53 protein-coding genes and 1 other RNA gene (2 of these 54 running past the window's edge) are annotated in these 56,594 nt (G+C 60.5%); 16 read left to right on the forward strand and 38 right to left on the reverse strand.

Annotated elements, in window-relative coordinates; all coding sequences use genetic code 11:
- Both FHT84_RS05645 and FHT84_RS05650 read right to left on the reverse strand, forming a co-directional pair.
- Positions 1 to 107, reverse strand: partial view of an efflux RND transporter permease subunit gene (locus FHT84_RS05645; protein WP_113249355.1) — the 5' end (the start) only. Its footprint begins 3,049 nt before the window's first position; the window shows 107 of its 3,156 coding nt (coding positions 1-107); the start codon lies at positions 105 to 107; its stop codon lies off the left edge, out of view.
- A complete protein-coding gene (locus FHT84_RS05650) occupies positions 104 to 1,270 on the reverse strand; it encodes an efflux RND transporter periplasmic adaptor subunit (RefSeq protein ID WP_113249356.1) in 1,167 nt (388 codons plus the stop codon). The genes FHT84_RS05645 and FHT84_RS05650 overlap by 4 nt, the downstream gene beginning before the upstream one ends.
- Positions 1,271 to 1,632: 362 nt before the next feature.
- Here FHT84_RS05650 and FHT84_RS05655 point away from each other — a divergent pair, with 362 nt between their 5' ends.
- Both FHT84_RS05655 and FHT84_RS05660 read left to right on the forward strand, forming a co-directional pair.
- The gene (locus tag FHT84_RS05655) at positions 1,633 to 4,098 is read left to right on the forward strand and encodes a UvrD-helicase domain-containing protein (protein ID WP_183761345.1); all 2,466 of its coding nucleotides are present in this window, start codon (positions 1,633 to 1,635) and stop codon (positions 4,096 to 4,098) included.
- 370 nt (positions 4,099 to 4,468) lie between these two features.
- Entirely contained in the window at positions 4,469 to 4,753 is a 285-nt protein-coding gene (locus tag FHT84_RS05660; RefSeq protein ID WP_113249358.1) for a GIY-YIG nuclease family protein, read from the forward strand.
- 162 nt (positions 4,754 to 4,915) lie between these two features.
- Here FHT84_RS05660 and FHT84_RS05665 read toward each other — a convergent pair whose 3' ends face one another.
- Positions 4,916 to 5,266: an Atu4866 domain-containing protein gene (locus FHT84_RS05665; RefSeq protein ID WP_183761344.1), complete on the reverse strand. Its 351-nt coding sequence runs from the start codon at positions 5,264 to 5,266 to the stop codon at positions 4,916 to 4,918.
- Between the two features lie 9 nt (positions 5,267 to 5,275).
- On the reverse strand, positions 5,276 to 6,001 hold the full coding sequence (locus tag FHT84_RS05670; protein ID WP_183761343.1) for an SDR family oxidoreductase: 726 nt from the start codon (positions 5,999 to 6,001) through the stop codon (positions 5,276 to 5,278).
- Positions 6,002 to 6,106: 105 nt separating this feature from the next.
- Here FHT84_RS05670 and FHT84_RS05675 point away from each other — a divergent pair, with 105 nt between their 5' ends.
- The gene (locus FHT84_RS05675) at positions 6,107 to 7,036 is read left to right on the forward strand and encodes a LysR substrate-binding domain-containing protein (protein ID WP_183761342.1); all 930 of its coding nucleotides are present in this window, start codon (positions 6,107 to 6,109) and stop codon (positions 7,034 to 7,036) included.
- Positions 7,037 to 7,066: 30 nt separating this feature from the next.
- Here FHT84_RS05675 and FHT84_RS05680 read toward each other — a convergent pair whose 3' ends face one another.
- The gene (locus FHT84_RS05680; protein WP_183761339.1) at positions 7,067 to 7,804 is read right to left on the reverse strand and encodes an SDR family oxidoreductase; all 738 of its coding nucleotides are present in this window, start codon (positions 7,802 to 7,804) and stop codon (positions 7,067 to 7,069) included.
- A gap of 172 nt (positions 7,805 to 7,976) precedes the next feature.
- Between FHT84_RS05680 and FHT84_RS05685 the strand changes: the two genes are divergently transcribed.
- The 4 genes from FHT84_RS05685 (at position 7,977) to FHT84_RS05700 (ending at position 12,044) form a co-directional block, all read left to right on the forward strand.
- Positions 7,977 to 8,588 carry a TetR/AcrR family transcriptional regulator gene (locus tag FHT84_RS05685; RefSeq protein WP_183761336.1) on the forward strand — a complete coding sequence of 204 codons (612 nt, stop codon included), beginning with the start codon at positions 7,977 to 7,979 and terminating at the stop codon, positions 8,586 to 8,588.
- Positions 8,589 to 8,858: 270 nt separating this feature from the next.
- Positions 8,859 to 10,142, forward strand: coding sequence for a sugar MFS transporter (locus tag FHT84_RS05690; protein ID WP_183761333.1), 1,284 nt, complete (start codon positions 8,859 to 8,861; stop codon positions 10,140 to 10,142).
- A 111-nt stretch (positions 10,143 to 10,253) separates the two neighbouring features.
- Positions 10,254 to 10,877: a bifunctional nicotinamidase/pyrazinamidase gene (gene pncA / locus FHT84_RS05695; RefSeq protein ID WP_183761330.1), complete on the forward strand. Its 624-nt coding sequence runs from the start codon at positions 10,254 to 10,256 to the stop codon at positions 10,875 to 10,877.
- A gap of 81 nt (positions 10,878 to 10,958) precedes the next feature.
- Positions 10,959 to 12,044: a glycosyltransferase family 1 protein gene (locus FHT84_RS05700; RefSeq protein ID WP_112343873.1), complete on the forward strand. Its 1,086-nt coding sequence runs from the start codon at positions 10,959 to 10,961 to the stop codon at positions 12,042 to 12,044.
- A 6-nt stretch (positions 12,045 to 12,050) separates the two neighbouring features.
- Here FHT84_RS05700 and FHT84_RS05705 read toward each other — a convergent pair whose 3' ends face one another.
- Both FHT84_RS05705 and gcvA read right to left on the reverse strand, forming a co-directional pair.
- Positions 12,051 to 13,436: a hypothetical protein gene (locus tag FHT84_RS05705; RefSeq protein WP_245430427.1), complete on the reverse strand. Its 1,386-nt coding sequence runs from the start codon at positions 13,434 to 13,436 to the stop codon at positions 12,051 to 12,053.
- A 169-nt stretch (positions 13,437 to 13,605) separates the two neighbouring features.
- A complete protein-coding gene (gene gcvA / locus FHT84_RS05710) occupies positions 13,606 to 14,496 on the reverse strand; it encodes a transcriptional regulator GcvA (RefSeq protein WP_112343872.1) in 891 nt (296 codons plus the stop codon).
- Positions 14,497 to 14,620: 124 nt separating this feature from the next.
- Here gcvA and FHT84_RS05715 point away from each other — a divergent pair, with 124 nt between their 5' ends.
- From FHT84_RS05715 to panB, 3 genes are all read left to right on the forward strand, one after another.
- Positions 14,621 to 15,325, forward strand: a complete 705-nt coding sequence (locus FHT84_RS05715; protein ID WP_112343871.1) for an SDR family oxidoreductase — start codon at positions 14,621 to 14,623, stop codon at positions 15,323 to 15,325.
- A 217-nt stretch (positions 15,326 to 15,542) separates the two neighbouring features.
- A complete protein-coding gene (gene panC, locus FHT84_RS05720) occupies positions 15,543 to 16,418 on the forward strand; it encodes a pantoate--beta-alanine ligase (protein ID WP_112343870.1) in 876 nt (291 codons plus the stop codon).
- 1 nt (position 16,419) lies between these two features.
- Positions 16,420 to 17,241, forward strand: coding sequence for a 3-methyl-2-oxobutanoate hydroxymethyltransferase (panB, locus tag FHT84_RS05725; RefSeq protein ID WP_112343869.1), 822 nt, complete (start codon positions 16,420 to 16,422; stop codon positions 17,239 to 17,241).
- Between the two features lie 6 nt (positions 17,242 to 17,247).
- Here panB and FHT84_RS05730 read toward each other — a convergent pair whose 3' ends face one another.
- Positions 17,248 to 17,499: a DUF2164 domain-containing protein gene (locus FHT84_RS05730; RefSeq protein ID WP_112344054.1), complete on the reverse strand. Its 252-nt coding sequence runs from the start codon at positions 17,497 to 17,499 to the stop codon at positions 17,248 to 17,250.
- Between the two features lie 231 nt (positions 17,500 to 17,730).
- Between FHT84_RS05730 and FHT84_RS05735 the strand changes: the two genes are divergently transcribed.
- Both FHT84_RS05735 and FHT84_RS05740 read left to right on the forward strand, forming a co-directional pair.
- Positions 17,731 to 18,453 (forward strand): AzlC family ABC transporter permease, encoded by a 723-nt coding sequence (locus FHT84_RS05735; RefSeq protein ID WP_113249367.1) that lies wholly within the window; start codon positions 17,731 to 17,733, stop codon positions 18,451 to 18,453.
- A gap of 2 nt (positions 18,454 to 18,455) precedes the next feature.
- Positions 18,456 to 18,767: an AzlD family protein gene (locus tag FHT84_RS05740; protein WP_112343867.1), complete on the forward strand. Its 312-nt coding sequence runs from the start codon at positions 18,456 to 18,458 to the stop codon at positions 18,765 to 18,767.
- Between the two features lie 45 nt (positions 18,768 to 18,812).
- Here FHT84_RS05740 and FHT84_RS05745 read toward each other — a convergent pair whose 3' ends face one another.
- On the reverse strand, positions 18,813 to 20,648 hold the full coding sequence (locus FHT84_RS05745) for an aminopeptidase P family protein (protein WP_112343866.1): 1,836 nt from the start codon (positions 20,646 to 20,648) through the stop codon (positions 18,813 to 18,815).
- Between the two features lie 344 nt (positions 20,649 to 20,992).
- Between FHT84_RS05745 and FHT84_RS05750 the strand changes: the two genes are divergently transcribed.
- Entirely contained in the window at positions 20,993 to 21,133 is a 141-nt protein-coding gene (locus FHT84_RS05750; RefSeq protein ID WP_169644998.1) for a hypothetical protein, read from the forward strand.
- 203 nt (positions 21,134 to 21,336) lie between these two features.
- Here FHT84_RS05750 and FHT84_RS05755 read toward each other — a convergent pair whose 3' ends face one another.
- The 4 genes from FHT84_RS05755 to FHT84_RS05770 all read right to left on the reverse strand — a co-directional run bounded on the left by FHT84_RS05755 (position 21,337) and on the right by FHT84_RS05770 (position 24,459).
- On the reverse strand, positions 21,337 to 22,215 hold the full coding sequence (locus FHT84_RS05755; protein ID WP_112342788.1) for a 50S ribosomal protein L11 methyltransferase: 879 nt from the start codon (positions 22,213 to 22,215) through the stop codon (positions 21,337 to 21,339).
- A 19-nt stretch (positions 22,216 to 22,234) separates the two neighbouring features.
- Complete coding sequence (locus FHT84_RS05760; protein WP_112342787.1) at positions 22,235 to 23,383, reverse strand: NAD(P)/FAD-dependent oxidoreductase; 1,149 nt, start codon at positions 23,381 to 23,383, stop codon at positions 22,235 to 22,237.
- Positions 23,384 to 23,390: 7 nt separating this feature from the next.
- Positions 23,391 to 23,993 (reverse strand): SCO family protein, encoded by a 603-nt coding sequence (locus FHT84_RS05765; RefSeq protein WP_112342786.1) that lies wholly within the window; start codon positions 23,991 to 23,993, stop codon positions 23,391 to 23,393.
- Between the two features lie 211 nt (positions 23,994 to 24,204).
- Positions 24,205 to 24,459, reverse strand: a complete 255-nt coding sequence (locus FHT84_RS05770; RefSeq protein ID WP_146758981.1) for a hypothetical protein — start codon at positions 24,457 to 24,459, stop codon at positions 24,205 to 24,207.
- Between FHT84_RS05770 and FHT84_RS05775 the strand changes: the two genes are divergently transcribed.
- Positions 24,439 to 24,903 carry a chemotaxis protein CheW gene (locus FHT84_RS05775; RefSeq protein ID WP_112342785.1) on the forward strand — a complete coding sequence of 155 codons (465 nt, stop codon included), beginning with the start codon at positions 24,439 to 24,441 and terminating at the stop codon, positions 24,901 to 24,903. The two genes, FHT84_RS05770 and FHT84_RS05775, sit on opposite strands and share 21 nt — an antisense overlap.
- Positions 24,904 to 25,207: 304 nt before the next feature.
- Here the strand turns inward: FHT84_RS05775 and FHT84_RS05780 are convergent, their stop codons facing one another.
- From FHT84_RS05780 to FHT84_RS05790, 3 genes are all read right to left on the reverse strand, one after another.
- Positions 25,208 to 25,702 (reverse strand): CreA family protein, encoded by a 495-nt coding sequence (locus tag FHT84_RS05780; RefSeq protein ID WP_112342784.1) that lies wholly within the window; start codon positions 25,700 to 25,702, stop codon positions 25,208 to 25,210.
- 160 nt (positions 25,703 to 25,862) lie between these two features.
- Positions 25,863 to 26,306: an SRPBCC family protein gene (locus FHT84_RS05785; RefSeq protein WP_113249372.1), complete on the reverse strand. Its 444-nt coding sequence runs from the start codon at positions 26,304 to 26,306 to the stop codon at positions 25,863 to 25,865.
- Between the two features lie 36 nt (positions 26,307 to 26,342).
- Positions 26,343 to 26,666 carry a metalloregulator ArsR/SmtB family transcription factor gene (locus FHT84_RS05790; protein WP_113249373.1) on the reverse strand — a complete coding sequence of 108 codons (324 nt, stop codon included), beginning with the start codon at positions 26,664 to 26,666 and terminating at the stop codon, positions 26,343 to 26,345.
- A gap of 306 nt (positions 26,667 to 26,972) precedes the next feature.
- Here FHT84_RS05790 and FHT84_RS05795 point away from each other — a divergent pair, with 306 nt between their 5' ends.
- Positions 26,973 to 27,509: a GNAT family N-acetyltransferase gene (locus FHT84_RS05795; RefSeq protein ID WP_113249374.1), complete on the forward strand. Its 537-nt coding sequence runs from the start codon at positions 26,973 to 26,975 to the stop codon at positions 27,507 to 27,509.
- A 55-nt stretch (positions 27,510 to 27,564) separates the two neighbouring features.
- Here FHT84_RS05795 and ligA read toward each other — a convergent pair whose 3' ends face one another.
- The 9 genes from ligA to aqpZ form a co-directional block, all read right to left on the reverse strand.
- On the reverse strand, positions 27,565 to 29,718 hold the full coding sequence (ligA, locus tag FHT84_RS05800) for an NAD-dependent DNA ligase LigA (protein WP_113249375.1): 2,154 nt from the start codon (positions 29,716 to 29,718) through the stop codon (positions 27,565 to 27,567).
- 240 nt (positions 29,719 to 29,958) lie between these two features.
- Positions 29,959 to 31,632: a DNA repair protein RecN gene (gene recN / locus FHT84_RS05805; protein ID WP_113249376.1), complete on the reverse strand. Its 1,674-nt coding sequence runs from the start codon at positions 31,630 to 31,632 to the stop codon at positions 29,959 to 29,961.
- A gap of 12 nt (positions 31,633 to 31,644) precedes the next feature.
- Positions 31,645 to 32,514: an outer membrane protein assembly factor BamD gene (locus FHT84_RS05810; protein ID WP_181592369.1), complete on the reverse strand. Its 870-nt coding sequence runs from the start codon at positions 32,512 to 32,514 to the stop codon at positions 31,645 to 31,647.
- A gap of 286 nt (positions 32,515 to 32,800) precedes the next feature.
- Positions 32,801 to 33,757 (reverse strand): UDP-3-O-acyl-N-acetylglucosamine deacetylase, encoded by a 957-nt coding sequence (lpxC, locus tag FHT84_RS05815; protein WP_113249377.1) that lies wholly within the window; start codon positions 33,755 to 33,757, stop codon positions 32,801 to 32,803.
- 329 nt (positions 33,758 to 34,086) lie between these two features.
- Positions 34,087 to 35,826, reverse strand: coding sequence for a cell division protein FtsZ (gene ftsZ, locus FHT84_RS05820; protein WP_113249378.1), 1,740 nt, complete (start codon positions 35,824 to 35,826; stop codon positions 34,087 to 34,089).
- A gap of 101 nt (positions 35,827 to 35,927) precedes the next feature.
- A complete protein-coding gene (ftsA, locus tag FHT84_RS05825; protein ID WP_112342775.1) occupies positions 35,928 to 37,259 on the reverse strand; it encodes a cell division protein FtsA in 1,332 nt (443 codons plus the stop codon).
- Positions 37,256 to 38,164: a cell division protein FtsQ/DivIB gene (locus FHT84_RS05830; protein WP_183761327.1), complete on the reverse strand. Its 909-nt coding sequence runs from the start codon at positions 38,162 to 38,164 to the stop codon at positions 37,256 to 37,258. Before FHT84_RS05830 ends, ftsA begins: the two co-directional genes overlap by 4 nt.
- 11 nt (positions 38,165 to 38,175) lie before the next feature.
- On the reverse strand, positions 38,176 to 39,102 hold the full coding sequence (locus FHT84_RS05835) for a D-alanine--D-alanine ligase (RefSeq protein WP_113249380.1): 927 nt from the start codon (positions 39,100 to 39,102) through the stop codon (positions 38,176 to 38,178).
- A gap of 301 nt (positions 39,103 to 39,403) precedes the next feature.
- A complete protein-coding gene (gene aqpZ, locus FHT84_RS05840) occupies positions 39,404 to 40,090 on the reverse strand; it encodes an aquaporin Z (protein WP_113249438.1) in 687 nt (228 codons plus the stop codon).
- A gap of 258 nt (positions 40,091 to 40,348) precedes the next feature.
- Between aqpZ and FHT84_RS05845 the strand changes: the two genes are divergently transcribed.
- Positions 40,349 to 41,680, forward strand: coding sequence for an MFS transporter (locus FHT84_RS05845; protein ID WP_113249381.1), 1,332 nt, complete (start codon positions 40,349 to 40,351; stop codon positions 41,678 to 41,680).
- Between the two features lie 94 nt (positions 41,681 to 41,774).
- Here the strand turns inward: FHT84_RS05845 and murB are convergent, their stop codons facing one another.
- The 13 genes from murB to rnpB form a co-directional block, all read right to left on the reverse strand.
- Positions 41,775 to 42,749 (reverse strand): UDP-N-acetylmuramate dehydrogenase, encoded by a 975-nt coding sequence (gene murB, locus FHT84_RS05850; protein WP_112342546.1) that lies wholly within the window; start codon positions 42,747 to 42,749, stop codon positions 41,775 to 41,777.
- A complete protein-coding gene (gene murC, locus FHT84_RS05855; RefSeq protein ID WP_112342547.1) occupies positions 42,746 to 44,161 on the reverse strand; it encodes a UDP-N-acetylmuramate--L-alanine ligase in 1,416 nt (471 codons plus the stop codon). The genes murB and murC overlap by 4 nt, the downstream gene beginning before the upstream one ends.
- Positions 44,158 to 45,279, reverse strand: a complete 1,122-nt coding sequence (gene murG, locus FHT84_RS05860) for an undecaprenyldiphospho-muramoylpentapeptide beta-N-acetylglucosaminyltransferase (protein ID WP_112342548.1) — start codon at positions 45,277 to 45,279, stop codon at positions 44,158 to 44,160. The genes murC and murG overlap by 4 nt, the downstream gene beginning before the upstream one ends.
- A gap of 181 nt (positions 45,280 to 45,460) precedes the next feature.
- Positions 45,461 to 46,615, reverse strand: a complete 1,155-nt coding sequence (ftsW, locus tag FHT84_RS05865; protein WP_112342549.1) for a putative lipid II flippase FtsW — start codon at positions 46,613 to 46,615, stop codon at positions 45,461 to 45,463.
- 1 nt (position 46,616) lies between these two features.
- On the reverse strand, positions 46,617 to 48,029 hold the full coding sequence (gene murD, locus FHT84_RS05870; RefSeq protein WP_183761324.1) for a UDP-N-acetylmuramoyl-L-alanine--D-glutamate ligase: 1,413 nt from the start codon (positions 48,027 to 48,029) through the stop codon (positions 46,617 to 46,619).
- A 7-nt stretch (positions 48,030 to 48,036) separates the two neighbouring features.
- Entirely contained in the window at positions 48,037 to 49,158 is a 1,122-nt protein-coding gene (gene mraY, locus FHT84_RS05875) for a phospho-N-acetylmuramoyl-pentapeptide-transferase (RefSeq protein ID WP_112342551.1), read from the reverse strand.
- Between the two features lie 11 nt (positions 49,159 to 49,169).
- A complete protein-coding gene (locus FHT84_RS05880; RefSeq protein WP_112342552.1) occupies positions 49,170 to 50,630 on the reverse strand; it encodes a UDP-N-acetylmuramoylalanyl-D-glutamyl-2,6-diaminopimelate--D-alanyl-D-alanine ligase in 1,461 nt (486 codons plus the stop codon).
- A complete protein-coding gene (locus FHT84_RS05885) occupies positions 50,627 to 52,090 on the reverse strand; it encodes a UDP-N-acetylmuramoyl-L-alanyl-D-glutamate--2,6-diaminopimelate ligase (RefSeq protein WP_113249383.1) in 1,464 nt (487 codons plus the stop codon). The genes FHT84_RS05880 and FHT84_RS05885 overlap by 4 nt, the downstream gene beginning before the upstream one ends.
- Before the next feature lie 66 nt (positions 52,091 to 52,156).
- Positions 52,157 to 53,908: a penicillin-binding protein 2 gene (locus FHT84_RS05890; RefSeq protein WP_113249384.1), complete on the reverse strand. Its 1,752-nt coding sequence runs from the start codon at positions 53,906 to 53,908 to the stop codon at positions 52,157 to 52,159.
- Positions 53,908 to 54,423 carry a hypothetical protein gene (locus tag FHT84_RS05895; RefSeq protein ID WP_113249385.1) on the reverse strand — a complete coding sequence of 172 codons (516 nt, stop codon included), beginning with the start codon at positions 54,421 to 54,423 and terminating at the stop codon, positions 53,908 to 53,910. Before FHT84_RS05895 ends, FHT84_RS05890 begins: the two co-directional genes overlap by 1 nt.
- A gap of 1 nt (position 54,424) precedes the next feature.
- Positions 54,425 to 55,450 (reverse strand): 16S rRNA (cytosine(1402)-N(4))-methyltransferase RsmH, encoded by a 1,026-nt coding sequence (gene rsmH, locus FHT84_RS05900; protein ID WP_113249386.1) that lies wholly within the window; start codon positions 55,448 to 55,450, stop codon positions 54,425 to 54,427.
- Between the two features lie 14 nt (positions 55,451 to 55,464).
- Positions 55,465 to 55,905: a division/cell wall cluster transcriptional repressor MraZ gene (mraZ, locus tag FHT84_RS05905; protein ID WP_112342557.1), complete on the reverse strand. Its 441-nt coding sequence runs from the start codon at positions 55,903 to 55,905 to the stop codon at positions 55,465 to 55,467.
- A 431-nt stretch (positions 55,906 to 56,336) separates the two neighbouring features.
- Positions 56,337 to 56,594, reverse strand: an RNA gene (gene rnpB / locus FHT84_RS05910) — RNase P RNA component class A; it runs 141 nt beyond the window's last position.

Raw genomic sequence — 56,594 nt, forward strand, 5'->3', positions numbered from 1 at the left:
GTATTGAAGACCAGGGCCAGGATCGGCCGGCGCACGAAAAGTGCCGTGAAGGATTGCCTGGTCGCTGCCGAGCTGGCATCCGTCGCGTCATCACCATGAGATGTCATTGGGTGATGACCTCCCTGGCCTCGGCGACATCACGGGCAAAGCGGACTTCGCCACCTTCGGTCATACGCTGCAATCCTTCGATGACGATGAGATCGCCATTGCGGAGATCGCCGCGGACCAGTACCGCATCCGGATTGCGCTGCACGATGCTGACGCGCACCTTCGAGGACTTGCCGTCGACAACGCGCCAGACATGAGCACCGGCGCCATCCCATTGCACGGCGAGCGGATCGACGGAAGGATAGGTCTCGCCGGCAAAGCGCATGCCGACATTGAAGGACATGCCGGCCCGCAATTCGTCGGAGGCATTGTCGATGCGGGCGCGCACGCGCAGCGTCCGGCTGGCGCCATCGACGCGATTGTCGACCGCCTCGACGGCGCCAGAGAATATACGCCCCGGCAGCGCGACCGAGGTCGCTTCCACCGGCTGATCGACCTTGACAGTGTTGGCGAAGCGCTCTGGCACCCAGTAATCCACCAGGATTTCCGAGCGATCGTCCAGCATCACGATATTGGTGGTCGTGGTTACGTTGTCGCCGACCACAACGGGCACGATGCCGACGATCCCGTCGATCGGCGCGACGATATCGCGGCGCTTCAGCGCCAGCTCCGCCGATTGCAGCGCCAGCTTCGCCCCCTGCTCTGCGATCTCGGCATCGAAAACATCGATGCGCGACACGCTGGATTTGATGTTGCGATAGAGCTGGGATTTCTCCGCTGCGCTCTTCAGCGCTACCTCCGCCTGGCCGCGGGCAATGATCTGCTCGTCGTCGTCGAGACGAGCCAGTACCTGGCCTTGGCTGACCCTGTCGCCGGACTTGATGAGGATTTCCCGGATCGTGCCCGTCGCCTGCGGCATGACGACGACCGAGCGAATGGCGTCACCGGTGCCGATCGCGCTCAGGCGATCGTTGACGACGCCGTTGACGACGGCTTTCGTCACGACAAGCGGCACATTCCGGGCGCGCCGAGCGCCGGCTTCGACCGCATTGCCGCTCTTCTCCGCCTTGGCATCGTCATCATGTGTGATTGCTGCGACGATCGTCTGGGGAACACCGGCCTTCCGCAAGATGCCGGCTGCGCCGGGCGCAAGGGCCACGACAGCGGCAATGCCTGCCACCAGCAAGAGAAAAGACAAGGAAAGCTGCTTCCAGGCGGTCATGCACGTCTCCGGCTCGTTATGTCAGAGGCGATGAAATCGCGTCGTTGGTTTGCACAGGCCCCCCACACACCCAGCGCACTTATTGAGGCCTCATTCGGTCCGGGCGGCTCTATAATGCAAGATTGTGCCCGATTTGCTGCAATATCGTGTTTTTGGGCATAAGCAGCAAGCTTCGACGCATATTATGACAAAGTTGTAATCTTGACCGTGACAACGAGACGTTTCACTGGCATTCGCACATCTCTGTTTGGGCGCGGAACGTGCCGCGTTATCAACGTCTTTATGCCGCGAATGTGCACTTTTTGTTCTAGTTTCGGCCCGTTTCTTTTGCCTTTCGGGGTAGAATCATTACATTGGGCCGCATGACCATTGGACATGACGATATCCCCTTCTTTGACGAGGAGCCGGAGCACATCGCGCCGCGCCGTTCGGCGCCGGCTGCCGGCAGCACCAGCGGCGGCATCGCTGCCCGCGCCATGGCGGCACGCGACAGCGGCCGCCGGCCGGATTATCTCGCCGGCCTCAATCCGGAACAGACGGAAGCAGTCGAAACGCTTGACGGCCCCGTTCTGGTGCTTGCGGGCGCCGGCACTGGCAAGACGCGCGTGCTCACAACCCGCATCGCTCATATCCTCTCTACCAACCGCGCCTTCCCCAGCCAGATTCTCGCCGTCACCTTCACCAACAAGGCGGCCCGCGAGATGAAGGAGCGTATCGCACTGCTCGTCGGCGGCGCCGTCGAAGGCATGCCCTGGCTCGGCACCTTCCACTCGATCGGCGTCAAGCTGTTGCGCCGTCATGCCGAGCTGGTCGGCCTCACCTCCAGCTTCACCATTCTCGATACCGACGATGTCGTCCGCCTGATCAAGCAGCTGATCCAGGCGGAAGGGCTCGACGACAAGCGCTGGCCGGCCAAGCAGTTCGCCGGCATGATCGACACTTGGAAGAACAAGGGCCTCAGCCCCGCCGATATTCCGGAAGGCGATGCCCGGGCCTTCGCCAACGGCAAGGGCCGCGAACTCTATGCCGCCTACCAGAACCGCCTGAAGACACTGAACGCCTGTGACTTCGGCGATCTTTTGCTCCATCCGATCAATATGTTCCGGCAGAATCCTGATATCCTCAAGGACTATCACCAGCGCTTCCGCTACATCCTGGTCGACGAGTATCAGGATACCAACACGGCGCAGTATATGTGGCTTCGCCTGCTGGCGCAGAGGCAGAAGGGCGAGCCGCAGAATGTCTGCTGCGTCGGCGACGACGATCAGTCGATCTATGGCTGGCGCGGCGCCGAAGTGGACAATATCCTGCGCTTCGAGAAGGATTTTCCAGGCGCCAAGGTCATCAAGCTCGAGCGCAACTACCGCTCCACCGAGCATATTCTCGGTGCCGCCGCGCATCTGATCGCCCATAACGAAGGCCGGCTCGGCAAGACGCTGTTCACCGACCGCTCCGACCCCGACGACATCAAGGTGCAGGTGCATGCCTCCTGGGATTCCGAGGAGGAAGCACGCGCGATCGGCGAAGAGATCGAGCAGCTGCAGCGCAACAAGCACAATCTGAACGACATGGCGATCCTCGTGCGTGCCTCGTTCCAGATGCGCGAGTTCGAAGACCGTTTCGTCACCCTCGGCCTGAACTACCGCGTCGTCGGTGGTCCTCGTTTCTATGAGCGCCTCGAAATCCGCGATGCCATGGCCTATTTCCGTCTCGTCTGCCAGCCGGCCGACGATCTCGCCTTCGAGCGCATCATCAATACGCCGAAGCGCGGCCTCGGCGACACCACCGTTCGAGCGCTGCATGATTACGCCCGTGCGCGCGATATCCCGATGTTAGCGGCAGCGGCCGATATCATCGAGACGGATGAGATGAAGCCGAAGACGCGCAAGGCGCTGTTCGATGTCGTGCAATCCTTCCGCCGCTGGCAGGGCCTGCTCGAAAACACCCCGCATACCGAGCTTGCCGAGCAGATCCTCGAAGAGTCCGGCTATACGGACATGTGGAAGAACGACAAATCGGCCGAAGCGCCTGGACGCCTGGAAAACCTGAAAGAGCTCATCCGCTCGATGGATAGTTTCGAATCCATGCGCGGCTTCCTCGAACACGTCGCCCTCGTCATGGATGCTGAGCAGAACGAAAATCTCGACGCCGTCTCCATCATGACGCTGCACTCGGCCAAGGGTCTGGAATTCGACACGGTGTTCCTGCCCGGCTGGGAGGAAGGCCTGTTCCCGCATCAGCGCTCGCTTGATGAAAGCGGCCGCGCCGGTCTGGAGGAAGAGCGCCGCCTCGCCTATGTCGGCATCACCCGCGCCAAGCGCCGTTGCCACATCTGGTTCGTCTCCAACCGCCGCATCCACGGCCTGTGGCAATCCACAATCCCCTCCCGCTTTCTCGACGAACTGCCGGAAACGCATGTCCAGGTCGCCGAAGTCGAGCAATCCTATGGCGGGTATGGCCGCGGCGGTTACGGCCAATCACGCTTCGACAAGGCCGATCCCTTCGCCAACACCTATTCCACGCCTGGATGGAAGCGTGCGCAGGCCAACCGCAACGATGCGACCCGCGACAACTGGGGCAGCCGCTCCGGCCACGCCGTCGAACGCATCGGCTACGGCGAAAGCGGCCCGAAAGTGCGCACCATCGACGGCGAGCTGGTGGCTAAATCCACCTCCACCGAACCCTCCAAATTCTCAATCGGCGACCGCGTCTTCCACATCAAGTTCGGCAACGGCAATGTCTCGGAGATCGAGGGCAACAAGCTGACCATCGAATTCGACCGCGCCGGGCAGAAAAGGGTGCTTGATGGGTTTGTGGAGCGGGTTTGAGGGCACAAGGCCGGCTGTCTGATTTGGAGCGGCGGGTGCCCATCAGTGCAACCGCAAAGATGAAGGAGCTGATTGTGTGGCCTCCGTCCTCCCCCGCGCTCCGTCATCCTCGGGCTTGACCCGAGGATCCATGCACAAGGGTTTCAATCAAATGCGTTATGCCCTGTTTGGAACCGTCAATGCAGGGCGGACGGTCGTAGAGGCTGTCATCATTGTCATAGGCTTGTGTCTGGATCCTCGGGTCAAGCCCGAGGATGACGGAGCGTGGGGTATGATAGGGTGGCAAACGCAAGCGCTATTCTTTGCGAAGCAGCTCACCTCCCGCCAATAGTCTCTTGACGCTCATCATCTCCACCAGCATCATACACGCATGGGTGGATATACCTACATCATCACTAACCACAAGCGAGGTACGCTCTATATCGGCGTCACCGCCGATATAGAGCGCCGCATCTACGAACATCGCGAAGGCCTGACGCCTGGCTTTGCTTGGAAATACGGGTGCACGCGGTTGGTCTGGTATGAGGACCACGCCGACATCGTTTCAGCCATACAACGGGAAAAGTCCCTGAAACGCTGGTATCGGCAATGGAAGATCGAGCTGATCGAAAAGACAAATCCGGATTGGCGGGACTTATACTACGAGCTCTGGTAAAGCCTCACGCTCCCCCGGTCGCCTGCGCATCCCGGTCCTTTAGCCATAGCCCATAAATCCATCGCGGAAAAAGGATTGGCATTCGACTGGGACCGGCACGCCGTAAGAGGAAAGCCATCGCAAGACACAGATGGTCTGGCGATGGTGCCATTCGATATCGCGCTACTTCTGACGATAAAGGATTATACCGCCGTGATGAAGCACGTCGTCGATGAAATCTCCATCGGCGGTAAAGCCGGTATCGTCCCAGTAATCGATGTGATTGCCGCGAACCTCATAGCGCCCCTGATAGGCGCTCTCGCGCCGGCCGCGCGCTTCGTCATAGCGGCCGTTCGGCAGTAGATTGTGGCGCACATAACCATCGGCGGTAACCCACATGCCGACATAGGGATGACTTTGCTGGATGGTCGCGGATGCGTTGGATTTGTTGTTCATGGTAGCGTAGACCTTTGATGTAACGATAAATATGGCGCCGGCGGCAAGAGCCAGGGCGAAACTTCGGACCAAAGCCATCTCCACCGCCTACGTGTTGGCCGTCGGGCGCACGACGATCTCGTTGACGTCGACATCCTCGGGCTGTTCGATGGCAAAACGCACGGCGCGGGCAATGGCATCGGGTTTGAGAGCGATGGCGCGATAAGTCTTCATCGCTTCCGCCGCGATTGGATCGGTGATCGTATCGGCAAGCTCGCTTTCGACGACGCCGGGATGGATGCAGGTGACGCGCAGCACCTTGTGCTCCTGCCGTAGCCCGTCCGAGATCGCCCGCACCGCATATTTCGTGGCGCAATAAACCGCCGCGGTCGGGGAGACCGCAAGCGCTCCGATCGACGCGATATTGATGATCTGGCCGGAATTGCATGCTATCATCTCAGGTAAAACCGCAGCGATGCCGTACAGCACGCCCCTGATGTTGACATCGATCATCCTGTCCCATTCTTCCACCTTCAGCGATGCCATGAGGGAGAGCGGCATCACGCCGGCATTGTTGACGATGACATCGACGCGTCCCCATTTCTGTCGAGCGGCGCTGACGAAAGCCTCGAAGCTTCCGCGATTCGTCACATCGAGGGAATGGGCAAGCACGGTGCCGCCCGCCGCATGCAACTCGGCGGCCAGCGCTTCCAGACGTTCCACGCGCCTCGCACCCAGCACCACTTTCGCGCCAGCGGCGGCAAGTTCGCGGGCAATGCCCTCCCCGATTCCGCTCGAAGCGCCCGTGATCAGAATGACCTTATCCATCGGCATGACCTCATCCTTTCTCCGTGCATGTCATGAGGCCTTGACTGTAAGGATCGTTATTGTTTCGATAAGCCGTCATCTCCTTGCCAAATTGGAAAGAAAAAATAACCAATGGAGCCGGATCTGAATGCGCTCGCCGTCTTCGCGCTCGTTGCGGAAGAACGGAGCTTTCGGGCGACAGCGACACGGCTCGGCGTGACCCGCTCCGCCGTCAGCCAGACGATTCGCCGCCTTGAGGAAAATCTCGGCATCGCGCTCGTGCTGCGCACGACACGCAGCGTCAGCCTCACGGAAGCCGGCGAGCGGCTCTATGAGAGGGTCGCTCCCGCCGTGGCGGAGATGCGCGCGGCGCTGGAGAAGACCGAGGCGCTGACAGAGCTTCCGCGCGGCCGCCTGCGGCTTGCGGTCTCCTCGATCGCCGAGCGCTTTCTGGCCGGGCCGCTCCTTGCCGGTTTCGTGCGTCAATATCCCGAGGTGGAGCTGGATATCACCGTCACGGACGAGGAATTCGACATCGTCGCGGAAGGCTACGACGCAGGCGTGCGGCTCGGAGAAGTCATCGCGCAGGATATGATCGCCGTGCCGGTCGCGGGCGCCGAGCGACAACTGGCTGTCTGCGCCCCATCCTATCGCGAGCGTTCCGGCGTGCCGTCACACCCGGCAGACCTTGCCGGGCATGCCTGCATCGGCTGGCGTCCTTCTCCGAAATCGGCGCCCTATCGCTGGGAGTTCGCCGAAGCGGGCAAGGAATTCAGCGTCGCGGTGCCGTCGACGATCACCACCAATGACATGGGCCTGATGATCAAGCTTGCCGTCGCCGGCGCCGGCATCTCCTTCGGGATGGAGGAAAGCTTCCGCCCCTTCATCGGTCGCGGCGAACTGCTGCCGATTCTGGAGGATTACTGCCCCTATTTCGCGGGCTTCTATCTCTATTATCCGAGCCGGCGAAACACCGCTCCGAAGCTTCGCGCACTGATCGAGCATGTCAGGCGCTTTCCCGCCGGCGATGAAGCGCGCGAAAGCGGCAAACGAATGGGCTAAGCTCATTTGCCACCTCGAGTGATGACCGATTCAATTGCGCCCGCCATTCGCGCGGATGATCTGGCCGTTGATCCAACCGCTTTGAACGCTGGCAAGAAACGACACGATCTGGGCGATCTCCTCCGGCAGGCCGAGACGGCCGAGCGGGATGTCGTTGATCAGCCGCTGGATCAGCGCCTCCGACCGTCCCCTGAACAACAACTCCGTGGCGATCGGCCCAGGCGCGACCGCATTGACCGTTACGCCGCGCGTGCCGAGTTCCTTGGCGAGCGTATGCGTCATGGCTTCCACACCTGCCTTCGTCGCTGCATAGACGCCGTTGCCTGGGGAGTAATGGCCGATGATGCTCGTTGACAGGTTGATGATGCGGCCACCATCCCGCACCCGGCTTGCCCCCTCGCGCATTCCGTTGAACGTGCCTGTGAGGTTGATGGCAATCTGCTGCTGAAAATCCTCATCGCTCACTTCAGACAGGGGCGAGAATTTGCTGATCCCGGCATTGTTGACGAGCACGTCGACCTTGCCGAACTCGGCTTCGGCACGATCGAACAATGCCGTAACAGCCGAAGCATCGGCCACATCCGCACGGACCGCAATCGCACGGCCGCCCGCCGCTTCTATACGGGCGACGATATCCCCAGCCTCACGGGAACTCGATGCATAGTTAACGACGGTCTGGAAACCATCGGCGGCAAGCTGCCTCGCAATGGCGGCGCCGATGCCCTTCGATGCTCCGGTCACGATTGCGGTTTTGATTTCGCTGGACATGCATTTGTCTCCATTTCTCTCTCCGGCCCGAACGGCAAGCGTCACGCAGGCACGCGCTTGCGAACACGCCGAGGGAATTCGATCCTCGGATGTCGCGGAAACGCTTGTTTCGCTGGGCCTTGATCAGTAATATGAGCGATAATTCACTTTTTACTACTCGCATTCCACGGACATGTCCGAGAGCCCTCTGAAAAGCCGCCCCGCGCCCAGAAAAGCGCCGAAACAAGCCCGTTCGCTCGCGACCGTCGAGGCGATCGTCGAGGCTGCGGCTCGCATTTTGGAAGAGCGCGGCCATGAAGCCTTCTCCACCAATGCCGTGGCGGAAAGGGCCGGTGTCAGCGTCGGTTCGCTCTATCAGTATTTTCCGCGCAAGGACGCGCTGATCGGAGCGCTGATCCTCAGGGAAACGCGCCGCCTCGTCGAGGAGGCGGAAAGCGCAGCAGGCAAGCCCACCGGCAGGGAGGCTTTGTCAGCACTCATCCTCCCGTGTGTCGAGCAGCAACTTCGCCGGCCAGCCCTCGCCCGCCTGCTCGACTTCGAAGAAGCACGCCTGCCGTTGGATACCACCACCGAAAGGGTGAAGATGCGTTTCTTCGAACTCACGCGCGCAGCGTTGCTGCGGCCGGACCTGCCGATGCAGGCTGACATCGATATCGCAAGCCGGGATGTGGTGGCGATCATCAAGGGAATGGTCGACGCCGCCGGAGAACATGGCGACGAAGACAAAAGCCAATTGACTCGCCGTGCACTGCGTGCCGTCCTCGGCTATCTGAACGGTGGCTGACCCGCCCGGGCGGATAGGCACCTAGGAAAACCTGATTGCTTTCCTCAACGTCTTCGCGATTGCAGCAAACCGCATTGCTGCATTGCAGAATCCGCATTCCTAGCAAGCTACCAATAATGATCCAATCGATTATATCGATTGAAGCGGCTTCGGGATTCCGCGCTTCTTGCGGGCATCTCGGCAAGCCGCTGCCAGTCCTTCCGGCCCGTTCGGGCTTTTCGCCCGGGTCGAATCTCAAAGCCTGGCAACAACAAGAACCGAGGATAAAAAGTGGCTGGCTCAGCAACAAGCTCTGCGCCCACCAGCGCCCGTGCATCCGCACGCCAAGGCCAGGGCAATTACCAATTCGCGCTTATCGCACTCACCTCACTCTTTTTCATGTGGGGTTTCATCACTTGCTTGAACGATATTCTGGTCCCGCACCTGAAAAGCGTCTTTCAGCTCAATTACACCCAAGCGATGCTCATCCAGCTTTGCTTTTTCGGCGCATATTCCATCATATCGCTGCCGGCCGGCACGCTCGTAAAGCGCATCACCTACAAATGGGGCATCGTCGTCGGCCTCGCGATCGCAGCCGTCGGCTGTGCCCTGTTCATTCCGGCCGCCACTTACCGCGTCTACGCCCTGTTCCTGGGCGCGCTCTTCGTGCTCGCCACCGGCATCACGATCCTGCAGGTTGCCGCCAACCCCTATGTCACCGTGTTGGGACCTCCGGATACGGCTGCAAGCCGCCTGAACCTGACGCAGGCCTTCAACTCCCTTGGCACGACGATTGCCCCCTATTTCGGCGCGATGTTGATCCTGTCTGCCGCGACTGTTGCAGCCACCAACGCTACGCCGGAACAGCTCGACGCCATGCGGCTTGCCGAAGCCGGCGCGGTCAAATTCCCCTACCTGCTTCTTGCCGCAGCCTTCCTGGTGCTCGCCGCCGTCTTTGCCGCATTGAAGCTACCCGAAGTCGAAGATGAGGAGACCATCGAGCCCATGCGCGGCGGCGGCTCCGCCTGGCAGTACCGCCATCTCGTGCTCGGCGCTGTCGGCATCTTTCTCTATGTCGGCGCCGAAGTCAGCGTCGGCAGTTTCCTGGTCAACTTCCTGAGTCAGCCGGATATCGCCCATCTCTCCGAGGCCGATGCCGCGCACTACGTCTCCTACTTCTGGGGCGGCGCAATGGTAGGACGCTTCATCGGTTCGCTGATCATGCGTCATATCGATGACGGCAAGGCGCTGGCGTTCAACGCTGCCGCGGTCATCATCCTGCTCGTGGTCACCGTGCTGACAACGGGCCATGTCGCCATGTGGTCGGTATTGGCGATCGGCCTGTTCAACTCGATCATGTTCCCGACGATCTTCAGCCTGGCACTGCATGGCCTCGGCAAATATACGAGCCAGGGCTCGGGCATTCTGTGCCTTGCCATCGTCGGCGGGGCGATCCTGCCTGTTATCCAGGGCGGCCTTGCCGATACGATCGGTATTCACCTCGCCTTCCTGATGCCGATCATCTGCTACGTCTACATCGCCTTTTACGGGCTCAAGGGCCACAAGCCGGCCTGAAACTGACTGAGCCTTGCGCTCCGCCGGTTTTCCAAGCGGAGCGCAAGGGGCTTGATCCGAGGCACACCGCTTGGCATCGTGCGGCGCAACAAAACGGGAAGGACAGGCCTCATGAAAGCGCTGCTGCTCATCGACATCCAGAATGGCTTCTGCCCCGGCGGAAATCTCCCCGTGCCGGATGGGGATCAAGTCGTGCCCATCGCCAACAAACTCATCGACAGCGGCAAATACGATCTGATCGTCGCTTCGCAGGACTGGCATCCGGCCGGCCACGGCAGCTTCGCCTCCTCCCATCCCGGCAAGAAACCCTTCGAAATCGGCACGCTTTCGGGCAAACCGCAGATGATGTGGCCAGACCATTGCATCCAGAACACCAAGGATGCCGAGTTCCACCCTGGCCTCCATCTCGATGACGTCGATTTCATCCAGCAGAAGGGCCAGAATCCCGCAGTCGACAGCTATTCCGCCTTCCGTGACAATGATCAGGCAGCCCTTACCGGACTGGCGGCTTACCTGCGCGACAAAGGCGTCACCGATCTCGATCTTTGCGGGCTGGCAACGGATTATTGCGTGAAGTTCTCCGCGATCGACGCCGTCGAGATGCTACCCAATGTCACCGTCCGCTTCATTGAGGATGCGAGCCGCGGCATCGATCCTGCCGGCGTCGCTGCGGCAATCGACGACATGCGAGCCCGCGGCGTTGCCGTGATCAGCAGCAAGGATGCGCTTGCGTAAAATCGCGCGAGCCCAGCTAAACCTTCTCTAAACAAAATGGTGCAAGCTAATACCGATCAATAGGATATCGGGACTCTTAGCGTGCAGTCTATTGTCATCAACGGGCGCTTCCTCGGCCAGCCTTTGTCCGGCGTGCAACGCTTCGCGCGCGAACTGACGCTGTCACTCGATCGCAAGATCTCCTCGGGTGCTCTGCCCGCCTCGCTGAAAGGCACGCGCTGGCGTCTGGCCGTACCGCGCAACACGCCCATCGATATCAGGCTCTCGGCAATAGAAATCGATCGCTTCGGCTCCGGCCCTGGGCATATATGGGAGCAGACATCGCTGCTTTCACACTCGCGCGGCAGCCGGCTCATCGGCTTCGGCGGCAGCGGCCCGCTCCTTCATCGCCGCCAGGCGGTCGTCATCCATGACGTGACGATCTTCCGCCATCCACAATCCTTCAAGCGCAGCTACCGCCTGCTGCATGGTGCGCTCGGCACAGTGCTGACGCGCACCGCCAAGATCGGTACCGTTTCCGAATTCTCGCGGCAGGAGCTCGCCTCCGTATTCCGTGTTCCCTCAGGCGGCATCGACGTCGTCTATAATGCCGTCGATCATTATGCCACGATCGAGCCGGACGAGGCCGTGATGCAGCGGCTTGGTCTGAAGACGAACGGCTTCTTCCTTCTTGTGGGAACAATGAAACCCAACAAGAACCTCGATTTCGCCATCCGCGCTTTCGAGGCGCTGAAAGATGACAACCAGAAGCTCGTGGTCGTCGGCGGCTCCGCGCCGACCGTCTTCAAATCGGATGACCAGCAGTCAAACGGCAGCATGCTCTTTCCAGGCAGGCTTACGGACGCTGAGATCGCCGCTCTGGAGCGACATGCCACTGCCTTCGTCTTCCCGAGCCTCTATGAAGGTTTCGGCATACCGCCACTGGAAGCGATGACGCAGGGTTGTCCGGTGCTCGCTGCTGATATCCCCGCCGTGCGCGAGGCATCGGGCGACGCCGCGCTCTACTTCGACCCATTCCGACAGGATGAACTCGTTGCCGGCATGAGGCGGATCGCGACGGACAATGTATTGCGCCAGGATCTGCGCCGGCGCGGCCATGAGAATGTCACCCGCTTCTCCTGGGATGCCAGCGCCGACCGCGTGCTCTCTATTCTCGAAGATCTCTGAGAGACTTCAGGATCGGTTCTGCGGCCGGAACATGGTAACGAAGTAGCTATAGAGGCCGAGCAGGCAAAAGAGCGTGCCGCCGACCACGCCAAGCGACACCGATATCCAGAGCGAATAACCAAAGCCAGCCGTCGCCAGCACCGGCACCGCCAGCCCGATGGCGGAGAAGACGACCGGCGGCCAGACAAAATCAAAGGAAAGAGACGCCATCACCTTCACGCCAATCGCCATGGCGCACACGGCGCCGATCATGCCGCCGGCCATGAGCGCGGCATCGCTGTGGGAACCGAGGTAACCGCCGGCCAGCGTGCCGGCATTCAGCAGCACGCAGTCCAGCACCGCGAGAAGGAAGATCATCAGCAGCCGGTGCTGCAGATGCGCTGGCGTCGGCATCATGTTGGCGGTCAAGGCGCGGCATGTCGCAAGACCGATGACGAAGGGAGCAACGGCAAGAAATTCATGGCGCAAACCGGAGGCAATGACCAATTGGCCGACGGGCTGCAGCACCGCGAAGATACCCGCGGCAGTCATGAGCGTAAGGCCGGTAAGCAGCGAATAATATTCCCCGAGTTGCCTGGCAAAGGCAGGCGTTGCCCCGTCGCGATCAAAGGTATTGACGACATCGGGATATTGAATGGCCTGCAGGGCGGAGACGATGAGTACGAAGGGCCGCTGCAACAGATCGAGCGCCAGCAGCGCACCGGCCGCAGCTCCCGCTCCCAACGTGGCCGTGAGAATAGATTTCAATCCCAACGGCGTCAGCATGCCGATAACGGAGGCACTGGCCGCAACGCTGCCATAGACGAAGTGCTTGCGAAGCAGCGATGGCTGGAATGGTGCTGCCTCGCGCAAGCTGCTGCGGGTCAGAAAGAGCGCCAGAAGACCGTAAGCGCCGTAGCCCGCCATCAGGCCGATGACAGTACATGTGAAGGTCGGGGCAACGGCGGCACCTGCGAGCGTGCCGGCTGCGAGAATGGTGGCGCGCGAGCCCTGCAGCCGCGAAAAGGCGCGAAATTCCTGGCGGAAGCGCAGCATGGTGAGGTGCAGGTCGCTGCCGCCCTGGAAGATCGCGACCAGACCGCCAAGCACGGCAATCTCCGCCGAGACGGAAAAGAAGATCGAAGCACAAGCAGCAATCAGGCAGATCGCCGAGCAGGCCGCAAATTCCACGGTCAGCGCCTTGCGCTCCAATGCCTCGTTTCCCGGACCCTGCCCCGGATAGAAGCGGCTGCAGGCAAAGCGAACCCATTCGAAACAGAAAATCGCCGCGAACTGGCTGATCGAGATGAACAGCGAATAGGCCGCGTAGTCCGCCGGAGCCAGCAGATGCGCCACCACGATCAGCAGCCCGAAGGCAACCGCCGCCTGATAGAAATATGCAGCCAATGCCACGATCTTCGCCATGACTGCAGCTAACAGAAAAAGATTGAGGAAAGCGCTAATCCCGAAGGGGCAATTGCAGCATTCGATAGCGCGACCGCGCGTGATGGGCCGCTTCTGAAAACAGGCGGGCATTTCATTCCTGAAAAACCTGCTCGCAACATCAGGCGAACGGTACGGGCTATCTCCTGCTCGCCTCTTCCCTCATCCAGGCAATGACCTTCTCGAGGGCTGCGGATTTGCGATAACGAGGCCAGACGAGGTAGAAATCGGATGGACCGCTTAGCGACCCCTGGATAACCTGCGTCAAACGACCTTCCACCATATCTCGCGCCACGAAATCACGGTTGGCGAGGACGATTCCCTGCCCTGCGATCGCCGCTTCGATGGCATGCGATGTCTGGTTGAAGCTGATCCCTTTATAGGAGGCGTGAGCCGCCCGCCCGAAATGCTTGTCGATGAATTCGGGCCAGGAATTATGGGCGTCATGGAGAAGCGCGTAGTCGGCGAGCTCCTCTGCAGTCCTCGGCAGCTTTCGGTCCTGCAGCAACGCCGGGCTGCAAACGGCGATGATCTCTTGTTCGAAGAGCAGTTCGGTCGCCAATCCCGGCCCGAAAGGTGGTCGCCCGTAGCGCACTGCAAGATCCACTCCGTCCGCCTGAAAGCCCGACATGCGTTCCGTCGCCAGGATATGAAGATCGAGATCGGGATGACGAGCCGTAAAATCCGGCAGGCGCGGAATCAGCCATTTCGAAGCGAATGTCGGCGTGGTGCTGATGGTGAGCCTGACGGGTTGCGGCTCGAGATTGCCGGTTGCCTGAGCGATAATTTCAAAGGCGCGCCTGATATCGGCGATGTAGCCCCGCCCTTCGCCCGTCAGCAACAAAGACCGCGGCATCCGCTCGAACAGCTTTACGCCCAGCTCGGCTTCCAGCCCGCGAACCTGCTGCGCAACGGCACCCTGCGTAACCCCGAGCTCCTCGGCCGCCAGCCTGAAGCTGCGATGGCGTGCAGCCACTTCGAATGCCTTCAGGCCGTTCAGAGAGGGAAGTTTACCGGGCGAGCCGTTCATGCGATAGTTTTTCTACTGGCAAATGGGAATTTATCTGCTTCGCTCTCGCGCGGCGATGATGATATTTCATCGGTAATTTCGAAGCAATCGGTTCCAGTGGAACGAGATGAAGGAGGAAGCACCTATGTCGATAGAAAAAGTGGCCGTAATCACGGCGGGCGGCAGCGGTATGGGCGCCGAAAGCGCCAGACGGCTTGCGGCCGATGGCTTCCGTGTCGCCATCCTTTCCTCCTCCGGAAAGGGTGAGGCGTTGGCTCAGGAACTTGGAGGCATCGGCGTTACCGGCTCCAACCAGTCCAACGACGATCTCAAGCGCCTGGTCGATGCGACGATGGAAAAATGGCGGCGCATCGATGTGCTGGTCAACAGCGCCGGCCACGGTCCGCGCGCCCCGATCCTCGAGGTCACCGACGAGCAATGGCACACCGGCCTCGACGTCTATCTCATGAACGTCATCCGTCCGACACGCCTCATAGCCCCCATCATGCAGAAGCAGAAATCCGGCGCGATCATCAACATTTCCACGGCATGGGCATTCGAGCCGTCGCCAATGTTCCCCACTTCGGGGGTATTCCGGGCTGGCCTTGCCTCCTATACGAAGATTTTCGCCGACACCTACGCCGCCGACAATGTGCGGATGAATAACGTCCTGCCCGGCTGGATCGACAGCCTGCCGGCGACCGAAGAACGCCGCGACAGCGTGCCGATGCGGCGTTATGGCACCAGCGCCGAGATCGCCGCCACCGTCGCCTTCCTGGCCTCCGATGGCGCTGGCTACATCACCGGCCAGAACCTCAAGGTTGACGGCGGCCTGACCCGTTCGGTCTGAATTCTGGCTAAATCGAGCTCATGCCGCGTTCGTTCCCTCGGATGATGTTCCCGAGAACGGCAATGAAATCAGATCGAGCCAGCCTCAAGCAACGGTATCCTCCCGGCGGTGCCTGCTGCCCTTGAATTGCCTTTTTGCACCGCACACGTTAGAAGGGCCCGCAAAAAGGGATGAAACGGGCAGTGTAAGGCGGCGCTGCCTCGGGAGGAGTGCCACGATGGACGTCATCAACACGATAGCGGCCCTGCGCGAAAGGCTTGCCGAACACCTTAGGGCTGGCAGGCGCATCGGCCTTGTGCCGACCATGGGCTATCTGCATGCCGGCCATATGGAGCTTGTCTCCCGTGCAAAGGCCGAGAACGACGTCGTCGTCACCTCCATTTTCGTCAACCCGCTACAGTTCGGCGCCAATGAGGATCTGGCGAAATATCCGCGCGATCTCGAACGCGACAGCGCCATGCTGCGCGACGCCGGCGTCGATTATCTCTTCGCACCTGGCGTGACGGATATGTATCCGCGTCCGATGGAAACCGTCGTCGACGTGCCGAAGCTCGGTGCGGAGCTGGAGGGCGCGGTTCGCCCGGGCCACTTCGCCGGCGTTGCCACAGTCGTCACCAAGCTCTTCAACATCGTCCAGCCCGACAGCGCCTATTTCGGCGAGAAGGACTACCAACAGGTAGCGATCATCCGCCGCATGGTCGAGGACCTGGCGCAGCCCGTTCGTATCGTGCCGGTGCCGACTGTCCGCGACGTGGATGGCCTGGCCCTCTCCTCGCGCAACGTCTATCTCTCGAAAGAGGAACGCGCCGCAGCCACCATCGTCCCTCAAGCATTGGCGGAGGCCGAAAGGCTCTACGATCTCGGGGCGGATAACCCCGCAGCGCTCGAGGAAGCCCTGCGCACCTTCATGGAAAAAGAGCCGCTGGCGACAGTGGAAGTCGCCGCCGTTCGTCATCCCGATACATTGGAGCCGCTAACGACCTTGCAGGGACAACCTATCCTCATCGCGCTTTTCGTGCGCATCGGCACCACCCGCCTGCTCGACAACCGGGTCATCGGCCGCAAGCCGTCAAACAACGAAAAGGCTGCCTGAGATGAGCACTGTCGGACACACCAAGCGCATCACGCCCGCTGCGATCGAAGCGATGAAGGGCCAGCGTCCGATCGTCAGCCTGACGGCCTATACGACGCCGATTGCCCGCCTGCTCGATCCGCATTGCGACCTGCTGCTGGTCGGTGATTCCCTTGGCATGGTGCTCTACGGCATGGACACGACCGTCGGCGTCACGCTTGATATGATGATCGCCCATGGCCAAGCCGTCATACGCGGCACCAAGCATGCCTGCGTCATCGTCGATCTGCCCTTCGGCTCCTACCAGGAATCGAAGGAACAGGCCTTCCGCAGTGCTGCACGCATCCTGAAGGAAACCGGCTGCGATGGCGTGAAGCTGGAGGGCGGCGAGGAAATGGCTGAAACCGTGGCGTTCCTTACCTCTCGGGGTATTCCGGTCTTCGGCCATGTCGGACTGATGCCGCAGCAGGTGAACACGACCGGCGGCTACCGCTCTCTCGGCCGCTCGGACAAGGAAGCCGACAAGATCCGGCGCGATGCCAAGGCGATCTCGGCGGCCGGCGCTTTCGCCATGGTGATCGAAGGCACGATCGAGCCGCTCGCCCGCGAGATCACCGCCGCAGTTGCCATTCCCACCATCGGCATCGGCGCATCCGCCGCCTGCGATGGGCAGATCCTCGTTTCCGACGACATGCTCGGCCTGTTCAACGATTTCAAGCCGCGCTTCGTCAAGCATTTCGCGGAGCTGGCGCCCATGGTCTCGAAGGCGGCCGAAGCCTATGCCGAGGAAGTGAAGGCCCGCACATTCCCCGCGCTGGAACATACGTTCCAGCCGAAGAAATGAGGCGCATCAGCTCTTGGCGGGTTCCTTCTCCAGCAGATAGATCGCCTCGCCGAAATCCTCCATCTTGCTCATCAGCGCAGCATGAGCATCCCGCAGACCCTGATTGTAATAATACGGCCCGATCTCGGCGGTGAAGAAATCGAGCAGGAATTCAGCGGGCAAGGTGCCGAGCGTCTGATCCAGCTCGTCGGCGAAATAGCGCTGAAGGCGTGCAACCATCGCTGCCTTCTCCTCCTTCGAAAAGGTGATCTTCTTCATCTTTCCATCTCTCATTTTGCGAGCGGTCTCAAAACGCTGGATCAAGGAAATCAATTGATCCATCAAGGAAATTCAATTGCTGGTTCGGGGCACACAGCTTACACGTCCCGCTATTGAATAGCGCGGAAGCAAATGCGCAAGGGTGCAACGTCGTCGTACCTCTTGCAGGATCCGTGCCCTCGACACCGCATCCGGAGCAAAACCGGTTTTCCATAAAGGATAGAGCGGACCATGAGTCGCGCGGAATTTCTTGACGGGTTGAAGGGCGGCATTCCCGTCGGTCTTGCCGCAGCGCCCTTCGGTGCTCTGTTCGGCGCGCTGGCGCGCGACCAGGGCATGTCCCTTGGCGAACTGACCCTGATGAGCGGGACCGTCTATGCCGGCGCCAGCCAGATGGTGGGAATTGATCTCTTCGGCCACAATGTTCAGGCCTGGCTCATCGTGCTGTCGATCCTCGCCGTGAACTTCCGCCATGTGCTCTACTCGGCGGCGATCGCCCGCTATATCAGGCACTTTTCTGCGGTGGAGAAGTTCTTCACCTTCTTCCTGCTGGTCGATCCGCAATTTGCCGAGACGATCAAGCGCCATGAAAGCGGCAAGCCGGTGACCTTCGCCTGGTACATCGGCTTTGCCGCAGTGATCTATGTTCCCTGGGTGGTGGTGAGCCTGATCGGCGGCCTGCTCGGCAGCCTGATCGGCGATCCCAAAGCCATCGGTCTCGATATCCTGCTGCCGGTCTATTTCCTCGGCATCGTCATGGGCTTTCGCACGCGAGACAATTTCCTGCCTGTTGTCGCCGTCAGCGCAGTCGCATCAACCATCGCCTATCGCTATGTCGGCTCGCCCTGGCATGTCAGCATCGGCGCATTGGCGGGCGTCGCCCTTGCGGCAATGCTGCCGCCGGTAAAGGCGAATCGCAAGCCTGATATCGCGCACGAAAGCCACGAGGTCTGACCATGTTCGATTTCAATTCGCATATGGTTTTGCTCATTCTGGCCGCAGCCGTGGTGACCTTCCTGACGCGCATCGGCGGCTATATCCTGATCGTCAAGATGACCCGCATTCCGCCACACGTCGAGGCGGCGCTGAATGCCGTACCCGCCGCCGTGCTGACAACCCTCGTCGCACCCGCCTTCTTCATCGGCGGCTGGGACACAAAGGTGGCGATGCTTGCCGCCCTTCTCGTCGGACTGCGCTATCCGTCGACCTATATGCTGGTCGCAGGATGGGTGGTCGTCATGGCGTGGCGCCATTCCATAGGCGCTTGAGAGGGACCCCATCCCTTTTTCCAGTTGGGATGAGGTCCGTATTTCTCAATGGCTGAGCTCGAGCGTGGCATTTTCCAGCCACGCCCGTATGTCGTGATCATGAATCAGCGGCATCAGCGCCTCGCGCGTCCTAGCGTGATAATCGTTCAACCAGTTTAGCTCTTCATGCGTCAGCAGCTCGACAAGCACCAGGCTGCGATCGATAGGGCAGAAAGTGAGCGTCTCAAAGCCCAACATCGGCATGTCACCGCCCTCGATCTCCTCCGGATCGCGGATGTAGATCAGATTTTCGATGCGGATGCCGAAATGACCCGGACGGTAATAGCCGGGTTCGTTGGAAAGAATCATCCCGGGAAGCAGTTCCTGCACGGCAAGGCGCGCAATGCGCTGCGGGCCTTCATGGACGGAGAGATAGGAGCCGACGCCGTGGCCCGTGCCATGCGCGAAATCAACGCCCGCCTTCCAGAGCGCGATGCGCGCCAGCGGATCGAGATCGCAGCCGCGCGTGCCCTTCGGGAAGCGCGCCGTGCTGATGGCGATCATCCCCTTCAGGACAAGCGTGAAGAGGCGCTTCTGCTCTTCGGAAACCGCGCCAATACCGACAGTGCGCGTAATGTCGGTCGTGCCGTTGATATATTGCGCGCCCGAATCGATCAGGAACAGCTCGCCTGCCTGGATCCGCCGGTCGCTCGCCGTGGTCACGCGGTAATGCATGATGGCCGCGTGCTCGCCGGCACCCGAGATCGTGTCGAAGGAGATGTCCTTCAGCGGGTTCTGCATGCTTTCGCCGATGCGGGCGCGGCAGGCTTCCAGCCGTTCCGCCGCGGCGATTTCCGTCACCGTTCCAGGCTTGCTTGTCTCCAGCCAGTAAAGGAACTCGACCATGGCGGCGCCATCCTGCAGGTGGGCAGCCGCAGAGCCGTTGATTTCGGCAGCATTCTTGCAGGCGCGCGGCAGCTTGGCGGGATCATTGCCCTCCACGACCTCTCCACCTTCACGACGGATGATGTCGGTCAGAGCGTAGGAGGCAAGATCCGGATCGACCAGGATTCGCCCACCATTCGCTGCCGCAGCGGCGAGACGCTTTGTAAGTCCGGACGGCGGCAGCTGCTTGCAGATCTGTGTGAGATAAGCTTCCGCTTCCACCTTGGTCTTGCGCTTGTCGAGGAAGAGTTCGGCCTCACCCGCCGCATAGATGATGGCGCGGGCCAGGGGATGTGGCGTGTGCGGCACGTCGCTGCCGCGGATATTTAAGATCCAGGCGACAGAAGACGGATCGGTAATCAGCGCCGCCTTGAGATTCTTTTCCTTGAGGCCGTTTGCAATCGTCGCAAGCTTGTCCTTGGCGAGGATACCGGCCTGAGCGATGTTCTGAATGATAACATTGCCCAACGGCTCGGGTGGCCGGTCCGTCCAGAGCCTGTCGAGCGGATTGTGGGGCAGGAAGACGAGCTTGCCGTCGATCTCGGCCAGCGCCTTTTCCAGACGGCGTACTTCGGCACCCGTATGCAGCCACGGATCGATACCGAGCCGGAAACCTTTCTTTGCATGACGCGGCAGCCAGACATGCGGCGGCTCGTTCACCAGATCGCCTCCGGTAAAGACGCTGCGGTCCACCTGTTCGGCAAGCTGCGTCACATACCGGCCATCCACAAAGATCACGGCGTGGGAGTGTGTGATAAGCGCAACACCTGCCGATCCTGTGAAGCCGGTGAGCCATGCGAGACGCTCCGAGCATTTGGGTACGTACTCGCCTTGATACTCGTCGGCACGTGGCACGAGGAAGCCATCAATGCCGAGATCGCTGAAGGCAGCGCGCAAACCGGCAACACGCTCGCGACCGAATTGCGGGGTGGAAGTGACGTCGAAAGACTGAAACATGAGCAGATCCGAGACTGGTGGAGATTCCGTGAAACTGAATATTGCCAGTATGTTAGAGCATCACGATCGGAAGTGCGATGTGATTTTCGATCCCTGAGACGATATGCGCGATTACCGCAACCTCGCACCACATGAGAGCAGTTTATCCCACCTCTGCCCGTTAACGAATCCGCCCATTTCATGAGCATCGGCGTTTGAATATGACAACTTCACGGCAGGAAATATGCATATCGTGCATAGCTCCCATGAAGCTGCCCCCCTGCCACTCCGGCGAGCGAGTCGCTATATCCGCCGCATCAAACGGGGTTCACGAGGAACCCGAACGAACCAAGGACTTGAAGACAATGCCTATCACCCGCTCAGCATATGTTAGCCCGGCGCTGGCTGGCGAGCGTCGCACCGTACGCCATTCCGTCGGCTCGCTTCGTCAGCTCGAAGTCGAAACCGCAAAGGCAATCGGCGCAAGCCGCGGCGGTCGCCGCTAAGAAGTTTAAGAGCTACGCGTTCTATATCGATCGCAATCCGGTTCTCCTCCTCCCTCCCGGATCGCAGTCGGAACGCTTAGAGCCCGCTTGAGCACTCCTCCTCCACACGCTCGCGGGCAAGATCGGTGAAAGCTGATCTCAAGGCGGTGCTTCGGCACCGCCTTTTTTCGTTTCAGTAATTTCAGTTGTGGGAGCTGACCGGCTCAGGGCCGGTCGAGATGGATGGTGACCCAGCCGTTGCGCCAGATCGTGCGCACGTGCCGGAGATTGGCGCCGTTATAGGCGGCCAGAACCTTCCAGCGCTGTTCGGCGAGGATACCCGAAAGAATGACCGAGCCGCCCGGCGCCAGATGTGCCACAAGCTGCGGCGCCATTTTGATGAGCGGCCGCGCGAGAATATTGGCGATGATGAGGTCGAACGGTCCATGACGGGAAAAGGCCGTGGAATGAAAGCCAGGCGCCGTCTCCAGCGCGATACCGGAGGCGATCCCGTTGCTGCGGACATTCTCCCGGGCGACGCGAACAGCGACAGGATCGATATCCGTCGCCAGAACCGGAATATTGCGCAGCTTGCGCACGGCGATCGCGAGCACGCCGCTGCCCGTGCCGAGATCGAGCGCATTTCGCACGCGGCGGCTCGCGAGAACCTTCTCGATCGTCTCCAGGCAGCCCGCCGTCGTCCCATGATGGCCAGTCCCGAAGGCCTGTCCCGCTTCGATCTCGATGGCGATGTCGCTGGGGCCGACCTTGTCGCGATCATGCGAGCCATGCACGAGGAAGCGGCCGGCGCGCACGGGTTTTAGCCCTTCCAGCGACTTGGCGATCCAGTCGATGTCCGGAAGCACTTCCCTTTGAATGGGGAGGTCGGCAAAAATGGGCTTCAGGAGCGCTTCGAAGCGATCGCGCACCTCCTCTTCGTCCACGGCATAGAGATAGATCGACGCTTCCCAGATATCGTTCTTTTCGTCGATTTCCGTCGTTGCGATCGGCAACTCCTCGTCTTCGAATACCGGCGTCATCAGGTCCAGAATCTGCTCGGCCTTCTTCTCGGTCGTCGTCACATAAAGGCGGATTTCACTCACTCGTCGCTCTTTCTCGTTCTTATTCGGCCCAATCGATCCAGGGCGGTCTCGGCGTATCATAGCCGGCGACGCTCTGAAGCAACGTCCGACGGGCCGAGCCAAAGCGCAGAAACAGCGGCGCAAACAGATTGCGCGCCGCAATCGCCAGCGGATTTCTCATGGTCACCAGTCGCGTCAGGCCGTAGGTCTGCTTCAATACCAGCTTCACGGCGGGAATTCTCAAGGCCGAATACTCCTCTTCGCGGCCTTCCGCAATGAGCCACGCAAGCCAGCATGCATCTTCGATGCCGAGATTCATGCCGCGTGCGCCGGCTGGTGAATGGATATGAGCGGCATCGCCAACCAGGAAGACATTCCCTGTCGCCATCGGCTCGACATGACGGAAGTTGATGCGAAACTGCGAGGCCCAGACCTTCCCGGCAACGGCGGCCGGATGAACGATGCGGCTTTCGAAATCCTCCAGCGTCGAGATATAGCGAAGGATGTCGGCCGTAACAGGCAGGCATCCGACCATGCCGGGATCGAAGAGCGATATCTCGGCGTAATGGGTATCGACCGGGCCGGCATAACGAAAATCGGCAAGATAGAAATGGGCCTCCAGCGCCTCGCCTGGGAAGCCGGCGCCCATCGCCTTGCGAACCGCCGAATGCGCGCCATCGGCACCGATCAGGATATCCGGCCTTACCGTCTCCGGCACGCCGTTTGCCCGGCGCAACGCGATCTCCGGTTTCCGGAAGTCCGATATGGCCTCCGCGACCACGGCCGTCTGCCATTCGGGCGAGATGCCATAGCCCGAAAGCGCCTCCATCAACAGGCGCTCGGTGACGCCCTGCGACAAGGCGCAAACGGCGCTGAAGCGGCCTTTCACCTCTCGAGTATCCAGCTGGACAAAGATTTTCTTGTTCGAGCGGACACGAAAATGCTCGATCGGCTGGGCGGCAGCGAGGATGCGCTCTGCAACGCCAGATGGAGACAGCAGCGTCAGCGTGCGGGCATTGACACCGAGCGCCCGGCTCTCTTCCGTGGGCGTCGGGCCGGCGCCATCGTCGACGATACGGGACCTATAGCCGCGTCGGGCGAGTTCAAGCGCGGTCGCAAGGCCGGCCGGCCCTGCCCCTGCGATCAGGATGGATCTGGACTTTCCCTGTTCGCCGAGCCCCTCGCCCATGCAGGCCCTATCCCTTCTTGATCAGGTTCTCCAGCTTCTTCACCGCCACGTCCGGATCCTCCTCATAAGCGATGGTTCCGGCAAAGCGGCCGGCCGAATCCAGCAGGAATACGGAAGCGGTGTGATCCATCGTATAGTCGCCATTCGGCTGCTTTTCGTCTACCGGCACTTTCTTGGCATAGACGCGGAAGCCCTTGACCATGTCCATCACTTTGGCGGGATCGCCGGAGATGCCGGTGATGCGCTTCGACACATTGGAGACATACTGGTCCATGGTGGCGGGCGTGTCGCGTTCGGGATCGACGGTTACGAAATAGGCGTTCAGCTTGCTACCATCGGGATCGACCTTCTGCAGCCAGCCGTTCAACTCGAACAGCGTCGTCGGGCAGACATCCGGGCAATGCGTATAGCCAAAGAAGATGGCCGACGGTTTGCCGCGAAACGCCTGTTCGCTGATCGGCTGACCGCTTTGAGAAACAAGCGTGAAAGGCACGCCATAGGGACCGGACACCGCCACCTCGGGCGACTTGCTTCCACCAAAGCTCAGCCAGCCCAATAGTCCGGCCACGATCAACACGACCACCCAAATCGCAATCCGCACGCTTCTCATGACTGCCTTTCCTCACCAATTCCGGCGACCGCACCCGAAAGGCAGCGCGATCCGCCCATCAGCCGGTGTAATGGCTCGACGTTGAGGACGCAATTCAAGAAGATGTTCGCACGAGGCCGAAATCGTCGCAGCATGCGTTTCAGCCCCCAAAGCCTGGCGTGCCTCGTTTCCCTGTCTGACGCGGGCCTGTCAGACAAAATCTACGATCATGTTAAACCAATCCTAACCTGTCCGCGCCAACATCTCTTTCAAGATCGAATTCGACTTCGCCCGCCGCCCGAAAACGCGGCAAATTCTTTATTTCAGAAGGGCATGACGCCCGCCGGAACGCCAGGCGTTTTGCGCCGAAGCACCGGATGCTGCCGCTGCCTAAGCCGCTCCAGCCGATCTCTTTTTCAATCGCGAGCGTCGCTTGCCGGCGATGCCAATCGGGAAGTTCTCGAACATGACCAACGCCATCAAGCAATCGGGCGCCTATCTGGAAATCGTCTCCTTCCACCTCGGCGATCAGGAGTTCTGCATCGACATCATGGCCATCCGCGAAATCCGCGGCTGGGCGCCGGTGACGCCGATGCCGCATACGCCGCCTTACGTGCTCGGCCTCATCAACCTGCGCGGCGCAGTGATCCCGGTCATCGACATGGCCTGCCGCCTCGGCATGAAGATGACGGAACCATCCGAGCGTTCGGCGATCATCGTCACGGATATTGCCGGCAAGCTCGTCGGCCTTCTTGTCGAGCAGGTCTCGGATATGATGTCGATCAAGAGCGAAGACCTGCAGCCGGCGCCGGAAATCGTTCCGGAAGCACAGCGCGCCTTCTGCCGCGGCATCGTGGCGCTGGAAAAGACCATGGTCTGCTTCCTCAACCTCGATACGGTTATTGCAGACCAGCTGGCCCAAGCCGCCTGATTTCGACAGGTTAGAATTACCCCTAAAAGATCGCCCTGAAGCTCGGCTCCAGGGCGATCGTTTTTCATATAACCGGCTTTGGCAGGGGTGTAGCCAAGGATGCCGGACTTGCAGGCCGTGAACAGGGGCAAGAGTCGCCTCCGTGTTCGCTTTCAAAATTGCATCAAAAAGGTGCAGACCGAAAGCAACCAGAAGCAATTCGACAACCCAAGAGTACGACTTTTTTTGGTATTATCTCTCCACCAGTTGTGATTGCGGTATCCTGGTAATGGTGATTGATCCCGCGCAGAAGTCGGGTTGCGTCTTAATTGGGCTTGCCCTTCTTCCATGTAACCTGCTGACCAAACAAGGGTATCGTCGAAATCGCCATCTTGGCCGAGCCGTCCGTCAGCTGGCGTGAATGGATGAGGTAGATCAACGTGTCGTTCTTCTTGTCGTAGATCCGGGTGACGACCAGCTTCTTCCAGATGAGAGACAATCCGGCACGAAATACCTCTTCGCCGCTTTGCGACAGGTTGATATCGCCGATTTCGATTGGTCCTGTCTGGCGGCAGGCGATGGAATTGTTGGAGGGATCCTCGAACCAGTTGCCCTTGCGCAGCCGGTCGATAACGCTGCGATCGAAATAGGTCACATGGCAGGTCACGCCGGTGACTTCCGGATCCGGCACGGCATCGACCAGAATGTCATTGCCCGTCCAATCCACGCCGACCTTGCCGACGACCTCAGCGGAAGCGGAAACGGGCGCCATGGCCAGAAGAGACGCAGCAATGGCGGCAAGGAACTTCGGTGAACGCATCAATCATCCTCCAATAACGGCCGCTGGGAGCAAAAGCGGCATGGCTAAGGTAAGATGGCCGATGAACGATGCAAGACAGGGCTGGCAATCCGTATCGGATGCAGCCGGGACGCCGCCGCCAGAGTGCTGGCGTCCCCATGAAAACCGGAGGCGACGCAGCTTACTTCTGGCTGATCGCGACTGCTCCGGTCTCCAGCAGCGATTTGAGGTTCGACAGAATTTTAGGCCAGCCACCCGACACAGCCTCGATGAATTTGGAATTCTCCGCGTCGATCGCGTGGGTGACGGTCAATTTCACGGCATTATCCGCGGGCTCCAATTCCATGACGCAGCGCGACCAGCCTTCGGCTTTCAGCTCGGGGCGAAATTCATTGCGCCATTTGAAAGCCAGGCGCCGAGGCGGATCGAACTCTGCAATCTCGCCGGTGTCGGCGACGCGACCATCCGGAAAGAGCATTCTCCACGGCGCACCGACTTTCCATTCGGTGTCATGGACCATGTCGAACCAATATTGCCTGATGAATTCCGGCGTGGTCAGCGCCGACCAGAGCTTCTCCGGCGTGGTGCGGATGAAGGTGACGTAGACGAATTTGCTTCCGGTCATGTCATTTCTCCTTGCTTGAATGTCTTCTTGTCGCGGTTAGTGACTGTCCTCGTCTTCCAGCGCCTTCTTCAAGGCCGAAAGCGCGCTCAAATGCTGGCGTTCGAACTTGTTGATCCAACGCTCAGCAATGCCGTTGATCGGGACCGCGTTGATGAAATGCAGCTTTTCGCGACCATGCTTCTCTGACGAGACCAAATTGGCCTCTTCCAGAATGGCAAGATGCTTGGCCACAGCCTGGCGGGACATCTCCAGATCTTCGCAGAGCGCGCTCAGCGTTTGTCCGTTGCGCTCATAGAGCCTGTCGAGCAACTGCCGTCGACTAGCATCCGCCAGCGCCTTGAAAACTGCATCATCATCCACGGATACGGAACCATTTAGTTGCCCATTTTCTATATATAGGCAACTAAATGGTTGCCTGTCAAGGTATCGATAGAAAGCAAGCAGAGCGAATTCCACCGGGAATGATTGACAACGGCAGCATCGCATCGGATCATCCGCCCATGATCGCAAATCGGACCACAGTAATGCACCTTCACACCATCTCTCCCCTTGCAGGGCGAGTGGAAGCTGTGTTGCGCTGAGCCGACCGCGATCCATCTCAACCCTGCCGAGGCGAGCAGGGTTGAAGCCTCCTTGCTCTCCTCCCCTGATATCAAAGGAGAGCCCATGAATTCCGACCAGGACGACCCAATCAAGCGACGGCCAGGTAAAATCGGTCCGATCGAGATTCGTGCAACGCGGCCGTCGGATGCCGAAGCGATCGCGGCAATCGCCAATCTTCCCGGTTTCCGCGCCGGTACCTTGCGTCTGCCCTTTCAAAGCCTTGAGGAAACGCGGGAATGGCTGGAAAAGCCCGCCCCTGACTCAACGCGCCTTGTGGCGGAGGTAAACGGTCAGATCGTCGGCAATGCCGGCCTGAAACGTCTTGCCGGCCGGCGGATTCACACCGGCAATATCGGTATGGGCGTGCATGACGATTTCACGGGCTGCGGCATCGGGTCCGCACTGCTGGGCGCTCTGATCGACGCGGCCGATAACTGGCTTGCGATCAAGCGTCTGGAACTGACCGTCTACGTCGACAATGCGCCGGCGATCCGGCTCTACGAGAAATTCGGGTTCCAAACCGAGGGCCGGCTGCGCGCCTTCGCATTCCGCAACGGCGAATATGTCGATGCGTTTACGATGGCACGCCTGAAATTCTGAGCGCCTGAGATTCTGAGTGATCAAGGGCGGCGGATTGCAATTCCGCCGCCTTCCGTCATCCGCCGATCAAAGCCAGCCACTCGTCCTCGGTCATGACCTGGACGTCGAACTCACGCGCCTTGTCAAGCTTCGAGCCGGCGCCCGGTCCCGCCACGACGATGTCGGTCTTTTTGGAAACCGAGCCGGATACTTTCGCGCCGAGACTCTCCGCCTTCGCCTTGGCCTCGTCGCGTGTGAACTTTTCCAGCGAACCGGTAAATACGACCGTCTTGCCGGCCACGGGGCTGCCCGAAGTCACCGGCTGCTCCGCTTCTTGAGGCTGAACCTCCTCCAAGAGCTTTGCGATCACCTGCGTATTGCGCGGTTCCTTGTAGAATTCGACGATGGCTCGCGCGACCACCTCGCCGATGCCCTCGATATTGTTAAGGTCGTTCCAGGCATCGCCGACAAGCGGTGCGGCTTCCTTCATCGCTGTTTCAAAGGCTTGGTAGGTTCCATAGGAGCGTGCCAGCAGCTTGGCGGTCGTCTCGCCGACATGGCGGATACCCAGCGCGAGGATGAAGCGATGCAAGGCGATCTTTCGCCGCTCGTTGATCGCGGCGTAGAGCTTACTGACGCTCACCTTGCCGAAACCGTCAATGTTCTCCAGCTTGGCAAGCGATGCCTGCTGACGCCTCTCCAGGGTGAAGATGTCGGGCGCGGTCTTTATCTGCAGCGCCGGGTCCTCGCTCTCGAAGAAGAAATCGATCTGCTTCGAGCCCAGGCCCTCGATATCGTAGGCGTTGCGCGAAACGAAATGCTTGAGATGTTCGGTCGCCTGCGCGCGACAGATGAAGCCGCCGGTGCAACGCGTGACGGCGTCGACCTTGCCGGTCTTTTCGTTGATATCGCGCACCGCATGGCTGCCGCAGACCGGGCAGACTTTGGGAAATTCGTATGGCACGCTCGACATCTCACGCTTTTCCAGCACGACATCGACGATCTGCGGGATGACGTCGCCCGCCCGCTGTACGATTACCATATCGCCGACACGGATATCGCGGCCGTCGCGGATCGGCTCGCCCTTGTTGCCGATGCCCTTGATGTAATCGGCATTGTGCAGCGTCGCATTGGTCACCACCACCCCTCCGACCGTGATCGGCTCGAGCCGCGCGACCGGCGTCAGCGCCCCTGTACGGCCGACCTGGATGTCGATGCCGACCAGGCGCGTGAAGGCCTGTTCCGCCGGAAACTTGTGCGCCGTCGCCCAACGCGGCGAGCGCGAACGGAAGCCGAGGCGGGCCTGCAGTTCCAGACTGTCGACCTTGTAGACGACGCCATCGATATCGTAATCCAGATCCGGCCGCTGCAGGCCGATCTCCTCGTAGTGACCGAGAATGTCGGCAACCGAACTCAGCCGCTCCATCAGCGGATTCACCGGGAAACCCCAGGATTTGAAGATCTGCACCATGCCGTATTGGGTATCCGCCGGCATGTCCGACATCTCGCCCCACGCATAGGCAAAGAATTTCAGCTTGCGGCTGGCCGTCACCTTCGCATCGAGCTGACGCAGCGAACCGGCGGCCGTATTGCGCGGATTGACGTAGGTCTGCTTGCCCTCGGCTTCCATCTGCGCGTTGAGCGCCAGGAAGTCGCTCTTGGCCATATAGACCTCGCCACGCACCTCGACGACCGAGGGAGCGCCCGCAGGCAAGGTCTGCGGTATTTCCTTGATGGTCCTGATATTGGCCGTGACATTTTCACCGGTGGTGCCGTCGCCGCGCGTAGCCGCGCTCACCATCCGACCATTCTCGTAGCGGATCGACATCGAGAGGCCGTCGATCTTCGGCTCGGCGGTAAAGGCAATGGAATTGTCCGGAAGGCGGCCGAGGAAGCGATAGACGCTGGCGACGAAATCCTCCACATCCTCCTGCGAGAACGTGTTGTCGAGCGACAGCATCGGCCTTGCATGCACGACGGGCGCGAAAGTTTCAGACGGTGCAGCGCCGACCCGGCGCGAAGGGCTGTCGGCACGAATGAGCGCTGGAAACCGGGCCTCGATGGCATCGTTGCGCCGCTTCAGCGCATCGTAATCCGCATCCGAAATCTCCGGCGCATCCTTGCCATGATAAAGCGCGTCATTGCGCGCGATCTCCGCGGCCAGATAGGCAAGTGCCGCGGCCGCCTCCTCTTCGGTCAAATCCTCGACGGGCTTCTGTTCGGTGCTCATGAATCTACACTCCCCGATTTCGGAGATGTTTTAGAGCACTTCCATGAAAACTGCGAAGCGGTTTTTCCGTTCGTGACGCGCAATATAAGGGGAAAAATCCGGCATTCGACGACGACTAAATTCACGAAGTTCAGAATAGCAGTTCGGTGCCGCAATCCAAAATCCGTGTCGGCCGACCTTAGTCATGGCCGGCATCTGCAGCACACGGCCGTAAAATTCCGGCAACCGAAATGTTAGAGATCAGCCGTTGCCGGCGAGCAAGCGCTTGGCAGCCGCCCTCGCCTCTTCCGTCACCGAGGCGCCTGCGAGCATGCGGGCGATTTCCTCGGTGCGGTCCTTCGGCTCCATGGTCGCAACACGCGTGGAAATCTTTTCGGAACCGTCAGCAACCGGGCCTTTGGAGATCAGGAGATGCGTCGCCGCACGGGCGGCAACCTGCGGCGCGTGGGTGACGGAAAGCACCTGGACGCGGTCGGAGAGCCGCTTCAGCCGCTGGCCGATCGCGTCCGCAACCGCGCCGCCGACGCCAGTGTCGATTTCGTCGAAGACGAGCGTCGGCGCCGAGCCGCGATCGGCAAGTGCCACCTTCAGCGCCAGCAGGAAACGCGACAGTTCGCCACCGGAAGCCACCTTGGTGATCGGCCCGGGGCGCGTGCCAGGATTGGTCTGCACATGGAATTCGACGACGTCGATGCCGTCGGCCGTACCGGCCTCTGGATCGCTTGTTATCTCCACCATGAAACGCGCCCGCTCGAGTTTCAGCGCCGGCAATTCGGCCATGACGGCCTCGGCCAAGGCTTCGCCGGCATGGCGCCGCTTTTCCGAAAGGCCGCGTGCCGCCGCATCATAATCTGCCTTGGCGGCGGCAAGCTCGGTGGCTAATCGCGCCAGCCGCTCCTCACCGGCATCGAGATCGGCAAGATCCGAAACCATGCGCTCGGCCAATGCCGGCAGTTCCGTGACCGGCACTGAATATTTCCGCGAGGCGGCCCGCAGCGCAAACAGGCGTTCCTCGACCCGCTCCAATTCGCGCGGATCGTATTCCGTCTTGCGCAGCGCCGCCTCGACTTCCATCTGGGCGTTGGAAAGCTGGTCGAGAGCGGCATCGAGCAGCGCGACCGTATCTTCCAGCAGGCCCGGCGCCTCATGGCTCTTGCGCTCCAGCCGGCGCACCAGCGAGGCAATATGCGGAACGGGTGATGCATTGCCGTTGAGGAATTCCGAAGCCTCGGCAATATCGCCGGCAATACGCTCGGCTTTCATCATTCGCGAGCGCTTTTCAGCAAGCTCATCCTCCTCGCCATCCTGTGGGGAGAGCTTTTCCAGTTCTTCGACCGAGGCACGAAGGAAATCCGCCTCGCGGGCCGCCTTCTCCACCTGCTCCGTATGCTTCTTCAAGGTGCGATCGGTATCGCGCCAGACCCTATAGAGCTTGCCGACCTCCTGCGCCTCGTCGGCAAGACCGGCGAAGGCATCGAGCAATGTGCGGTGCGCGTCGGTATCGACGAGCGCTCGGTCATCATGCTGGCCATGAATTTCGACAAGAAGCTGTCCGATCTGACGCATGAGCTGAACGCTGAGCGCCTGATCGTTGACAAAGGCCTTGGTACGGCCATCGGCGGACTGGACGCGGCGGAAGATCAGATCACCGTCGTCGTCGATGCCGTTCTCGCGCAGGAGCTTGCGGGCGGGATGCTGCGTGCCGACATCGAAAACCGCGGTCACCTGGCCGCGGTCCTCTCCATGGCGCACGAGGCCGCCATCGCCGCGCCCCCCGAGGGCCAGCGACAGGCTGTCAAGCAGGATGGATTTGCCCGCGCCCGTCTCGCCGGTCAGCACCGAGAGCCCGGATTCGAAGACAAGATCCAGCCGCTCGATCAAAACGATATCGCGGATCGAAAGCTGGATCAGCATCTGCGCTCAATCTCACGTCCCAAGAAGAAGTTTCTTGCCCGCCCTGGAAATCCACGAGCCCGAGTTTTCGCTCGGCTCCACGCCACCCTTCTGCAGCAGCTGATAGGAATCCTTATACCAGCGGCTGTCCGGATAGTTGTGGCCGAGAACGGCGGCTGCCGTCTGTGCTTCCTGGACGATACCCATCGCATAGTAGGCCTCGACCAGGCGCGCCAGCGCTTCTTCGATCTGGTTGGTGGTCGGATATTGCTCCACGACGATGCGGAAGCGCGAGATTGCCGCGAGGTAATCCTTACGCTCCAGATAGTAGCGGCCGATCTGCATTTCCTTGCCGGCGAGCTGGTCGCGGGCGAAGCGAATCTTCTCCTGCGCGTCGCTGACATATTGCGACTTCGGATAATTGTTGACGAGCTTGGTCATCGCCTCGATCGTCTGTTGTGCCGCGCGCTGATCCTGCGTCACGTCGACGATCTGCTTGGCAAAGGACGCACCGACCAGATACTGGACATAGTCGGCATCTTCCGAGCCGGGATATTGCTTGAGATAGCTGTTACCCGTCTGTACCGCATCGTCGTAACGACCCGTGCGATATTTGACGAATGTGCTCATGACAAGAGCTTTGCGCGCCCATTCGGAGAATGGCTGCTGCTGGTTGATGGCGTCGAACTTCTTGCCGGCTTCCGTCATGTTGCCGGCCTTGATGTTGGCAAGGCCCTGATTATAGAGCATTTCCGGGGGATCGGTCTCGACACCGAGCTTGGTGATGTCGATATCCTTTTTGGTATTACAACCCGTCACCACCGCACCGGTACCGGCCAGAAGGAACGATACGAGCAAAGCCCGTGCTGTGATATTCATGCGTTCAGACCTTGCAAAACCCATCGGATGACTGTCCCACTAGCCGTCGTTGCGGAGACGGCGTTCTCTCGCTGGCGTTTCTAGCCGCAAAAACACCATCAGGGCAACGCATTGATGATGCATTAACGCATTTTTGTGGCAAAAGGCGCATATCCGCAGTCTTTAATGCCTGTTTTAACAGGGAATTCTCATATCGGCCCGCGCGTGCTCTCCGTCTTGCGAAGGCTGACGGCAAACCGCGTGAGTCGCCTGCCAAAAAAAGAGCCGCCCCTCATCGGAGCGGCACCTTTCTCATTCAAATTCCGCAGCGTTACGCCGACCAGGGAGCGAACTCAGGCGCATTGACCGGCACGAATTCGCGGCTGTGAGCGCGCTGTCGCGGAGCCGACGTTTCGACGACGTCATAGGCGCTGGCATCGCTGAGCAATGCCTTCAGGGCATTCGCGTTCATGCGGTGGCCACCACGGTAAGAGCGGTAGCAGCCGATGAACTGCGCGCCGGCCAGCGCCAGATCGCCAACGGCATCCAGCGTCTTGTGACGGACGAATTCGTCCTTGGCGTAACGCAGGCCCTCGACGTTGATAACGGTGTTGTCGTCGGAGATGACGACGGAGTTTTCGAGCGACGAACCCAGCGCATGACCCGACGCCCAGAGACGTTCGACATCGCGCATGAAGCCGAAGGTACGGGCGCGCGACAATTCGGTCTTGAAGGTCTCGGCGGTCAGATCGCCTTCCCACTTCTGCCGGCCGATCAGCGGGCATTCGAAATCGATCTCGACTTCGAAGCGCGTGCCGTCATACGGGCGGAATTCGCACCAGGAACCGCCGGCTTCGATGCGAACCGGCTTGGTGACACGGATATAGCGGCGCTTGACGCCGAGCGACACGATGCCGGTCTGCTCGATCGCCTCGATGAAGGGATAGGAGCTGCCATCCATGATCGGCATTTCAGCGCCGGTCACTTCGACAACGACGTTATCAAGGCCGATCGCATAGATCGCGGCCATCACATGCTCGACCGTGGCAACGGAACGCGCCGGAGAGAAACCAAGAACGGTGCAGAGATCCGTGTTTCCGACTTGCGATGAAACGGCGCGCAGTTCGGTCACATCGCCATTGTCGTGCAGGCGCTGGAAAACGACACCGGTGCCGGCTTCGGCCGGATAGAAGGTGATCGACACATTAGCGCCGGAATGAACGCCGATACCCGAAAGTGTCACAGGGTTTGCAATGGTGGTCTGAAAACCAAGCAATCCGATTGCCATATAGTTCTGCCTTCGTCTGTCTGATCCAGGCCGGGCGGTCATCTTCGGACGCTTACCCTTATCGCCGGTTCAGTCTGTTAACTATGCCACGCACCTCACATACATTCGTCTCCGAATGTGATTCAGCGGGCTTGCTTGGTATTTACATACGCGTCGAGACACCGCATTCCAAATCACTGTTTCTTTCGTTTTGTTACGAAAGCAGCCAATTGATTTTGTTGGATAATTTTAAATAAGACAATGGTTATAAAATAAGAAAATCCGGAACCTTTCGGCCCCGGATTTCCTCAATATGGTTAGCAACCTATTAAAGGTCTGCCTGCTGCGGCTCAGTTCGACTGGCGGCGCAGGAAGGCCGGAATCTCGAGCTGATCGTCCTCATGGTTTGCCATGCGCGCTTGCGGAACCTGACGACCCTGATCGTCGAGCGTGCCGCGACGCGGAGCGTAGAGGCTGGCCTCCGGCGACGGCGCGCGGCGCTGCGGAGCCGCGTTGTTCGTCGAAGCCATCATATCGTCGAAAGCCGGGTCTTCTTCGCGGCGGCCGAGCGAATTGGTGATTCGCTTCAGCAGACCCATCGGGCCACGCTCCTCCGTAGCCTGGGCGGCTGCCGGCTGGGCGCGGTGTTCCATCTCGGCCTTAACGACCGGCGGGAAATCCTCGACCTTCGGCATGCGGACCTGCTCGGGAGCCTGACGGATGACCGGCTGCTGATGCATGACCGGCGCCTGCTGCTGAGGCTGCGGCTGAACCGGAGCCTGACGGACCGGCTGAGCTTCCGGGGCTGCTGCGAAGATGCGGCTCTGCGGACGGAAGTTATCTTCCGGCGCTGCGGCCTGCGGCATCACCGGCTGCTGCTGGACATGAGCCTGACGACCCATCTGGAATTCCAGTTCGCGCTCGAGATCGGCCTCTGCTGCACGAATGGTCTGGGCAACCGGATCGACAGTGCGAGGAGCCGGAGCGGCAGCCTGTGCGGTCTGGGCCTGCGCGACGTGGGCAGGCTGAGCTGCGGCCGCTGCCGGAGCGGCGGCCGCGGAAGGACGCATAGCCGGCTTCGCGGCAGGGCGGAATTCCATGCCTCTGTCGCCTGCTTCGTTCATCGCGCGGTCGATACCGGTCGCGACGACGGAAACGCGGATGATGCCTTCGAGCGATTCGTCGAAGGTGGCGCCGAGAATGATGTTGGCATCGGGATCGACTTCTTCGCGGATGCGGGTCGCAGCTTCATCGACTTCGAACAGGGTCAGGTCACGGCCGCCGGTGATCGAGATCAGCAGGCCCTGGGCGCCCTTCATCGAGGTTTCGTCGAGCAGCGGGTTGGCAATGGCGGCCTCAGCGGCCTGCATTGCGCGGCCCTGGCCGGAAGCCTCGCCGGTACCCATCATGGCGCGGCCCATTTCGCGCATGACCGAACGGACGTCGGCGAAGTCGAGGTTGATGAGACCTTCCTTCACCATCAGGTCGGTGATGCAGGCAACGCCCGAATAGAGAACCTGGTCGGCCATCGAGAACGCGTCGGCGAAAGTCGTCTTGTCGTTGGCGATACGGAACAGATTCTGGTTCGGGATGACGATCAGCGTGTCGACCGACTTCTGCAGTTCCTGGATACCCTGCTCGGCGAGACGCATGCGGCGGCCGCCTTCGAAGTGGAACGGCTTGGTGACGACGCCGACGGTCAGGATGCCCTTGTTGCGAGCCGCCTGCGCGACGACCGGTGCTGCACCCGTACCCGTGCCGCCGCCCATGCCGGCGGTAACGAAGCACATATGCGTGCCGTTGAGATGATCGATGATTTCATCGATGCATTCCTCGGCGGCTGCTCGGCCGACTTCCGGCTGCGAACCGGCGCCGAGACCTTCCGTGACGTTGACGCCGAGCTGGATGATCCGCTCTGCCTTCGTCATGGTCAACGCCTGAGCGTCAGTGTTGGCGACGACGAAATCGACGCCCTGCAAGCCTGCCGTGATCATGTTGTTGACGGCATTGCCGCCACCGCCACCAACACCGAACACGGTGATTCGCGGCTTAAGCTCGGTGATATCTGGCTTATGCAGCTTGATAGTCATTGTACCCGTTCCTTCTCTTGATGGCCGCATCGCCACGCCGGCCAATTCACTCGATTTCACTTGCCTGACGCTTACCCGGAGAACCTCTCCGGATCAGGCACTCAAAAACTCTCCTTCAGCCATTGGCCGACACGGCCGATCCGGCTGTTGTTACCCCCAAACGACGAGAGCAGACCGCTGCTCGGCGCATGTGTCTCCATGTCTGCGACCTGCGGATAGATCATCAGTCCCACAGCCGTCGAAAAAGCCGGCCCCTTGGCCGCCGTCGGCAGGCCGGACACGCCCATCGGGCGGCCGATGCGGACATTGCGGGCAAGAACGCGACGCGCCACTTCGGGCAGGCCGGTCAGCTGGCTGGCACCACCCGTCAGGACGACGCGCTTGCCGACGATCGGGCTGAAGCCCGAACGCTGGATACGATCGCGAATGAGCTCGAGGGTTTCCTCGATGCGAGCCTTGACGATGCGCGACACAAGCGCCTTCGGCACCTGCGTCGGCTGATCGCGCTCGTCTTCGCCGATCGGCGGGATGGAAATCAGTTCACGCTCTTCCGAAGAATTCGCGAGCGCCGAGGCATGGACCACCTTCAGCCGCTCCGCATCCTCGATGCGGGTGGAAAGGCCACGGGCAAGGTCCGTTGTGACGTGATGGCCGCCAAGGCTGACGGCATCGGTGTGCACCAGCTTGCCCTCGGCAAAGACCGAGATCGTCGTCGTGCCGCCACCCATGTCGATCGCGGCGCAGCCCAGTTCGACTTCGTCATCGACGAGAGCGGCAAGGCCGCTGGCATAAGGCGTCGCCACCATGCCCTCGACCGAAAGATGGGCACGGTTGATGCAGAGCTCGAGATTGCGCAGCGCTGAGCGCTCCGCGGTCACCACATGCATGTCGACACCAAGCGCATCACCGAACATTGCCAGCGGGTCGCGGATGCCGCGCTCGCCATCAAGCGAGTAACCGGTCGCCAGCGAATGCAGCACGGCGCGTTCCTGGCGGATCGATTGCTGGCAGGCGGCGGCCAGAACCTTCTTGAGGTCATTGGCCTCCACTTCCTGACCGCCAAGATCGATGGTCGCGGTGTAGATGTCGCTGCCGAGACGGCCCGCCGAGACATTGACGATCAGGCTGTCCACGGTCAGCCCAGCCATGCGCTCGGCCGCATCGACGGAGAGCCGGACGACGCTTTCCAGCGCGTCGAGGTCAGCGATGACGCCGGTCTTGATGCCGCGCGAGCGCTGGTGGCCGATGCCGATGATCTCGATATTGTGCGTGCGGTTCGGAAGAACCTGGCTCTCCTCGCGCGGCGTCAGCCGACCGATCATGCAGACGACCTTCGTCGAGCCGATGTCGAGGACCGACACGATGTGCGACCGCTTCGAAGACAACGGCTTCAAGCGAGGCAGGCCGAAATGGGACGAACCGAATAAGCTCATGTATCCTGCCCTGCTTTCTTCAAAGCCTTGTTTCTTGCATCGACGGCAGCCTGACGACGAACTGCGGCATCCGGGGTTAATTCTATTGCCGTGCGATCATCGAGACGGAGATCGACCGCAGCGATATCGCGCTCGAGAAGATTTTCGTCCTTGTCGAGCTTGGTGAGACGCGCGAGCGCGCCATCGATATTGTCTTCCGGCAATTTGATGATCACGCCATTGTCGAGATAGAGATCCCAGCGACGGCCAGCGACGCGGACGAAAGCCTTCACATGACCACGGATATCCGGCCACTTGGCAAACTCGTCCTCGACGGATGCCGCTGCAGTTTCAGCATCACGACCAACGAAGAGCGGCAGCTTGGCGAACTTATTGTCGCGCAGCGGCGCGATCACGCTGCCGTCCTTCTGGATCAGCGAAAGCTCGGAGCCGTGCTGCCAGATGGCGTAAGCCTTGCGCTCCGTCAGCTTCACCTCGACCGCCCTCGGATAGACCTTGCGAACTTCCACATTTTCGACCCAGGGCAGGTTCGCGATCTTCAGGCGAGCCGCATCGGCATCAAGGGCGACGAGCGAGGTCGTGCCGTCGAGGCCAAGCAACTGCAGGATCTCGATTTCCGAGGTCTCGTCATTACCGGAAACCTTGACATCCTCGATCGCGAACCCGGCAGCGGAGGTCGTCGCCTCCGCAACAGCCTGGCTGTGACCGCCGATAGACATGCCGTAGAGGCCAGTCGCCGCAAAGAGAGCGAGAACTGAAACCGTACCCGTGTGCGCGGGAATATTGATGCGACCCGAGCCGAGGCTGACCAGGAAGCGCACCGCGCGGCGCAGCGGACGCGGCAGGACGAATGCGTCCTCGACATCGTCGATGGCGAGCGGGACGCGATGACGGGACCGCCTCATATTTTTGACCGTCAGCGCAAACAAGACGCGTCCTCCACCATCCACCGGAGAAATTCACCAAAAGAGTAGCCGGCATGCGCCGCCATTTCAGGCACCAGGGAGGTAGGAGTCATGCCGGGCTGGGTATTGATCTCCAACCAGACAAGTTCGCCCTCTTCGGAAAAGCGATCGTCAAAACGGAAGTCAGATCGACTAACACCGCGGCAGCCGATAGCTTCATGCGCCCTTAACGATAATGTTTGTATGTTTTGGTAAAGATTCGGTGAAATTTCCGCCGGCAAGACGTGTTTTGACCCACCCTTGGCGTACTTGGCGTCATAGTCATAGAAGCTGTGACCAAGCGGCACGATCTCGGTAACGCCGAGAACCTTGCCATCCATGACACCGCAGGTCAGCTCCCGTCCATAGACGTAGCGCTCGACCAGCACCTCGTCGCCGTAGCGCCATTCGGATGACGTGACGATCTGCGGCGGATGCGCTTGATCTTCCTTGACGATCACGACGCCGAAGCTCGAACCCTCGCGCACCGGCTTGACGACGTAAGGCGGCTCCATCGGGTGCTCGTTGACGATGTCGAAGCGATTCATGACGATCGAGCCCGCCACCGGAATACCGGCCGCGGCGGCAACCGTCTTGGCGCGCGACTTGTCCATCGCAAGCGCCGAGGCAAGCACGCCGGAATGCGTATAGGGAATCTGCAGATATTCGAGGATGCCCTGGATCGTGCCATCCTCACCAAAGGGACCATGCAGCGCATTGAAGACGACGTCGGGCTTCACTTCGGCCAGACGGCTGGCAACATCATGCCCTACATCGATACGGGAAACCTGAAAGCCTTCGGCTTCGAGGACATCGGCGCATGCCTTTCCCGAAGAAAGGCTGACAGGCCTCTCCGAGGAAAATCCGCCCAAAAGGACAGCCACATGCTTGCCACCCATCAATACCCCCGACTTCACGGTCTCTGCTCTGCGTTTGCCGGGCCTCGCCTAACAGCGATTCTCGCCCCGCTTTCAATAGGCTGATTAGAACGACATTAAGGTTAATGAAGCGTTTACTTTCGTTAACTTTCGGCCGCTCCGCCGATGATCGAATGGTTCGAATCAAACCGACCCAAAGAATTCTGCCATTAGAATCAGAGAGTTGCTACTTTTGAAATCGCTACATTTAGATTTTTTTAAACAAAGAGGCCCGCATCGGGTGTCCCGATGCGGGCCTGAAGGTATTAAAATTGCTCCGCTTTCACTCGCTGTCGTCGACCAGTTTCCAGACGAGTCCGCCCAATGCTCCGCCGACGATGGGAGCCATCCAGAACAGCCAAAGTTGCTGCAATGCCCAGCCGCCGACGAACAGTGCCTGCCCTGTCGAACGGGCCGGATTGACCGATGTATTGGTGATCGGGATGGAAATCAGATGGATCAGCGTCAGCGTCAGGCCGATGGCGATCGGCGCGAAACCGGCCGGCACCTTGCTGCTCGTCGAGCCGAGAATCACGACGAGGAAAAACAAGGTCAGCACGATCTCGGCCACCAATGCCGAGACCAGGGAATAGCCACCCGGCGAATGTTCGCCATAACCATTCGCCGCAAAACCGCCGAGTTGGAAATCGGCCTTGCCGCTGGCGATCAGATAAAGCACGGCTGCTGCCACGATGGCACCGACAACCTGCGCGACGATATAAGGAATGAGTTGCCCGCCCGGAAAGCGGCCAGCCACTGTCAGACCCACCGAGACGGCTGGGTTGAAATGACCGCCTGAAATGCCGCCGACGGCATAGGCCATCGTCAGCACGGTCAGACCGAACGCAAAAGCAACACCCAGAAAGCCGATACCGAGGCTCGGAAATGCCGCAGCGAAGATTGCGCTGCCGCAGCCACCAAATACGAGCCAGAATGTCCCAAGAAACTCAGCGATGAGTTTTTTCTGCATGAAAGCCTTCTCCTTTGCCCTCAACCAAAACGAAAATCGGCCATCCATGAAAAAAACTCCGGGGAGGGATTCGCCCGAAGCACACCCACTTGAACGGCAAACGTTCGCCCAATTGTTTGCGAATCAAAAATTGCGGCTAAATAGTAGCACACAACCGCTGATTTCTTGCGCATTTGGCGTTTGCGCTGAACAAAAATTGCGCTAAGGACACGCCTTACCTAATAAGGAAACCTTAGCATCCTCTAAATTGGTGGGATTATGACTGACGCGATATCTCCTTTATCGCCGAGCCCCTCGTCATCGAACAATGCTGTTGCGAACTCCCCGGCACGTGTTCTGATCGCGAGCCTTATCGGCACAACGATCGAATTTTTCGATTTCTATGTTTATGCAACGGCGGCGGTTATCGTCTTCCCGAAGCTGTTCTTTCCGGCAAGCGATCCGACCTCGGCAACGCTGCAGTCCTTCGCGACCTTCTCCATCGCCTTCTTCGCGCGTCCGATCGGCGCGATGATCTTCGGCCATTTCGGCGACCGGATCGGCCGCAAGGCGACGCTTGTCGCGGCTCTGATGACCATGGGTCTCTCGACAGTCGTGATCGGCATGCTGCCGACATACGAATCGATCGGCGTTCTCGCACCCGTGCTGCTGGCGCTTTGCCGCCTCGGTCAGGGTCTCGGTCTCGGCGGCGAATGGGGCGGCGCGGTGCTGCTGGCGACGGAAAACGCGCCTGAAGGCAAGCGCAGCTGGTACGCCATGTTCCCGCAACTCGGCGCGCCTATCGGTTTCATCCTGTCGGCCGGCCTTTTCCTCATCCTGCGCGAAACCATGGCCGATGCGGACTTCCTCAACTATGGTTGGCGCGTCCCCTTCCTGATCAGCATCGTGCTTGTTGCCGTCGGCCTCTATGTCCGTCTGAAGATCACGGAAACCCCGGAATTCCAGCGCGCCATCGAAAAGGAAGAGCGCGTTTCCGTTCCGATCGCGGTCATCCTCCGCTCGCATTTCCGCAGCCTGATTCTCGGCACCATCATTGCCGTTGCGACCTTCGTGCTGTTCTATCTGATGACGGCATTTACGCTGAGCTGGGGTACTCGTCCCCCGGGCAACGGTCCGCTTCCCGCCGGTCTCGGCTACTCTCAGGGCCAGTTCCTCGTCGTCCAGCTCGCCGGCGTCGTCTTTTTCGGCCTGATGATCCCGGTCTCCGGCCTGTTGTCGGACCGCTATTCGCGCCGGCTGGTTCTGATCCTGACAACGATCGGCATCTTCATCTTCGGCCTGTTCTATTCGTCACTGCTGACGGCTGGCCTTGCCGGTGCCTTTGCCTGCTCGATCATCGGTCTTGCCCTGATGGGCTTTACCTATGGCCCGATCGGCGCAGCTCTGGCGGCGCCCTTCCCGACCACCGTGCGCTATACCGGCGCGTCCATGACGTTCAATCTCGGTGGCATCGTCGGTGCATCCCTGGCGCCCTACATCGCCACATGGCTTGCGACGACCTATGGCCTGGTCTATGTCGGCTATTACCTGGCGGCCGCCGCGCTGCTCTCGCTGATCGGCATCCTGCTCTCGGGCAGTGACGAAGTCTGAGGATTTCGCGATAACCAATTAAAAAGGCCGGGTGAAAACCCGGCCTTTTTATTGAATCATTTTCCGAAGTCCGGAGCCTGTAACAGGCCACTCCTTACTCCGACGTGACACCCTGGAACGGGCGAACCTCCCGGCCGGGCATGAAGTAACCGAGACGCTTGATCTCCCACTCCAGCTTGATGCCGGATTTCTCGAAAACCTCGCGGCGCACCTGCTCACCCAGATATTCCAGATCGTAGCCTGTCGCCTGCTCCATGTTGATCATGAAGTTGCAATGCAACGACGACATTTGCGCGCCGCCGATGACGAGACCGCGGCAGCCCGCTTCATCGATCAGCTTCCAGGCGGAATGGCCTTCCGGATTCTTGAAGGTCGAGCCGCCGGTCTTTTCCCGAATCGGCTGCACGGTTTCGCGATGGGCGCGCACGGCATCCATCTCGGCGCGAATCTTGGCGCGATCTTCGGGATAGCCCTCGAAAAGGACATGCGTGAAGATCAGGTCTTCCGGGGCATCCGAATGCCGGTAACTGTAGCCCATCTCGGCATTGCTAAGCACATGCTTGTCGCCCTTGCGGTCGATCGCATGCACCTCGACGACGCGCTCGCGCGTTTCGGCGCCATTGGCGCCTGCATTCATCCGCGCGGCACCGCCAACGCTGCCCGGAATGCCGTAGTAGAAATGAAAGCCGCCGATGCTGTTGTCCATCGCCATGGCCGCGACATGCTTGTCGGGGCAAATAGCGCCTGCCAGGATGCGATTTTCGCCGGCAAGCTCGACGGAGCCGAAACCCTTGGCCGAAAGCCTGAGGACGACGCCCGGAATGCCGCCGTCGCGCACCAGTATGTTCGAGCCCACTCCGACGACCGTTAGCGGTACATCTTCCGGCAATATTTTCAGGAAGGCGACAAGATCGTCCATGTCATGCGGCTGGAACATCAGTTCCGCCAGTCCGCCGGCGCGGAACCACGTAACACGATCCATCGGCGCGTCCGGCGTCAGCCGGCCCCTGATGTTCTTTACACTGTCGCCGAGCGACGCGAGAAGCTTTTCCCCATTTACCTGTTTCATGCGGACTTACCCGAGAGGCCTTCCAATTCCTTTGGCAATGACGCTGCCCAATATGTGATGCTGCCAGCCCCCAACAAAACCACAAAATCACCCGGTCGCGCAATCTCTGCAACCATGGCGGCAAGATCTTCCTGCGATGGAAGATAGCGCGCGTCGCGATGACCGCTAGCCTTGATGCGCGAAACCAACGTCTGCGAATCGGCACCCTCGATGGGATCCTCGCCAGCCGCATAGACAGGCGCCAGGAAAATGCTGTCGGCATCGTTGAAGCAGGCCGCGAATTCCTCGAAGAGGCTCGACAGGCGCGTATAACGGTGCGGCTGATGAACGGCGATGATGCGCCCCTTGCAGGCTTCCCGCGCGGCCTTCAGCACCGCCTTGATTTCAACCGGGTGATGACCGTAATCGTCGAAGACCTTGACCCCGTTCCATTCGCCGGTCAGCGTGAAGCGGCGCTTGACGCCGCCGAAGGATGCGAGCCCTTTGGCGATCGCCTCGCTGGAGATCCCCAGCCGGTTGGCAACGGCAACGGCCGCCGTCGCATTGGAAATATTGTGGCGGCCCGGCATCGGCATGACGAGATCCTTGATCTGGATCACCTTGCCCGTGCGGCGCCTGCGGATTTCGATGTCGAACAGCGAGCGCGTGCCGTCGATGCGCACATTCGAGAAACGCACATCTGCCTGCGGGTTTTCGCCATAGGTGATGACCTTGCGGTCCTCGATGCGCCCGACCAGCGACTGCACTTCCGGATGATCGATGCACATGACGCCGAAACCGTAGAACGGCACATTCTCGACGAACTGCCGGAAGGCGGCACGGACTGCATCGAAATTGCCGTAATGATCGAGATGCTCCGGATCGATATTCGTGACAACGGCCACATCGGCCGGCAGTTTCAGGAAAGTACCATCCGATTCGTCGGCCTCGACCACCATCCACTCGCCGGCGCCCATGCGCGCATTGGTGCCGTAGGCATTGATGATGCCGCCGTTGATGACGGTGGGATCAAGTCCGCCGGCTTCGAGCAGCGTCGCCACGAGTGACGTCGTCGTGGTCTTTCCATGCGTGCCGCCGATGGCGATGGCGCTGCGGAAGCGCATCAGTTCAGCCAGCATTTCGGCTCGGCGCACGACCGGCAGCAGCTTTTCGCGTGCGGCGACGAGCTCGGGATTGCTCTTCTTGATTGCGGTGGAGACAACAACGACTTCGGCATCGCCGAGGTTTTCCGCCTTGTGGCCGATATGAACCGGAATACCCTTATCGCGCAGCCGCTGCACGTTGGCGCTTTCCGATTGATCGGAACCCTGCACGCGATGGCCGAGGTTATGCAACACCTCGGCAATGCCGCTCATTCCGATACCGCCTATACCGATAAAATGCACAAGGCCGATAGCCTTCGGCAGCTTCATGCGCCTGCCCCCTTGAATTGCTGAATTGAACGTCCCGCGGCAATAACCTCAACCATGTCGGCAAGCAAGTTTGCCGCATCCGGCTTGCCTGCCTGCTTGGCTGATGCCGCCATCTTTGCGAGCTTTTCCGGCATGGTCATGGCGCCGCGCAGGATGGTGGAAAGCTTTTCCGGCGTCAGTTCCGATTGCGCGATCACCTTGACGCCGCCGGTTGCCGCCAGCGCAGCCGCATTGGCTGCCTGATCGTGATCGAGCGCATGCGGATAAGGCACGAGAATCGCCGGGCGCCCGATAACCGCAAGCTCGGAGACCGTGGAGGCACCTGAGCGGCAGAGAACCAGATGCGCGGCGCCGATGCGCTCGGCCATATCGGTGAAGAACGGTGCGACATCAGCCCCCATGTCAAGCTTTCTCGTGCAGCTGTTGACTGTCTCCATATCTTCCGGGCGCACCTGCTGGGTAATGCGCAGGCGCTTGCGCAGCGGCTCCTCAAGCAGACTGATTGCCGTAGGCACGGCCTTCGAGAAATACTGCGCACCCTGACTGCCGCCGAAAACGACCAGATTGAACGGATCGTCCAGTCCCGACGGCACATAGGGACGCTTGGCAGCATCGATGACGGCCGGGCGCACGGGGTTTCCCGTCGTGACCGTCTTTTCCGCAAATGCGCCGTTATCCGTGAGGAACCCGCCCGCAATCGCACGGACGCGCGTCGCCAGCATCTTGTTGGCGCGGCCCATGACGGCATTCTGTTCATGCAGCATGGAGGGCACACCCATGCGCGTGGCGGCAAGAAGCGGCGGCACCGTCGGATAACCGCCGAAGCCGACGACGCAGACGGGCTTCAGTCTCTGGATCAGCTTCCGCGCCGCGCGCATGCCGCTCCACAGTGTCCAAAGCGCGCTTGCAACCTTCAGCGGATTCTTCGACCCGATCGTCGCCGAGGGTACGACATGGATTTCTTCAGCCGGAAATTTGCCGGCATAGCGTTCGGCGCGGCTGTCGGTGACGAGGTGCACGGAATAGCCGCGCTCCTTCAATTTATAGGCCAGCGCCTCGGCCGGAAATACGTGACCGCCGGTTCCGCCGGCGGCTAGAAGGACAATGCCTTTACTCATAATTTTCGCTCCCGCGAACACCCCACTACTCGGGGCATCTCCCTAATATAGGAAGCCGCCACGGCCGCGTCATCGACCCAGGCCAAGCCCCCCTCATAGACCGCCGCTTCCTGAAAAGCGACCGGAGAATGAGGGATAGCCAGGAGATATCGAGAGCAAATGGCAGATAGTCCCAAGACGATCACTCCGCCGGCAGCCCGTGCGTCACGCGGAACAGGGTGCGATCCTGCGCGCGCTTTTCCGGCCTGTGACGCGTCAACGCCAGGATGAAGCCCGCCGTCACGCAGATCGCGGTCATCGATGACCCACCATAGGAGATCAGCGGCAGCGTCATGCCCTTGGCCGGCAGCAGCTGCAGGTTCACGCCGATATTGATGATCGATTGAATGCCGATCTGCAGCACGAGGCCCGCAACGGCGAAACGGTTGAAATCGTTCTTTTCCTTATAGGCATGCGACAGGCCGCGCAGCACCAGGAAGGCAAAGATGAGCACAAGCACCATGCAGAAAATGACACCGAACTCTTCGGCGGCCACCGAGAAGATGAAGTCGGTATGGGCATCCGGAATGATACGCTTGACGATGCCTTCACCGGGGCCAACGCCGAACCAGTTGCCGTGAACGATCGCTTCCTTGGCGGTATCGACCTGGAAAGTATCGCCCTCGCCCGTCATGAACTTGTTCACGCGTTGCGCCACGTGATCGAAGACGTAATAGGCTGCGACGAAACCGCCGGCGCCAAGACCGCCGAGCACGATGATCCACAGCCAGGGCATGCCTGCCATGAAGAACATGCCGCCCCAGACGGCGGTCGTCAGGATGGTCTGGCCAAGGTCAGGCTGGGCGACGAGCAACGCGACGACGATGCCGAACAGGATGATGGCGAAGAGATTGCCGGGGATTTCCGGCTGGCGTGCATGTTCGGAAAACAGCCAGGCGCAGACGACGACGAAAGCCGGCTTCATGAATTCCGAAGGTTGGATCGACAGGGCGGCGATATTGACCCAGCGCCGCGATCCCTTGACCTCGATGCCAAAGAAAAGCGCAAAAAGCATCATCGCCAGCGAGACGACGAGCAGGATGACAGCCGTCCTTCGCACCTGCCTCGGCGACATGAAGGAAATGCCGATCATCGCCGCAATCGCCGGGATGAGGAACAGGGCGTGGCGTTTGACGAAGTGGAATGGCTCAAGCCCGATACGCTCCGCCACCGCGGGTGAAGCCGCGAAGGAAAGCATGAAACCGATGCCGATCAACAAAATGAAAAGGGCGAGAAACACGCGGTCGATGGTCCAGAACCATTCGGCCAAGGCCCCACGTTCAACGCGGCTTACCATATCATTTGCCTCCAGCTGCTGAACCGATCAGCATGGTGACACCCTCGATCGCAGCCACATGGCTGACGAAGGCGTCGCCCCTGACCTCGAAATTCTTATACTGATCGAAACTTGCGCAAGCCGGTGACAACATCACCGCCGCGGATGCATGTTCATCCCTGTCTGCATCGGCTGCCGCATGCGCGACGGCCCGTTCCAGCGTACCGGAAATTTCGTAGGGCACCTGCTCCCCGAGCGTTGCGGCAAAGGCAGGTGCGGCCTCGCCGATCAGATAGGCCTTGGCGATGCGCGGAAAGAGCGGCGCAAGCGTCGTGATCCCGCCCTCTTTCGGCAGGCCGCCGGCAATCCAATAGATATTCTCGTAGCTCGAAAGCGCAGGTGCCGCCGCATCGGCGTTAGTCGCCTTGGAATCGTTGACGAAGACCACTCGGCCGCGCTTTCCCACAGGCTGCATGCGATGCTTGAGGCCGGGGAAGGATTTCAGCCCAGTCCGGATTTCCTCGGCCGAAACGCCGACGGCAAGGCAGGCGGCGATTGCCGCCGCGGCATTCTGTGCATTATGGCCGCCGCGCAAGGTCTGGATCCCGTCGAGATCGGCAATCTCGCGTGCAGCACCGCTCGCTGCCTGCATGATGCGGCTGCCCTCCGCATAGAGGCCATCCGCCAAGGCATGCCGGCGCGAAATCCGGGTCACTTTTCCACCGGCACGCTCTACGCGATCGGCGATCAAGGAGGAATGACTGTCATCGACGCCGACGACGGCCACGCCGCTGCCCGCGACCAGCCGCTCCTTGATGTCGGCATAGTGCTGCATCGTGCCATGCCGATCGAGATGATCGGGCGTGAGGTTCAGCAGAATGCCGGCCGAAGGGTTGAGTGTCGGCGCCAGATCGATCTGGTAGGAGGAGCATTCGACCACATAAAAGCGCCCGGCCTTCGGCGGATCAAGCGTCAGGACGGCCGTCCCGATATTGCCACCGAGCTGCGTGTCGCGGCCGCTCGATTGCAGGATATGGGCGATCAGCGCAGTCGTCGTCGATTTGCCGTTCGTGCCGGTAATGGCGATGAACGGGCAATCGGGGACATGCGCCCGCCGCTCCCTGACGAAAAGCTCGACATCACCGATGATCTCGACACCGGCGGCATGAGCGAGATCGACGGTCCAATGGGGCTTCGGATGCGTCAGCGGCACGCCTGGCGACAAAACGAAGACGGACTGGCTGTTCCAGTCGATCGTCCTGAGATCGGCAACCGCTATTCCCTCCGCTGCCGCCTTGGCCACGCTATCCTGATTGTCATCCCAGGCCGTGACCTCGGCGCCACCGGCGACGAGCGCTCGCGCCGTGGCGAAGCCCGAGCCGCCGAGGCCGAAGAGAGCGACCTTCTTTCCGTTCAGCGTGGTGACGGGGATCATCGGCGCCTCACCGCAGCTTCAGGGTGGACAGGCCGATCATCGCCAGGATGACCGCAACGATCCAGAAACGCACGACGACCTGGCTTTCCGTCCAGCCCTTCTTTTCGAAGTGATGGTGGATGGGTGCCATGAGGAAGACACGGCGTTTGGTCATCTTGAAGAAGCCGACCTGAATGATGACGGAAAGCGCTTCCAGCACGAAAAGACCACCGATGATCGCCATGACGATCTCGTGCTTGGTGGCGACAGCGACAGAGCCGATCATGCCGCCGAGCGCCAGCGAACCGGTATCGCCCATGAAGATGGCGGCCGGCGGCGCGTTGAACCAGAGAAAACCGAGACCCGCTCCGATAACCGCGCCAAGGACCACGGCCAGTTCGCCCGTACCGGGCACGAAATTGATCGCGAGATAGTCGGCGAAAACGAAGTTTCCGGCCAGATACGAGATGATGCCGAAGGAGGCGGCCGCGATCATGACCGGCACGATAGCAAGCCCGTCGAGACCATCGGTCAGGTTGACGGCATTCCCAGCGGCTACGATGACGAATGCACCGAAGAACACGAAGAACATGCCGAGATTGAGCAGCAGGCTCTTGAAGAAGGGGAAGGCGACAGACGACCCGAAGGTCGAACCGGCCGGGCCGGAAGATAGCGCGGTCGTCATCATGAAGTAGACGGCGATAGCCGCGATGATGAATTCGATGCCGAGGCGCGCGCGGCCGGAAAAGCCCTTGTCGCTCTGCTTGGTCACCTTGAGATAGTCGTCATAGAAGCCGATCGCGCCGAAGCCGAGCGTCACCAGCAGGGTGGCAACGACATAGACATTGGCAAGATCGGCCCAAAGCAGCGAGGAGACGACGATGCCGGCCAGAATCATCAGCCCACCCATCGTCGGAGTGCCGGCCTTCTTGAAATGCGTCTGCGGACCGTCGGCGCGGATCGGCTGCCCCTTGCCCTGGCGCACGCGCAGGGAGGAGATGATTCGCGGCCCGAAGAGGAAGACGATCAACGCTGACGTGAACAGGGCACCGCCGGTACGGAACGTGATGTATCTGAACAGATTGAGGAATCTGAAATGAGTACTGAAAAAATGAATATGGTCCGACAGTTCGGCAAGCCAGATCAGCATAAGAGCCCTTTCTAAAGCCCCTGATGGGTGTGGGGCCCCGTGTCGGAAAATGCGGGAAACTTGTCAAGCAAGCCCGCCACGATCTTTCCAAATCCCAGCCCCAGCGACGATTTCACCATCAAGACGTCGCCAGGGGCGACTGAATTGAGCGCGAATTCCGAGAGCTCCTCCGTCGTCTCGCGATATTCGACATGAACACTTTCCGGCAGCTCATCTCTCAAAGCCGCCATCTCCGGACCCGCCAGCCAGACATGCTCGATGCCGGCCGCCAGCAGCGGTCCGGCAAGGTTGGCATGCACGCGCTGGGCGTAATCCCCCATCTCCAGCATATCGCCGAGAACGGCGATCCGCCTGCCCAGCCGCCCGCCCGGACCCGCATGCGGCGAGGTCGTCGCCAGCAGCGCGATAGCCGCGCGCATGGATGCTGGGTTGGCGTTGTAGCTTTCGTCGATCAGCGTGAAATAGCCGTTGCCGATCGCGCGCTTGTGGCGCTGTCCCCGGCCCTTTTCCGGCTGCAGATCCGCCAGGGCATCGACCGCCTCGTCGAGATCGGCCTCCACCAGCATGACAGCACCGAGCACGGCAAGCGCGTTTTCGGCGATATGGCGGCCGGGCGCGCCGAGCGCCACCTCCATGGTCTCGCCGCCGATCGTCAGCCAAAGCGTCGAATTTTCTTCCGAGGCATTGAATTCCGCAAGGCGCACATCGGCCTTCGCATGCTGGCCGAAACTGTGCACATGCTCGATGCCTGCCTCCAATGCGGCATGTTCCAGCATCTCGAACTGATCGCTGTCGTGATTGAGAATGGCATGGCCGCCCGGCACGACACCCTCGAAAATTTCCGCCTTCGCGGCTGCGATTTCACTGATGCTGTTGAAATTGCCGAGATGTGCCGGGGCAATCGTGGTGATGATCGCCACATGCGGCTGCACCATCTTGACCAGCGGGCGAATTTCACCGGGGTGGTTCATGCCGATTTCGAAAACGCCGAAATCGGTGTCTTCGGGCATGCGGGCCAATGTCAGCGGCACGCCCCAGTGATTGTTGAAGGAAGCAACGGAGGCATGCACTTTGCCAGAAGGCGTCAGCGCCCGGCGCAGCATCTCCTTGGTCGTCGTCTTGCCGACCGAACCCGTGACGGCGATGATCTTGGCCTGTGTACGCTTGCGGGCGGCGGCACCGAGCCGTGCAAGCGCCGCCAAGACGTCATCCACGACTACCTTCGGCACAGCCAGGCTGCCCATGGCCGGCAGCCGTGCCTCACTAATCACGATGAAAGCGGCGCCGTTCGCCATGGCGATATTGGCATAATCATGGCCATCGACACGATCGCCCTTGATGGCAAAAAAGGCTTCGCCCGGCTGGATGGAACGACTGTCTATGGAAATGCCCGTAATGCCCTCAGGCAGCGATCCGACGAAGCGGCCCGAGATTGCAGCGATCAGATCCTCAGTTGTCCATAACCAGCTCAAGACTTCAACTCCTCCAATGCTTTGCGCAATTCGGCATGATCGGAGAACGGCAGCGTCACGCTGCCGATCGTCTGACCTTCCTCATGCCCCTTGCCGGCGACGATCAGCGTGTCGCCGGATGTCAGCATGCCAACCGCCGTGCGGATTGCTTCGGCGCGATCGCCGATCTCCATCGCACAGCTGGCCGCCGCCATGATCTCCGCGCGGATCGTTGTCGGATCCTCGGATCGCGGATTGTCGTCGGTAACGACGACGACATCGGCGAGACGGCAGGCAATCTCGCCCATGATCGGGCGCTTGCCGCGATCCCGATCGCCGCCGCAACCGAAGACGACGATGACACGGCCCGTCGTGAACGGCCGCACCGAATTCAGAACGTTCTCGAGCGCATCGGGCTTGTGAGCGTAGTCGACATAGGCCAGCGCACCGTCATGCGTGTGACCGACAAGCTCCAGGCGACCGGATGCGCCAACGAGCTTTTCCAGTGCCGCCATGGCGATCGGCGCCGCGACCCCGGTCGAAATGGCAAGGCCAGCGGCAACAAGCGCATTGGCGATCTGGAAATCCCCGGCCAACGGGATATGAACTTCGAAGATATCGTCGCCGACATGTACCTCGGCGATCTGCTTGTGGCGGAAATGCTCGACGCGCTTCAACGTCAGGAAATCACCCTTGCGTCCGACGGTACGCACATCCTGCCCTGCCTCGCCGGCGGCGGCGATGGCCTGTGCCGACCAGGCATCATCGGCAAAGATCACGGCCGGCGAACCCTTCGGCAGCAAATCCCTAAACAGCCGCATCTTGGCGGCCATATAATCCTCGACTGTCGGATGGTAATCCATGTGATCACGGCCGAGATTGGTGAAGGCAGCAGCAGCGAGCTTCACGCCATCGAGCCGGAACTGATCGAGGCCGTGACTGGAAGCCTCCATGGCCGCATGCGTGACACCTTCGTTGGCGAGTTCGGCCAGCAGCTTGTGCAGCGACACCGGATCGGGCGTCGTCAGGGCGCCATATTCGTTGCGGGTCGGCGAAACAACGCCGGTCGTGCCGATCATGGCAGCCGGATGACCGGCATAGGCCCAGATCTGACGTGTGAAGGAGGCAACGGAGGTCTTGCCCGCGGTCCCCGTCACCGCCACCATCGTTTCCGGCTGCCGTCCGTAGAAGCGCGACGCCGAGACGGCAAGAAAACGGCGCGGCTCGGAAACCGAGAGCACGGGTACGCTGCCGGCATCGGCCCCATGACCCGCAACCACGACCGATGCCCCGCGCGCAACGGCATCGGCGATAAAGCTCGCCCCATCAGCTTTGGTACCGGCCACAGCGACGAAAGCCATGCCAGGCGACACCTTCCGGCTGTCGGCGGAAATTCCGATTATCTCAAGATCGCCAAGCGTCCCGCCAATCTGTGTGTTGAGTTCCGGAAATCCATTTCCGGCAATGTCCCGCAAATTCATCGAATGTACTTTTCGCCTTCTCGATCAGTCCGCCCCTCGCGAATCGACGTGTGTATTCTTTCACGCTTAATAAGACACCAGCAAGGCCGAGTTGCCGTTTCCAAAACTTGGCTGGATGCCGAGGATCGGTGCCGCCCGGGCGATAATGTCACGCGCGATCGGCGCTGCGGTGTAGGCCGAGATGGTGCCGCCATGCTCACCGGTCTTCGGCTCATCGCAGAAGGTCATGATGATGTATTGCGGATCGTCGATCGGGAACGCGGCCATGAAGGTATTGAAATTCAGCGTATTGGAGTACCGGCCGTTGACGACCTTGTCGGCCGTGCCGGTCTTGCTGCCGACATCGTAACCCGGTACGCGGGCAGCACGGCCCGATCCCTTCGAACCATTGAAATCCAGCAGGAAGCGCACGTTGTCGCTCGTGCTCTTCTTAACGACGAGCTTGGCAATCTCATCGGCCTGCTCGCGGCTGCGAGGCAGGAAAGTCGGCTCGATCAGCTTGCCGCCGTTGACGAGCGCTGCACCGGCAACGGCTGTCTGCAGCGGCGTCGTGGAGACGCCATGACCGAAGGAGATCGTGATCGAATTGATCTTCTTCCAGACACGCGGCTGTGTCGGCATCTTCACCTCGGGCAATTCGGTCTGCATCTTGGTAAGCAAGCCGATGCGGGTGAGGAACTCCTTGTGCGCGTCGATGCCGACGAGATCGGCGATCTTCGCGGTGCCGATGTTCGACGAATACTGGAAGATTTCCGGAACGGTCAGCACGCGATGCTGGCCGTGGAAATCTTTAATGGTGAAGCCGCCGATACGGATCGGATTGGTAGCGTCGAAAGCGTCACGCAGCGTGACCTTGCCGGAATCGAATGCCATGGCCATGGTAAAGGTCTTGAAGGTCGATCCCATTTCGAACGTGCCGTTCGTCATGCGATTGAGCCAGCCTTCGGCGGCACCTTCGTTCGGGTAGTTCGGATCGAAATCGGGCGCGGACGCCATGGCGAGCACTTCGCCCGTGTGGACATTGATCACTGCCGCGCCGGCGCCCTTCGCCTGGAAATTCTTGACGGCGTTGACGACCGCATCATGGACGATATCCTGCACGCGCAGATCGATGGAGAGCTTCACCGGCTGCAGCGGCTGGTCGTTGGTCATGCCTGCGGCGGCGAGATCGGCGAGCCCCTGGTCGTCGATATACTTCTCCATGCCGGCAACGCCGCGGTTGTCGATATTGACGTAGCCGAGAATATGGGCAGCGGTCGAACCGCCGGGATAGAAGCGGCGCTTTTCCGGGCGGAATCCGATGCCGGGAATGCCGAGCGCCAGGATCTGGCTCTGCTGTTTCGGCGTCAGCTGGCGGCGCAGCCAGGCAAAATGCGAACTCTTCACCGAAAGCTTCTTATAGGTGGACTTGGCATCGAGATCCGGCAGGACCTTGCGCAGCTCCTCGACGGCCTCATCCGGGTCGATGATTTTGTTCGGCTCGGCAAACAGCGATACGGTCCGGATGTCAGTTGCCAGAAGGGCACCATTGCGATCGACGATGTCGGGCCGCGACGCCATGAGGCGATCCGGCGGCAAAATGCTTGACGTCGTATCCGGCGGCGTCATGGCGAACTGGGCAAGACGAGCACCGATCACGCAATAGACCGCGATGAAACTGGCCACCAGCAGAACGACGCGGCTCCTGGCCTGGGTCGCCTTGCGCTTGCGCGCACCTTCGAAGGTCGAGCGCGAAAAACCATCGCTCGGTCGATTGTTGCCGTCGGTGGAGAAGTGCGCCTTGCTCTTCAGAACCATGATGCGAGAAAGAAAAGACATTATTCGTCCACCGATCCCGTTGCGATATTGTCGATGTCTGGCTTCTTGCGCTTCACCAAGGCGGGCGCCTTCGGCCGCGGCGCCGGAGCGGCGGCCACATCCGCAATCGCCTTCCTGATCTGCGCGTCGGTCGTATCGCCGTTCTTAGAGGCTATAGATGCATTGCCCTTGACGGGCTTGCCGCTCTTTGGATCGTTGGATGCCGTCACCGTCGGCGGCGGAAGCTGCGAGCGCAGCATCGGCATCTCACTCGGCTGGACGATCGCGGTCGAGAGCGTCGGCTGCAGCTGTAGCTCGCCGCTATAGGCGTTGACGAGCTTTTCAAGACGGTTCGGCTGCGAGACCAGCGCCCAGTCCGCCTTCAGAAGCTCGATCGTGTCTTTCTCGAGCTTGATCTCGGATTCGAGACGGCGAACCTCTTCCAGCTTCAGCTCGGCCCGATGCTTGATCGTATAGGTCACGCTGGCCATGGCCGTCATGACGCCGATCAGCACGATGTCAAAAGTCTTCAGCATCTCAACCTCCGAGCTTTCCGAGACTGGCGAGATTGGGCAGATCGAAGATCGAGAAATCGGCAGCTTCGGCTGGGGCGGCGGTGCGAAGCCCCGCGCGCAGCTTGGCCGAGCGAGCTCGTGGATTGACCTCTGCCTCGGCATCGCTCGCGGAGATCATCGACTTGCCGACCGGCTCGAAGGTGGCAGGCCGCTCATTCACGATCGGCATGTGGCGCGACCCGGCAGCACGGCCCGAACGATCGGCAAAAAACTTCTTGACGATCCGGTCTTCCAGCGAGTGAAAGGTCACGACGACGAGGCGCCCGCCCGGCTTGAGAACGCGCTCGGCCGCAAACAATGCCTGGGCCAGCTCACCGAGCTCGTCATTGACGAAAATGCGCAAGGCCTGAAAGACCCGCGTTGCGGGATGAATCTTGTCCTTCGCCTTTCGCGGCGTCACAACCTCGATCAACCCAGCGAGATCGCGGGTGGTCACGAAAGGAGCTTCCGCACGCCGCTTCTCGATCGCATGCGCGATACGCGGGGCCTGCTTTTCCTCGCCAAGGAACACAAAGATGCGAATGAGATCGGCGAGCTTGGCGCGATTGACGACATCGGCAGCCGACACGCCGCTGGCCGACATGCGCATGTCGAGCGGACCGTTCTTGTTGAAGGAAAAGCCGCGCTCAGCCTCGTCGATCTGCATGGAGGAAACGCCGATATCGAGCACGACGCCATCGAGGCCAGCTGCCGGCGCATGGTCGGCCAGCCGGGAAAACTGCGATTGGATGAGATTGAGGTGACCGGCATGGGCCGAAACGAGCGCCTGCCCCGCCGCGATCGCCGTCGGATCGCGATCAAGCGCGATCACATCGGCGCCGGCGGCAAGAATGGCTGAGGTATAGCCGCCAGCCCCGAACGTTCCATCAAGAATGACCTTGCCGGGCGCCGGAGCGAGCGCGTCAAGCACCTCGGAAAGGAGAACCGGAATGTGACGAACCGGTCCGCCACCGGCATCAGAAGAACCTCCGCCTGAATTCGCCGCCATTCCGCTTCCCCGCTCTATTCCGAGCGCCTGCCCGCCAGCCTGCGCTCCTCTCGTGCCTGCGCCTGCAAGGCCAGAAAGGCCTCCGGTTGCCACAATTGAAAATGATCCGCCCGACCGACAAAGGTCACTTCGCCTGCTATTCCGGTAAAGTCGCGAATGAAATCCGTGACCATCAGCCGCCCTTCGGCGTCGAGCTTCATAAAGACCCCGCCCCCATGAATGAGGAGCGACATCTGGTTCGCCGCCGGCGAAAACGGATCGTCTGCTACAATCTGCCGCTCGAAGCGATCGAGCAGATCGAGACCGCCGACACTGATCGCCGGAAACACAAAATCCTGAAAGCAGTACAGCTCCTGGATATTGCGGTCGGCCAGCACGGAACGAAACGCCGCCGGCACGGAAACCCGCCCCTTGGAATCGATCCGGTTGGTCGCATTTGACAGGAAGCGGTTCATGACGCGAAACACCCGTCCCCCATGACCCGTAAGCCGCTACTCGCTTACAGGCACAGCCAAAATCGGACACAGCTTCGCAAACCGAAAGGGCCGACACCCCTTCGACACCCCCAGAACGGGAGCAATCATGGCTTTGCGATGATTGGGCTCTGATTTGCCCTTGTGCAGTGTTCTTTTGGGATACCATGGGACCATATGGGCGTCAATGGGATGAAGCCACGTCACACGTGGCCGCAGCCTGAATATTCATAAGCCGTTAAGTTTAACGAAAGGTTAGGATCGGCCTCAACCAACGTCCCGAAACGGATTGTTTTCACAGGCGAAACGCCCCGCCTGCCAGGGCCGCAAACCCCGGAAATCCGGGCACGTCGCCACTCTCGAAATTATTTGCGGAAAGCGGGAGCGCGCCTTTCCTCCCGCAGGCGTGATGATTTGCCAGTTGGCCTGTAAGCCGGGTTCTGTATGGCTCCGGCCGAGGCCGGAACGTGGCAGCCATTCATCTGGGACGGCGCTTGCGCGACGCCTCTTGCAACCCACCCGGATGACCGGCCCGGAAACAGGCTGGAGCGCTTGCGCGCCCCGTGTCATCCCTATTCGGTTTTGCTCCCGGTGGGGTTTTCCGTGCCGTCGCTGTTGCCAGAGACGCGGTGGGCTCTTACCCCACCCTTTCACCCTTACCCGGCGCAAGG

The sequence above is a fragment of the Rhizobium sp. BK289 genome (assembly GCF_014193575.1).
In the GTDB taxonomy this organism is placed as follows: Bacteria; Pseudomonadota; Alphaproteobacteria; order Rhizobiales; family Rhizobiaceae; genus Rhizobium; species Rhizobium tropici_C.

What these genes read in the sequence shown, in the direction of transcription:
- murC (WP_112342547.1), bottom strand. Translation starts at nt 44,161, where the DNA reads ATGAAGCTGCCGAAGGCTATCGGCCTTGTGCATTTTATCGGTATAGGC.
- FHT84_RS05670 (WP_183761343.1), bottom strand. Translation starts at nt 6,001, where the DNA reads ATGCCGATGGATAAGGTCATTCTGATCACGGGCGCTTCGAGCGGAATC.
- FHT84_RS05735 (WP_113249367.1), top strand. Translation starts at nt 17,731, where the DNA reads ATGAGTCGCGCGGAATTTCTTGACGGGTTGAAGGGCGGCATTCCCGTC.
- FHT84_RS05845 (WP_113249381.1), top strand. Translation starts at nt 40,349, where the DNA reads ATGACTGACGCGATATCTCCTTTATCGCCGAGCCCCTCGTCATCGAAC.
- aqpZ (WP_113249438.1), bottom strand. Translation starts at nt 40,090, where the DNA reads ATGCAGAAAAAACTCATCGCTGAGTTTCTTGGGACATTCTGGCTCGTA.
- panC (WP_112343870.1), top strand. Translation starts at nt 15,543, where the DNA reads ATGGACGTCATCAACACGATAGCGGCCCTGCGCGAAAGGCTTGCCGAA.
- ligA (WP_113249375.1), bottom strand. Translation starts at nt 29,718, where the DNA reads ATGAGCACCGAACAGAAGCCCGTCGAGGATTTGACCGAAGAGGAGGCG.
- ftsZ (WP_113249378.1), bottom strand. Translation starts at nt 35,826, where the DNA reads ATGACTATCAAGCTGCATAAGCCAGATATCACCGAGCTTAAGCCGCGA.
- FHT84_RS05660 (WP_113249358.1), top strand. Translation starts at nt 4,469, where the DNA reads ATGGGTGGATATACCTACATCATCACTAACCACAAGCGAGGTACGCTC.
- FHT84_RS05890 (WP_113249384.1), bottom strand. Translation starts at nt 53,908, where the DNA reads ATGTCTTTTCTTTCTCGCATCATGGTTCTGAAGAGCAAGGCGCACTTC.
- murD (WP_183761324.1), bottom strand. Translation starts at nt 48,029, where the DNA reads ATGATCCCCGTCACCACGCTGAACGGAAAGAAGGTCGCTCTCTTCGGC.
- murB (WP_112342546.1), bottom strand. Translation starts at nt 42,749, where the DNA reads ATGAAACAGGTAAATGGGGAAAAGCTTCTCGCGTCGCTCGGCGACAGT.
- FHT84_RS05715 (WP_112343871.1), top strand. Translation starts at nt 14,621, where the DNA reads ATGTCGATAGAAAAAGTGGCCGTAATCACGGCGGGCGGCAGCGGTATG.
- lpxC (WP_113249377.1), bottom strand. Translation starts at nt 33,757, where the DNA reads ATGGCAATCGGATTGCTTGGTTTTCAGACCACCATTGCAAACCCTGTG.
- recN (WP_113249376.1), bottom strand. Translation starts at nt 31,632, where the DNA reads ATGCTGATCCAGCTTTCGATCCGCGATATCGTTTTGATCGAGCGGCTG.
- pncA (WP_183761330.1), top strand. Translation starts at nt 10,254, where the DNA reads ATGAAAGCGCTGCTGCTCATCGACATCCAGAATGGCTTCTGCCCCGGC.
- FHT84_RS05655 (WP_183761345.1), top strand. Translation starts at nt 1,633, where the DNA reads ATGACCATTGGACATGACGATATCCCCTTCTTTGACGAGGAGCCGGAG.
- mraZ (WP_112342557.1), bottom strand. Translation starts at nt 55,905, where the DNA reads ATGAACCGCTTCCTGTCAAATGCGACCAACCGGATCGATTCCAAGGGG.
- FHT84_RS05810 (WP_181592369.1), bottom strand. Translation starts at nt 32,514, where the DNA reads ATGGGTTTTGCAAGGTCTGAACGCATGAATATCACAGCACGGGCTTTG.
- FHT84_RS05650 (WP_113249356.1), bottom strand. Translation starts at nt 1,270, where the DNA reads ATGACCGCCTGGAAGCAGCTTTCCTTGTCTTTTCTCTTGCTGGTGGCA.
- FHT84_RS05680 (WP_183761339.1), bottom strand. Translation starts at nt 7,804, where the DNA reads ATGTCCAGCGAAATCAAAACCGCAATCGTGACCGGAGCATCGAAGGGC.
- FHT84_RS05885 (WP_113249383.1), bottom strand. Translation starts at nt 52,090, where the DNA reads ATGAATTTGCGGGACATTGCCGGAAATGGATTTCCGGAACTCAACACA.
- FHT84_RS05775 (WP_112342785.1), top strand. Translation starts at nt 24,439, where the DNA reads ATGACCAACGCCATCAAGCAATCGGGCGCCTATCTGGAAATCGTCTCC.
- murG (WP_112342548.1), bottom strand. Translation starts at nt 45,279, where the DNA reads ATGAGTAAAGGCATTGTCCTTCTAGCCGCCGGCGGAACCGGCGGTCAC.
- mraY (WP_112342551.1), bottom strand. Translation starts at nt 49,158, where the DNA reads ATGCTGATCTGGCTTGCCGAACTGTCGGACCATATTCATTTTTTCAGT.
- FHT84_RS05830 (WP_183761327.1), bottom strand. Translation starts at nt 38,164, where the DNA reads ATGAGGCGGTCCCGTCATCGCGTCCCGCTCGCCATCGACGATGTCGAG.
- rsmH (WP_113249386.1), bottom strand. Translation starts at nt 55,450, where the DNA reads ATGGCGGCGAATTCAGGCGGAGGTTCTTCTGATGCCGGTGGCGGACCG.
- FHT84_RS05785 (WP_113249372.1), bottom strand. Translation starts at nt 26,306, where the DNA reads ATGACCGGAAGCAAATTCGTCTACGTCACCTTCATCCGCACCACGCCG.
- ftsA (WP_112342775.1), bottom strand. Translation starts at nt 37,259, where the DNA reads ATGAGCTTATTCGGTTCGTCCCATTTCGGCCTGCCTCGCTTGAAGCCG.
- FHT84_RS05765 (WP_112342786.1), bottom strand. Translation starts at nt 23,993, where the DNA reads ATGAGAAGCGTGCGGATTGCGATTTGGGTGGTCGTGTTGATCGTGGCC.
- ftsW (WP_112342549.1), bottom strand. Translation starts at nt 46,615, where the DNA reads ATGGTAAGCCGCGTTGAACGTGGGGCCTTGGCCGAATGGTTCTGGACC.
- FHT84_RS05760 (WP_112342787.1), bottom strand. Translation starts at nt 23,383, where the DNA reads ATGGGCGAGGGGCTCGGCGAACAGGGAAAGTCCAGATCCATCCTGATC.
- FHT84_RS05745 (WP_112343866.1), bottom strand. Translation starts at nt 20,648, where the DNA reads ATGTTTCAGTCTTTCGACGTCACTTCCACCCCGCAATTCGGTCGCGAG.
- FHT84_RS05665 (WP_183761344.1), bottom strand. Translation starts at nt 5,266, where the DNA reads ATGGCTTTGGTCCGAAGTTTCGCCCTGGCTCTTGCCGCCGGCGCCATA.
- FHT84_RS05795 (WP_113249374.1), top strand. Translation starts at nt 26,973, where the DNA reads ATGAATTCCGACCAGGACGACCCAATCAAGCGACGGCCAGGTAAAATC.
- FHT84_RS05675 (WP_183761342.1), top strand. Translation starts at nt 6,107, where the DNA reads ATGGAGCCGGATCTGAATGCGCTCGCCGTCTTCGCGCTCGTTGCGGAA.
- FHT84_RS05780 (WP_112342784.1), bottom strand. Translation starts at nt 25,702, where the DNA reads ATGCGTTCACCGAAGTTCCTTGCCGCCATTGCTGCGTCTCTTCTGGCC.
- FHT84_RS05835 (WP_113249380.1), bottom strand. Translation starts at nt 39,102, where the DNA reads ATGGGTGGCAAGCATGTGGCTGTCCTTTTGGGCGGATTTTCCTCGGAG.
- FHT84_RS05730 (WP_112344054.1), bottom strand. Translation starts at nt 17,499, where the DNA reads ATGAAGAAGATCACCTTTTCGAAGGAGGAGAAGGCAGCGATGGTTGCA.
- panB (WP_112343869.1), top strand. Translation starts at nt 16,420, where the DNA reads ATGAGCACTGTCGGACACACCAAGCGCATCACGCCCGCTGCGATCGAA.
- FHT84_RS05895 (WP_113249385.1), bottom strand. Translation starts at nt 54,423, where the DNA reads ATGCTGAAGACTTTTGACATCGTGCTGATCGGCGTCATGACGGCCATG.
- FHT84_RS05750 (WP_169644998.1), top strand. Translation starts at nt 20,993, where the DNA reads ATGCCTATCACCCGCTCAGCATATGTTAGCCCGGCGCTGGCTGGCGAG.
- FHT84_RS05685 (WP_183761336.1), top strand. Translation starts at nt 7,977, where the DNA reads ATGTCCGAGAGCCCTCTGAAAAGCCGCCCCGCGCCCAGAAAAGCGCCG.
- gcvA (WP_112343872.1), bottom strand. Translation starts at nt 14,496, where the DNA reads ATGAACGGCTCGCCCGGTAAACTTCCCTCTCTGAACGGCCTGAAGGCA.
- FHT84_RS05740 (WP_112343867.1), top strand. Translation starts at nt 18,456, where the DNA reads ATGTTCGATTTCAATTCGCATATGGTTTTGCTCATTCTGGCCGCAGCC.